This window comes from Salipiger pallidus, assembly GCF_014643635.1.
GTDB lineage: Bacteria > Pseudomonadota > Alphaproteobacteria > Rhodobacterales > Rhodobacteraceae > Salipiger > Salipiger pallidus.
Genome location: NZ_BMJV01000003.1, coordinates 389,978 through 445,305 on the forward strand (window position 1 = coordinate 389,978; position 55,328 = coordinate 445,305).

The window sequence follows — 55,328 nt, forward strand, 5'->3', positions numbered from 1 at the left end:
ACATGGAGGCGGACCAGAACGACATGGACCAGCTTCTGACCCTGCTGGGCACGGCGGGGGTGTCCTACATCATGGGCATTCCGGGATCGGATGACGTGATGCTGAACTACCAGACTACGTCCTTTCACGATGCGCTCTACCTGCGCCGCGTCCTCGGCCTGCGCCCCGCGCCCGAGTTCGAGGCATGGCTGGATGAGACCGGCATCCTTGCCTCGGACGGCTCGTTCACCCCGAACCCGACCCCGCCCGCACTGTTCAAGACCTCGCTGCCGCAGATGGAGCATTCATGACAGACGAAACCCGGGACTTGTGGAACACCCTGCGCCGCCACACCAGCGCGCGCATCGCGCTGGGCCGGGCAGGGGTGTCGCTGCCAAGTGCGCGGCAGCTGGAATTCCAGGCCGCCCATGCCGCCGCCCGCACCGCCGTGCATTCCGAGCTGGACGAGACTGCCCTGCGCGCCGAACTCGCGGGGCTGGGCCTTGACCTTCTGTCGGTGCGCAGCCGCGTGGCGGACCGGTCGGAATACCTACGCCGCCCGGACCTTGGCCGGCGCCTGAGCGACGCCGATGCCGAGGCACTGGATGGGCGCGCGGCTCCTGCGGACGTGGCCATCATCATCGCCGACGGGCTGTCGGCGCTGGCGGTGCAGGACAACGTGGCCCCCTTCCTGCGCGCCTTTCTGCCCCATCTCCAGCGAGAAGGGCTGAGCCTTGCGCCCACCGTCATCGCGCACCAGGCGCGGGTGGCCATCGGGGACGATATCGCCCAACGGCTGGGGGCGGCTTGCGTCGTCGTTCTGGTGGGGGAGCGGCCGGGCCTGTCAGCGGCGGACAGCCTTGGACTTTACCTGACCTACGGGGCAAGGCGCGGCAGCACCGACGCGGACCGCAACTGCATCTCCAACATTCGTACCGGCGGGCTGACCTTTCCCGAAGCGGCATACAGAGCCGGGTACCTCGTGCAGGAGGCGTTCCGCCGGCAGCTTTCGGGGGTCATGCTCAAGGACAACTCGGTGTCCGCGCCCGAGCTTGAAGACAGTGCCGGAGCAGAGCGCATTTCGGGTGAATGAATTCGCGGCAAGGGCGTGACGCCGGGCCGGAGTAGCCTAAGTTATATTCCGGAACCTGAAACTTTTGCTGCGCATGCTCCGTCTCTTCAGTCGGAAGACGCAACAGGAAGAGGCAAGATCGCAAGATGCAGCACTGCAAGACTGCCGTCATCGGCAGCGGAATCTCCGGCCTCGCGGCCGCATGGCTGCTGTCGGGCCATCACGATGTCACGATTTTCGAAGCAGAGGACCGGCCCGGCGGTCACGCACGCACCAAGGTCGTGGATGGCTGCGCTGTGGATACCGGCTTCATCGTGTGCAACCGCAAGACCTATCCGCTGTTCATTCCCATGCTCGAACACCTCGGGGTGGAGCTTGCCCCCAGCGACATGAGCTTTGCCGCCAGCTTCGGGGCCGGGGCGCTGGAATACGGCACGACGCGCAACCTCGACATGTTCGCGCAGCGCAGCCTGCTGGCGAGCCCGAGCCACTGGCGCATGATCCGCGACATCATGAAGTTCTTCCGGGGCGCGCCCGCCCACGCCATGTCCAATGCCTCGATTGGCGACGTGATGAAGCAGATGGGGCTGGGACGCGAGTTTGCCGAACGCTTCCTGATGCCGATCTCCGGGGCGATCTGGTCCACCCCGACGCGTGACATGCTGGATTTTCCCGCCCGCAGCTTCGTGACCTTCTTCGAGAACCATGGCCTGCTGACCGTGGACGACCAGCCCGACTGGCTGACCGTGCGCGGCGGCTCGGCCCGCTACGTTGAGGCGATCCTGGCGGCGACGACGGCCGACCTGCGCCTGTCCTGCCCGGTGCGCAAGGTGGAACGCGGCGGCGATGGTGCCACCGTCCACAGCGCCGCCGGGTCCGAGCGGTTCGACCGGGTCATCATGGCCACCCACGCGCCGGTCACCACCCGCCTGCTGGACCGTATGGACGCAGAAGAACGGTCGATCCTTGGCTGTTTCCGCACGGAGGCCAACCGCATGGTGCTGCATTCCGATCCGCGCGCCATGCCCAGACGGCGCAGCATCTGGTCCTCGTGGAATTACGTCACCGCCGAGCAGCCGGGCCTGCACGACCGGCCCATCAGTCTGACCTACTGGATGAACAAGCTGCAGCCGCTGGACACTGACCGGGACATGTTCGTGACCCTCAACCCCGAGGGCGAGCTCGACAACGTCCACGACGAGGCGATCCTGCATCACCCGCAATTCGACGACGAGGCACAGTTCGCGCAAAGCCATATCTCGGGGATCCAGGGGCGCGGAGGCATCTATTACGCCGGGGCCTGGACGCGCTACGGCTTCCACGAAGACGGCGTGCTCTCCGCTCTGCGGGTGGCGCAGCGCATGGGCATCGACTGGCCGCTGGGACGCGATCCATGGGCGCGGGAGCAGGATGCGCCGATCGAGGCGCTTCAGGCGGCGGAATGACCGACCTCTGGGATGGCGCACTGATCTCGGGGCGGGTCTGGCACGCTCGCCGTGGCGCGGTGTCCCGCGACTTTCGCTACGAGGTCACATCGCTTGCCCTGCCGTTGGCTGCCTTCGAAGAGGGCGCGCTGTGCTTGCGTCCCGACACGGGGCGGATCTGGCAGGTGCGGCAGCGCGATTTCGGGGACGGCACCGGGTTTCGCAGCTTCATCGCGGGGCTTCTGGACCCGCTCGGGCTGGCCCATTGCGACGTGGTGCTCGTCACTACGCCGCGCACAAGCGGCTACGGCTTCAACCCCGTGAGCTTCTGGCTTGCGCGGGACGAGGGCGGCCTGAGGGCGGTGCTGGCTGAGGTGTCGAACACGTTTGGCGAACGGCATCTCTACCTTGTCCACCATCCTGATTGCCGCCCCATTGACCGGTCTGACCGCATCGCGGGACAGAAGCTGTTCCATGTCTCGCCCTTCCTGCCGCGCAATGGCCATTACGTGTTCCGCTTCGACGCGGGGACGGGGCGCTTCGGGGCATGGGTCGACTGGATCGGCGAGGACGGCAGCACGAAGCTGCAAACCGCCCAGAGCGGCCCCGCGCGGGCGCTCGATGCTGCCTCCCTGAGGCGCGCACGCTGGCGTCATCCGCTGCAATCGCAGCGGGTCATGGCGCTGATCCACTGGCAGGCGCTGAAGCTTGCCCTGAGACGGGTTCGATTTATTTCGAAGCCTGAGCAACTTGCCCGGAAGAAATCCGAGGCCACCGACAAGGTACCCCGCGATGTTTGAACGCCAGATCGAAAGCCGTCTTCTCGGCTGTCTCGACAAGATCGAGCACGGCACGCTCACCCTGACCACCCCGGACGGCAAGACCCGGGTGTTCGGAGGGCGCCAGCCGGGCATCGACGCCGACCTTACCATCGCCGATTGGCGCGCCGGTCCTGCAGTCGCTGCCAAGGGAGATATCGGTCTGACCGAAGCCTACCGCGATGGCTGGGTCGACAGCACCGACCTTGCCGCCTTCCTGACCTTCGGACTGCAGAACGAGGACGCGCTTGAGCCCTTCCTCTACGGGCACCCGATCCAGGCGCTGATGGTGCGAGCGCTGTACCTGTTCAACCGCAACACCAAGGCGGGCTCGCGGCGCAACATCTCGGCGCATTACGATCTGGGGAACGACTTTTACAAGCTCTGGCTTGACGAGACGATGACCTATTCCTCGGCGCTCTATCGGCCCGAGGATGCCAGCGCCGCAGATCCGCTGGTGCCCGCACAGCACCGCAAGTACGATCGCATCCTTGAAGGACTGGGCCGGTCGTCGGGCAACGTGCTGGAGATCGGCTGTGGCTGGGGCGGTTTTGCCGAACGGGCCCTGACGCATGGCGATTTTGCCACCAAGGGGCTGACCCTGTCGCGCGAACAAGCGCAGTTCGCCCGTGAACGGCTTGGGCGCGATGCGGATATCGCCATCCAGGATTACCGCGATGAATACGGCCGCTTTGACAGCGTCGTGTCCATCGAGATGTTCGAGGCCGTGGGCGAACGCTACTGGCCCACCTATTTCGGCAAGCTCAAGCATGTGCTGGCGGACAAGGGCCGGGCGATGGTGCAGACTATCACCATGGCCGACCGGTATTTCGACCGCTACCGTGTCAGCGGTGACATGATCCGCAGCTTCGTGTTTCCTGGGGGCATGCTGCCGTCGCCCAACGCCTTCCGCGACCTTGCCGAGTCCGCTGGCCTGCAGGTCGAGGACAGTTTCTCCTTTGGCAAGGATTACGCCCGCACCCTGCGAGATTGGCAGGCCCGCTTCGAAGCACGCCTGCCCGAAGTTCGGGCGCAGGGATTCGATGAAAACTTCATCCGCATCTGGCGCTTTTACCTTGCGGCCTGCACCGCCGCATTCGAGGTCGGACGCACGGATGTCTACCAGTATCGGCTTTCCCATGCCTGACACCCAACGCATCTGGATCATGGGCGCCTCGACCGGCATCGGCGCGGCGCTTGCCACGGAATACGCCCGGCGCGGGGCGCGGCTGGTGATCTCGGCCCGTTCCGAGGATCAGCTTCGCGCGCTGGCCAGCGACATCGAGGCCGCCGGCGGCAGTGCCGAGGTCGTGATGGCCGACGTCTCGGACGAGGCAAGCCTTGCGGCGGCGGCAGACACCATCCGCGCGGGCGGCCCGCTCGACAAGGCGATCACGCTGGCGGCGCTTTACGATCCCGGCAAGGTGATGGAGATCGATGCCGAAAAGGCCGCCAAGCTGGTGACCGTGAATCTTACCGGAACGTTCCTCTTTGCCCGCGCCGCCGCGCCGCTGCTGCGCGATGGCGGGGATCTTGTTCTTACCGGGTCGGTGGCGGGCTATGTCGGCCTGCCCAAGGGGCAGATGTATTCCGCGTCCAAGGCGGGGGTCATCAACCTCGTGGAAAGTCTGCGGGTCGAACTGGCGCCGCGCGTGGTGGTCAAGATGATCAGCCCCGGCTTCGTCGACACCCGCCTGACCGAGAAGAACGATTTCCAGATGCCTGGCCTTCTGCAGCCCGAAGACGCCGCGACGCGCATCGCGGATGGGCTGGACGGGAAGCGGTTCGAGGTGCATTTCCCGCGCCGCCTGACATGGCCGCTGAAGCTGCTGCGAGCCTTGCCCTACGGCATCGCCTTCCGGCTGACGAAGCGGCTGAACCAGTAGGTCCAGCCGCCGCGTTGTCCGCCTCAGCCGTGGATCCATCGCGTGATGGTGAGGCCCGCCCAGGCCGATCCACCGGTCAGAACGGTGCCCCAGATGCAGTCCACGATCACCTGGTTCCACGTCCAGACTCGCAGGGTCGACAGGTTGGTGAACTCGTAGGTGCCATAGCACATGAGCCCCAAAAGTGCGCCCGCGAGCAGTGCCCGGGTGGCATTGCCCTCGGCCATGGCGGGGACGGAGACGAAATAGAGAAGGCCCGCGATGTAGAAGCAGTAGAACATCGCCGCAGGGCCAAGCTTCAGCTCGAGCAGATCGCCGACGCTACGTTCGAAGACGGGTTTCACGATGAAGCTGATGCCTATCATGTCGACCACGAGGAAGATGATCAGCGTCGAGGCATAGAGGGTGAAGAGTTGCATGGCATGATCCTTTGTCCGTTTCACGGGAACATGGCGCGATTGCGCCTGGTTTCACCTGACGATTTCGAAAGACAGCCTTTCAGGAGCGCCGCGATGCCCCGCATGGTCCGCAAAGCCGATCTTCCCACGAAACCATGCGCCTGCTGCGGCCGCCCCTTCGCGTGGCGCCGCAAGTGGGCGAAGGACTGGGACGCGGTGAAATACTGCTCGGACCGATGCCGCGGGGCGGCCCGCCGGAAGGAGGCGACATGACCCGCAATCTGTGCTTCGTGCTGGGGGACCAGCTGACCCGGGATCTGTCGTCGCTGCAGCGCCTGATCCCGGAGCGCGACGTGGTGCTCATGGTTGAGGTGGGGGACGAAACCACCTACGTGCGCCACCACCCGCAGAAGATCGCCTTTATCCTGTCGGCCATGCGCCATTTCGCCGAAGACCTACGCGAGCGCGGCATCACGGTCGACTACGTCAAGCTTGACGACGAGGACAACACCCACAGCTTCAGCGGCGAGCTGGCCCGCGCTGTGAAACGCCATGATCCCGAGCGGATCCTCGTGACCGAGCCGGGGGAATGGCGGGTCTGGCAGATGATGGGCGACTGGGAAACGGATCTCGACCTGCCGGTGGATATCCTTGACGATGACCGCTTCTACTGCTCGCGCGACCGCTTTGCCGAGCTGGTGGAGGACCGCAAGACCGGCCGGATGGAGTATTTCTACCGCGAAATGCGGCGGGAGACCGGCCTGCTCATGGAAGACGGCGAGCCCGCCGGGGGCGCGTGGAACTTCGACAAGGAGAACCGCAAATCCCTTCCCAAGGGATTTGCCCCGCCCCACCGCATGCGCTTTCGCCCCGACGAGATCACGCAGGAGATGCTGGAACTGGTCGCCGCGCGGTTCGACAACCACTTTGGAGACCTTGAGGGCTTCGGCTGGGCAGTCACCCGCGACGAGGCCCTGCGCGCCCTGCGCCATTTCATCAAGGAGTGCCTGCCCAGTTTTGGCGACTATCAGGACGCCATGAAGACCGGCGAGGATTTCCTGCTGCACGGGCTTATCTCGCCCTATCTCAACGCTGGCCTGCTCACCGCGTCCGAGGTCTGCGACAAGGCCGCCGCCGCATGGAAGGACGGGGATGCGCCGCTCAACGCGGTCGAGGGGTTCGTCCGCCAGATCCTTGGCTGGCGGGAATACGTGCGCGGCATCTACTGGACCGAGATGCCCGAATACGTCGAGGGCAACTACCTGAACGCGAAACGCGACCTGCCCGCCATGTACTGGGGCGCCGAGACCGACATGCGCTGCATGGCCGAATGCATCGGCACCACGCAGCGACACGCCTATGCCCACCACATCCAGCGCCTCATGGTCACCGGCAACTTCGCCTTGCTTGCCGGGGTGGCACCGAAACAGATCGAGCAGTGGTATCTGGAAGTCTACGCCGATGCCTACGAATGGGTCGAGTTGCCCAACGTGCATGGCATGGTGATGCACGCCGATGGCGGGCGGCTGGGGTCCAAGCCCTATGCGGCCTCGGGCGCCTACATCAACCGCATGTCGGATTACTGCGCCAACTGTTCCTACGATCTGAAGCAGAAGACAGGGAAAGAGGCCTGCCCGTTCAACTACCTCTACTGGAACTTCCTGATCGAGAACGAGGGCAAGCTGGGCAACAACCAGCGCATGGGCCTCATCTACGGCAACCTGCGCCGCAAGTCCGAGGAGGAAAAGGCCGAGATCACCCGCTCGGCCCGGGCCTTCCTCGACGGGGGCAGCTGGGACTGAGCCCATCTGAAACAGCCGTGACCAAGCCGTGCGCCAGCCGTTGGGACGCCGCATGGACAGCACGTGGCTCAGGATCCTCATTACCAGCGCCTGGGAGGGCAGCTTTGCCACCGCCGGGCGCAAGCTGTAGCTGTCGTGAACGGCGGTCTCCCGGGCCATCAGGGCTCGGGGCGCGGCACAATGTGCCGTCGCGCACGCGCAGCTAAATCGACTTCCTGAGTGAACGCCCTGACGAGATCAGCGCTGCTTCTTCGCCCGCTTGATCAACATGTCCCGTTTCACCTTGCTGAGGTGATCGAAATACATCCTGCCGTTCAGGTGATCCACCTGGTGCTGCACCGAGGTCGCCCAAAGCCCGACGAAATCGCGTTCCTCCGTCTCGCCCGCTTCGTTCATGAAGCGCACGGTGACGGCGCGGGGGCGCTCGATGGTGGCCCAGACGCCGGGAAGGTTGGGGCTTGCCTCGTCGTGGCTGCGCATCTTCACCGAGGCATGCAGGATCTCGGGGTTGGCCATGCGTACGGCCTGTCCACGGTCCTCGGAGGCATCCACGACCGCGAGCCGCAGCATGACGCCGATCTGCGGCGCACCGAGGCCGACGCCGGGCATCGCCTCCATCGTGTCGATCATGTCCTGCCAGTGGGCGCGGATGTCGTCGGTGATGGTCTCGACCGGGGCGGCAGCGGTGCGCAGGCGCTTGTCGGGCCATGGGATGCAGGGGCGGGCGGTCATGACTGGCGCTCGTACGCGTGCATGAGGTCAGCGGCATCCTCGGGCGGCATCCGGTCGAAATGCACGAGGCCGTCGAGGTGGTCGTATTCGTGCTGCGCCACCCGCGCCTCGGCGCCTTCAAACCGGCGCTCCACGCGGTTGCCCTGCAGATCCGTGAACACCATGGTCACGGTCTCGGGGCGGGTCACCGGTGCGGTGACGCCGGGGATCGAAAGGCAGCCCTCGTCCATGCGACTGGTTTCCTCGGATACGTCGAGGATCTGCGGATTGATGACCGCAAGCGGGGCCATGTCTCCGTCCTTCCAGCCCGCGTCCATGACGAAGACCCGGACCAGCGAGCCCACCTGCGGCGCGGCAAGGCCGCGGCCGGGGGCATCGTACATGGTTTCGAACAGGTCGGTCACGAGCGCCTCGACCGAGGCGGGGTCGTCTACCTCGGCGCAAGGCTGCTTGAGCCTCGTGTCGGGCCACTTGAGGATGTCGCGAAGGGCCATCAGCCGCGCGCCCGGTCGCGTTTGAGCTTGACCATCTTGCGGGTGATCATCTGGCGTTTCAGCGGCTTGAGGTAGTCGATGAAAAGCTTGCCATCGAGGTGGTCGATCTCATGCTGCACGCAGGTCGCCCAGAGGCCGTCGAACTCTTCTTTCTGAAGGGTACCGTCCGTATCGAGCCACTCGACCTCGACCATCTTCGGGCGTTCCACGTCGGCATACTGATCCGGGATCGACAGGCAGCCTTCCTCGTAGACATTCCGTTCATCCGAGGACGCTATGACACGCGGGTTGAACATCACCAGCGGGCGCGGATCCTCACCGTTGTCCGGCTTGGCACAGTCGAGCACAATCAGCCGCGACATGACGCCGATCTGTGGCGCGGCCAGCCCGATGCCCGGGGCATCGTACATGGTTTCGAGCATGTCCGAGGCAAGCGTGCGCAGATCGTCCGACATATCGGGGACGGGGTCGCACAGCTTTTTCAGCCGGGGGTCGGGGTGGATGAGGATCGGGCGTTTCATGGGCTTCACTTAGGCAAATCCACGTGATTTCGCAAGCGTCGGGGGTTGCACCTGACGACCGTGGCGCTAGCGTTCGCAGACCAACGGCCCAGACCGCATATTTCCAAGGAACATCAACGCATGACCAGCCGCTTCGACGAGGTGATCGACCGCCGGGGAACCCATTCCGCCAAGTGGGACTTGATGGAGCCGATCTACGGCGTGTCCCCCGATGACGGGCTTGCCATGTGGGTGGCCGACATGGAATTCCGCCCGCCTGAGGCGGTTCAGGCGGCGGTTCAGGCGATGGCTGACCACGGGGTCTACGGCTATTACGGCGACGATACCGCCTACCTCGACGCGATCCGCTGGTGGATGTCGAACCGGCACGGCTGGGATATCGAACGTCACTGGATCATGACCACCCATGGCCTCGTCAACGGCATCGGCCTGGCGCTTCAGGCCTATTCGAAGCCGGGCGATGGCATCGTGCTGTTCACGCCCGTGTACCATGCCTTCCATCGGGTCATCAAATCCGCCGGGCGCACGGTGGTGGAATGCCCGCTGGTGGAGAAGGACGGCCGCTACGAGATGGATTTCGGCGCTTACGATGCGCTGATGACCGGCTCGGAGTCGGTGGTGATCCTGTGCTCGCCCCACAATCCCGGCGGCCGGGTCTGGAGCCCGGACGAGCTGCGCGGCGTGGCGGAGTTCGCCAAACGGCATGACCTGGTGCTGATCTCGGACGAGATTCACCATGACATCGTCCTGCCGGGGTACAAGCACACGCCCATGGCGCTGATCGAGGGCATCACCGACCGGCTGGTGATGATGTCGGCCACCACCAAGACCTTCAACATCGCGGGCGCCCACACGGGCAACGTCATCATCGAGGACGAGGCCCTGCGCACGAAGTTCGTAGACGTGATGGCGGGCCTTGGCATGTCGCCCAACAGCTTCGGCCTCAACATGGCGACGGCGGCCTATTCACCCGAGGGCGCGGCCTGGGTCGACGAGATGACCGCCTATATCGACGGCAACCGCAAGATGTTCGAGGCGGCGATCAATGGGATCCCGGGGCTGTCGTGCATGACGCTCGAGGCGACCTATCTTGCTTGGGTGGATTACTCGGGCACCGGCATGGACGAGGCCGAGATCCTGCGGCGCATCGAGGGCGAGGCGAAGATCGCCCCGAACTACGGCCCGGCGTTCGGCAGGGGTGGCGAATCCTGCATGCGGTTCAACATCGCCATGCCACGGGCGAGCATCGTCGAGGCCTGCGAGCGGCTGACAGCGGCCTTTGCCGACCTTCAGTGAGGCGTTGAGACGGGGCAGGGGCTCCGGCGTTGCCGGTATCTACAGAGCCCCCTTGCGCTGGCGTTGCCAGCGGCGCGGCATCGCACCTGTCGTCCCGGCGGTCTGCAGGTTTGAGAGGCGGCAGGGGGCGCTGCACCCTCTTGGCCTGCGGCCAATTCACCCCCGGCGTATTTTTAAAGAGAAGAAGCGGCGAGCTGCGCACTGTCCTGAGAGGGGCATTATCGGCGGGGAGGGCGGCTCTTGTAGGTGGGCAGGCGCCAGTTGGTGCCGATGGCACAGCCACGCAGCACGAAGGTGAGGATCGCCGCGATGAGCGCGGCGCGGTCCGCCAGCATTCCCGTGCCATGGGCCGCCAGCAGCGTGATCGCGCCGCCAAGGGCACAGGTGGCATAGGGTTCGCCCTGCTTGAGCAGAAGGGGTACCTCGTTGGCGACGACGTCGCGCATGAGGCCCCCAAGGCAGCCGGTCATCACCCCCATCACCAGAACGATCGGCCAGCTTTGGCCGCTGTCCATGGCGATGCCCGCCCCCGCTGCCACGGCGAAGGCCAGCGCCGCGGCGTCGAGCCAGACGATGGCGCGGGCGCGGCTTTCCAGCAGGTGGGCGGTGAAGAACACCAGAACCGCCGCCGTGCAGGCCAGGCCCAGGTAGGCGGGATCCGAGATCCACAGGACCTCGCGATCCAGCAGCAAATCGCGCATGGTGCCTCCGCCGAGCGCCGTGAGGCAGGCAAGGAAGGCAAAGCCGACGATGTCGAGCTGGGCACGGCTGGCCACCAGCGCCCCCGTCAGGGCGAAGACGAAGACCGAGGCGTAATCGAGCGCCTCCAGTGGGGAGATCATCAGCGCGTCCAGCGTCATCCCCGGCGCGCCCTTACTTGCCGCCGGGCTTGAAGGGCGCCATGCCGGCGCGGGCCAGCTCGTCCGCGCGTTCGTTTTCCGGGTGGCCGGCGTGGCCCTTGACCCATTTCCACGTCACGTCGTGGCGTTTTTGCGCCTCGTCGAGACGCTGCCAGAGCTCGGCGTTCTTCACCGGCTTCTTGGCGGCGGTCTTCCAGCCATTGCGTTTCCAGCCGTGGATCCAGCCGGTGACGCCGTTCTTCACGTAGGCGCTGTCCGTCACCACGGTGATCTTGCTGTCGCGGGTCAGCGATTCCAGCGCCGAGATGGCGGCCATGAGCTCCATCCGGTTGTTTGTGGTCTCGGCCTCGCCGCCCTTGAGCTCGCGCTCCTTGCGGACGGTGTCGCCATCCATGGCGCGCATGAGAACACCCCAGCCGCCGGGGCCGGGATTTCCGGAGCAAGCTCCGTCGGTGTAAGCGTAGAGTTCGGTCATGGAAGGGCGCTTAGCCAGTGCGGGCGGGGGCCGTCAAGCGGATGCGGGTGCAGGGGGCGAAAGAGAGCGCTCAGAGCACGACCCCGACCATCAGGCAAAGCACCACCGCGGCAGTCATAGGCACCCGCAGGCGCAGCCACCACGCGGGCGCAAGGCCCCAGCGCCAGAACTGCCAGTCTAGCGCCAGCAGCCCGAGGTAGCCGAAAACGAGGTTCATGCCCGCCGACACCGGCCCACCGCCCGCCATCAGGTAGCCCCAGAGCGCCGGGATCACCGACAGGGCGTAACAGTAGGGTGCCAGAGCGGCGGGTGCGCGGGTGGCAAAGCCCCAGAGCACGCCGGACATGAACCCAAGGATCATCACGCCGTAGGACAACTGCAGGTAGGGGCCGACGAAGCGACCACCCAGCAGGTCCAGCATGAGCGCATAGGCGCTGTCATTGAGCAGTGTCATCGCGCTGACCACGAAGGGGATCAGCCCGGCGAGGGCCAGCAGCAGCGGCGTGCGGGGAATGCCGCCCATCTCAGGCGCGTTCCAGTGCGAGGCGCCCGGCGAGGGCCGCGAAGATCGCTGCAAAGGAGCGGTTCAGCCAGTGCATCGCCCGCTCGCTCGACAGCAGGCAGTCTCGGGCATGGGCGGCAAACAGGCCGTAGACCACGAAGACCGCGAAGGTGAGCGCCATGAAGATCGCCCCCAGCAGCACCATCTCGGCGCTCGCGGTGGCAGCGGTGCCGCTCAGGAACGGCGGCAGCAGCGCAAGGAAGAACAGCGACAGCTTGGGGTTCAGCACGTTGAGAAGCGCGCCGCGGGTCGCGATGCGCGGGCCGCTCTCGGTGCGGGCATTGGCCGACACCGCGAGCGTGCCGGTCGACCGCAGCGCCTGAACGGCCAGCCACAGCAGGTAGGCGACCCCGGCCATCTTGACCGTGGTGAAGAGCACCGCCGAGGTGTGCAGCAAGGCCGCAAGCCCAAGGATCGCTGCCGCGAGGTGGGGCACGATGCCGAAGGTGCAGCCCATGGCCGCCCAGAGCGATGCGCGCCGCCCCCGTCCAAGGCCCACGGCAAGCGTGTAAACCACGCCTGCACCGGGGGCGAGCACGACCACCAGCGCGGTCAGCAAGAACTGGGCGGAGATCACGTCGGTCATGCGGGAATCCTCAGCACGCGGGGCACCTTGAACTCCACGTTCTCCTGTGCCGTTTCAACCAGCTTTACCGTCACGTCCCAGCGGGCGCGGAAGGCGTCGATCACCTCGTCGATCAGCACCTCGGGGGCCGATGCACCGGCGGTCACTCCGATCGAGGCGATGCCCTCGAGGGCGCGCCAGTCAATGTTCTCGGCGCGCATGACAAGCTGGCTGTAAGGGCAGCCGGCCTTGCGCGCGACCTCGACGAGGCGGCGTGAATTGGACGAGTTGGGCGCACCGACCACCAGCAGGGCGTCGCAGTCTGGGGCAATGGCCTTGACCGCTTCCTGACGGTTGGTGGTGGCGTAGCAGATGTCTTCCTTGTGCGGGCCGACGATGGCCGGAAAGCGGTCGCGCAGCGCGGCGACGATGTCGATGGTGTCGTCGACCGACAGGGTGGTCTGGGTGACGAAGGCCAGCTGCTGGGGATCGCGGACCTCGACATGGGCGACATCCTCAACGGTTTCCACCAGCAGGACCTCGCCCTCGGGCAGCTGGCCCATGGTGCCGATGGTCTCGGGGTGGCCGGCGTGGCCGATCATGATCATCTGCAGGCCGTTCTCGTGGTGGCGGGCGGCCTCGATATGGACCTTGGACACCAGCGGGCAGGTGGCGTCAACGTAGACCATCTCGCGGCGGGCCGCCTCGGCGGGGATCGCCTTGGGCACGCCATGGGCCGAGAAAATGACCGGGCGATCCACGGGGCAGTCGTCGAGTTCCTCGACGAACACGGCGCCCTGGTCGCGCAGACTGTCGACCACGAACTTGTTGTGCACGATCTCGTGCCGGACATAGACCGGCGCGCCCCATTTCTGGAGCGCCATCTCGACGATCTTGATGGCCCGGTCAACGCCCGCGCAGAAGCCGCGCGGCGCTGCAAGGTAGAGGGTGAGGGGCGGCTTGGTCATGTCGGTCTCCTGCATGTCTCCAGACCTAGGCGCAAATGCCGCGCGAATCCAGAGCAGCGATGGCAGCTTGGGGCACTGGCGGCGTTCAGGCGCCGCTGGTGGCGCGGGCGGTGATCCAGGCCAGCACGATGTACCGGCCGGTCTTGGCAACGGTGACGAGCGACAGGAACAACAGCCAGTGGGTGCGCATCACCCCGGCGATCACGGTGAAGGCATCGCCAAGCGGTGCCCAGCTGAGCAGCAGCGTCCAGACGCCCCAGCGTGCGTAAACACGCTGCGCCCGCTCCAGCTGCCGTTCGCTCACGGGGAACCAGCGGCGGCGGCGGAAACGCTCGAGGCCACGGCCCATCCAGTAGTTCACCACCGCGCCAAGCGTGTTGCCGATGCTCGCCACAATGATGATCAGCACAAGCGGCGCGGTGTTCCCCAGCTGCATGCCGACAAAGACCAGTTCGGACTGGAACGGCAGGATCGTCGCCGCCCCGAAGGCCGCAAGAAACAGGCCGCCAAGCGCGGCAGCTTCGGTCAGCATGTCGGCGGAGCCTCATGCCCGATGCGCCCTTTCGGCCGGGCGATCTCAGTTGCCTCCCGAGGCGACCTCGAAGTTGCGCTCGGCCTGCGGTTCCCGGGGCGGGCGGCCGATGACGTCGCGCAGCTCGTCGAGTTCGATGAAGTTGTCGGCCTGGCGGCGCAGCTCATCGGCAATCATCGGCGGCTGGCTGCGGATCGTCGAGACCACAGAAACGCGCACGCCCTGACGTTGCAGGGAGGCCACCAGCGGGCGGAAGTCGCCGTCGCCCGAGAACAGCACGATGTGGTCGACGCGGGGCGCCAGCTCCATGGCATCGACGGTCAGTTCGATGTCCATGTTGCCCTTCACCTTCCGGCGGCCCTGGCTGTCGGTGTATTCCTTGGCGGGCTTGGTCACCATGGAGAAGCCGTTGTAGTGCAGCCAGTCCACCAGTGGGCGGATCGGCGAGTATTCATCGTTTTCCAGAAGGGCCGTGTAATAGAACGCGCGCACCATCTTGCCGCGGCGCACGAATTCCTGTCGCAAGAGCTTGTAATCGATGTCGAACCCCAGCGCTTTGGCAGCGGCGTACAGGTTCGATCCATCGATGAACAGCGCAAGCCGTTCGTCCTTGTAGAACATCAAAAGTCCTTTCGGCAAAAAAGCGCGCCAGAGTAATCCGTGAGTGAAATTGGATAGCGCAACTGTACTGTGGTGATTAAAGTACTGATCCGCGGGTTAGCAAGCCGCCAAACATACCCGGAAGGATAGCCCGAGCGTGCCAAACGGACAAGAAATCTTGATTGCCCTTGGCGCAAACCTGTCGTCTCCCGCGGGAGACCCTGCAGTGACACTGGATAAAGCGTTACAAGAACTGGGCAGTTATGGCATTCGGGTGCGTCATACCAGCCCGTTTTATGCAACTTCGTGCTTCCCCGCCGGCGCAGGCCCCGACTACGTCAATGCCTGCGCGGCAGCGGAATGCGATCTTGCCCCTGTCGAGATCCTCGAGGCGCTGCACCGGGTCGAGGCCTTGTTTTCAAGGCAGAGGGACCAGCGCTGGGGGGCGCGGAGTCTTGATCTCGACCTGATCGCCATCGGCGACATGGTCCTGCCGGATGCGTCCACGCAGGCGGCCTGGCGTGCGCTACCCCCGGACCGTCAGACGGCCGAGGCCCCGGACCAGCTGATCGTGCCGCATCCAAGGATGCAGGACCGCGCCTTCGTGCTGGTGCCGCTTTGTGACGTTGCGTCGGATTGGCGCCATCCCCTGCTGGCGCTCAGCGCACAGGAGCTTTGTGACGCGTTGCCGCCCGAAGCGCGGGCAGAGGTGGTGCCTCTTTAGGCGAATCGTCCTTGTATTTCGCCTTTGACCGCGTTAAATCATGCCTTTCTGACGGCAACCGATAGGTGATACGCACATGGCCCGCGTGACGGTAGAAGATTGCGTCGACAAGGTTCCCAACCGCTTCGAACTGGTGATGCTTGCAGCACACCGGGCTCGCGAAGTGGCTTCGGGCAGTGCGATCACGGTGGATCGCGACAACGACAAGAACCCCGTCGTCGCCCTGCGCGAAATCGCAGAGGAAACCCAGTCGGCTGACGAGCTCCGCGAGCGTCTGATCGAGAGCCACCAGACCCAGATTGAGGTCGACGAGCCCGAAGACGACAGCATGGCCCTTCTCATGGGGGCCGAGCAGGACAAGCCGGTCGAAGACGACATGTCCGAGGAAAAACTGCTTCGCGCGCTCATGGAGGCGCAAGGCGAAAGCTGAGGCCCGGTTTCTTTGCGGACCGGGAAGACTGCCAGGTAAGGATGGGCGCCGATGATCGCGGCTGAAGACCTGATTGCGCTGGTCCGCAACTACAATCCTCACACCAACGAAGAACTCATCCGCGCGGCCTACGAGTTTGGCCGCGCGATGCATGACGGGCAGATGCGCCATTCCGGCGAGCCCTACTTTACGCACCCTGTCGCCGTCGCTGCCATCCTCACGGAACAGCAGCTGGACGATGCCACGATCATCACCGCCCTACTGCATGACACGATCGAGGACACCCGCGCCTCGTGGCAGGACATCGCCGAACGCTTCGGGCGCGACGTGGCCGACCTCGTGGACGGGGTGACGAAGCTGACCAACCTTCAGCTGTCGAGCTCCGAGACCAAGCAGGCCGAGAACTTCCGCAAGCTGTTCATGGCCATGTCCAAGGACCTGCGGGTGATCCTCGTGAAGCTGGCCGACCGTCTGCACAACATGCGGACGATCAAGGCGATGCGCCCGGAAAAGCAGGTGCAGAAGGCGCGCGAGACCATGGACATCTACGCCCCCCTCGCGGGGCGGATGGGCATGCAGTGGATGCGTGAGGAACTCGAGGATCTGGCCTTCCGCGTGCTGAACCCCGAGGGGCGCGCCAGCATCATCCGCCGCTTCATCACGCTTCAGAAGGAAGCGGGCGACGTGATCCACCGGATTACCGGCGACATGCGTCACGAATTCGAGGTGGCAGGCATCGATGCCGAGGTCTTCGGCCGCGCCAAAAAGCCCTATTCGATCTGGCGCAAGATGCAGGAGAAGGGCCTTGGCTTTTCCCGGCTGTCGGACATCTACGGTTTCCGCGTGATCACCCGCAACGATATGGACTGCTACCGCGCTCTCGGCGTGATCCACCAGCGCTGGAAGTCGGTGCCGGGGCGGTTCAAGGATTACGTCAGCCAGCCGAAATCCAACGGTTACCGCAGCATCCACACCACCGTGTCGGGCCGCGATGGCAAGCGCGTCGAGGTCCAGATCCGCACCCGCCAGATGCACGAGGTCGCCGAAACCGGCGTGGCCGCGCACTGGTCCTATCGCGACGGGCAGCGGGCGGAGAACCCGTTTGCCGTCGATCCCGCGCGCTGGATCGCCTCCCTGACCGAGCAATTTGACGGCGAGGACGACCACGAGGATTTCCTCGAGGCCGTAAAACTCGAGATGTATTCGGACAAGGTGTTCTGCTTCACGCCCAAGGGCGACGTGGTGAAGTTGCCGCGCGGGGCGACGCCGCTGGATTACGCCTATGCCATCCACACCCGCATCGGATCGGGCTGCGTAGGGGCCAAGGTCGACGGGCTGAGGGTGCCGCTCTGGACCCGGCTCAAGAACGGTCAGTCGGTCGAGATCATCACCGCTGAAGGCCAGACCCCGCAGGCCACATGGCTCGACATCGCGACCACGGGCAAGGCCCGCACCGCCATCCGCCGCGCCTTGCGCGAGGCCGGGCGCGAGCGGTTCATCCGGCTGGGCGTCGAACTGGCGCGGTCGGCTTTCGAGCACGTGGGCAAGAAGTCCACCGACAAAGTGCTGGAGCGGGCCGCGCGCACCCTACGGCTCGAGGATGCGGACGAATTGCTGGCCCGACTGGGCAGCGCCGAGCTGACCTCGCGCGAAGTTGTTCACGCGGTCTACCCGGATCTCACGGTCAGTGACGAGAACGCCGTGGACAGCCATCGCGCGGTGATCGGCCTCGAGCCGGGGGTGGGGTTCACCCGCGCCCGTTGCTGTCAGCCGCTGCCCGGAGAGCGCATTGTCGGCATCACCCAGCGTGGCAAGGGCGTATTCGTCCACGCCATAGACTGCGAGTCGCTTGCCGCCTTCGAGGATCAGCCCGACCGCTGGGTTGATCTTCGCTGGGCCGAGGGCAATCATCCGGCAGCCTACGCGGTCAGCCTCGAGTTGACGATCGGACATGCCGCAGGCGTGCTTGGTCGGGTTTGCACCTTGATCGGAGAGCGTCTGGCCAATATCTCGGATCTCGAGTTCGTGGATCGTAAACCAGATTTCTTTAGACTGCGGATGGACGTGGAACTGCGGGATGCGGAGCACCTCCATTCAGTGATCTCCGCACTCGAAGCGGAAAGCGATGTGGCCTCGGTCCATCGCCGCCGCGATGCGACCCTGTCGGCGGTGCCTACCGCAGCGGAATAGGGGCGCCGCGCAGAAGACCCCGGGCCGCCCATGCAGGGTGGCAGCGCAGCTGAGGTGACCGCAGGGTCGCAGAATGAACACAGCGGCGCCTTGCGTCGCAGAACGGACGGATAAGGGCCCTTGGTTTTCAAGCGCCGCGACAAGCGACCTTTCTGGCGTATCGTGCTGGAATTCTTCTGGCCGCGCGGCGGCTGGGCTCGCGCGGCGCGTTATGTTCAGCACCGTCTTCATCGCCTGCCCGACCCGCCGGAAAAGATCGCCCGTGGCGTCTTTGCTGGGGTGTTCACCACCTTCACGCCGTTTTACGGGCTGCATTTTGTCGTGGCTGCCGCGGTGGCCTGGATGGTCCGGGGCAACGTGATCGCAGCGCTGCTGGGGACGTTCTTCGGCAACCCGCTGACCTATGTGCCGATCGGCATCGCCAGCCTGCGCACCGGCTACTGGCTTCTCGACATCGATCGCAGCGCGCCGCATCACCGCAACCTGCTGGAAAGCTTTGCCTACGCGGGCGGCGATCTGAAGGACAACGTGCTGGCGTGGTTTACCGGGGAACCGACCAACTGGTCTCATTTGAACGCCTTTTATCACACGGTATTCTATCCCTACATGATCGGGGGCATCCTGCCGGGCATCATCACGGCGCTGGTGTGCTACTACCTGACCGTGCCGGTGATCCGGGCCTACCAGAACCACCGCAAGGGCAAGCTCAAGGCCAAGCTGGCTGCGCTGGCGGCCAAGTCGGAGAAGCCCGGTGAGCAGGGGCCGGGCAAGGCGCCCCCCGAGCACAAGACCTGAGTTCCGCCCAAATGTGGGCACGGGAGGGGAGGCCCGTTCACATGCGCCTGTTTCTTCTGGTCTGCGTGACCATGTGCGCCTTCGCGGCCAATTCCCTGCTGAACCGTGCGGCGCTGACCTCGGGCGGGATCGACGCGGTGAGCTTTGCCACCCTTCGGCTCGTCGCGGGCGCTTTCATGCTGGGGGCCCTGGTGCTGCTGCGCCACGGGGGGCTGCGGCTTGGCGGGCGTGGGCGGCTGGCGGGCGTCGTGGGGCTCTTTCTCTACATGTATGGCTTTTCGCTGGCCTATGATGGGCTGCCGGCAGGGCTGGGCGCCCTTCTGCTCTTCGGAATGGTGCAGGTCACGATGTTCGTCGGCAGCCTCGTCATGGGTGAAACGATCCCCGCGCGCCGCTGGCTGGGCGCTGCGCTGGCCTTCGCGGGGCTGGCGTGGCTGCTCTGGCCCGGTGGTGAGGCCGCGCCAAGCCTACCCCATTCGGCGGCGATGCTGGCCGCGGGCCTTGGCTGGGGCGTCTATTCCCTTGCGGGGCGGCTGTCCGAGGTACCACTGACCTCGGCGGCGGCGACGATGGTCATTACCGCAGGACTGGGCCTTCTGGTGCAGCTGGGGGCGTGGCCCGTGGGGCTCGCACATGGCGGCTGGGGCGGCGAAGCCATCGCGCTGGCGGTGATCTCGGGGGCGGTGACATCGGGGCTGGGCTACGCGCTGTGGTACACGGTTCTGCCGCGCATCCCCGGCAGCATCGCGGCGGTGGCGCAGCTGACCGTTCCGGTGCTTGCCATGGCCGGGGGAATCGCACTGCTGGGTGAAAGCCTCAGCCCGCGATTCGCCGTATCGGCGGCGCTGGTGCTGGGCGGGGTGGGGCTGTCGGTGCTGCCGAAGCGCCGCGCCTAGCGGGGCGGGCCTGAAGTGTCCCCTTGATGCCTCTGGCTGGTCTGTCCTGCCCCGGCATCGTTTCGGCCCCGTCTGGCCCTGTCTGCCGGGCCAAGGCCATCTGGTCTTGGCGGTCGCCCTAGTTGTCGGGCGCGACCTTGCCGCGCAGGGCCTTGACCTCTCCGCGCTGCTTCTTGCCCGCGAGGCGGCGTTTCTTGGACCCGAGCGTGGGTTTGGTGGGGATGCGCCGTTTCGGCTTTTCCAGCGCCTTGGCGATCAGTTCGGCCAGCCTGTCGCGAGCGATTTCGCGGTTGCGGGCCTGGCTGCGAGTCTCGTCGACCTGCAGGATCACCGCGCCTTCCTTGGTCCAGCGCCGACCCGCAAGCTTGCGCAGGCGGCTCTTCACGGGTGGTGGCAGGTTCGGAGATCGTTCTGCCTCGAACCGCAATTCGACGGCGGACGAGACCTTGTTCACGTTCTGCCCACCCGGCCCGGAGGCGCGGATGAACTGTTCGGTGATTTCCCAGTCCTCGATGCTGATACTGTTGGTGATCTTCAACATGGGCAGGGATGTAGTGCGAAAGGGGCGTCTTGGAAACTGAAATGGGCCGCCCTGCCTGTGGGGCGACCCATTCGAGACGTCAAGGAGGCGGGCCGGTTAGGCAATGCCAATCCTTTGGGAGTCATGCCAGGGACTGCCCTAGCAGGTCTTCCTCCGAACTGTTCCGACACCTCTCTCCAATGTGACTCTAGACACTGGATCACCTCCTTTCAGCTGTTGAAAAACGCATCTTCAGGTTGGCACGGAAACCCGCACCGTCAAAGCGTTTTTTTAGGCCTGTGCCGGGGCGCGCCGTGCAAGTGCCTTCGAAACGATCACGCGGAACGGGATCAGCGCGAGAAGAGCAAGCGAGAGCTTCACCAGCCAGTCCGCGATCCCCAGCGACACCCACAGCGGCACCATCGGGCCAGCGCCCAGCAGGGGCAGGGTTTCCGCGGCCCAGGACACGTCGTTGCCCGGTTCAATGAAGGTCAACGCGCCCGAGAAGGCGATGGAGAAAAATATCGCCGTGTCGAGCGAGCTGCCCACCAGCGTCGAGGCCAGCGGCGCACGCCACCACGCGCCGCCGCGCAGGCGGTCGAACACCGCCACGTCCATCAGCTGCGCCACGAGGAAGGCAAGGCCCGATCCGATGGCCACACGCAGGGTGACGGCGGGGTAGGTGTAGCCGTCGCCCTGCAGCATCACCTGCGTGCCGATGAGCGAGCAGATCGCCCCGACCACAAAGCCCGCAAGCACCACCTTGCGCGCGGCCTGCACGCCGTAGAGGCGGTTCATCACGTCGGTGACGAGGAAGGCGAGCGGATAGGTGAAGGCGCCCCATGTCAGCCACTGGCCGAAGAGGATCTGCACGAGAATGTTCGAGGCCAGCACGATGGCGGCCATGGCAAGGATGCCGGGGATATGCTTGCGCGTCATGATCTATGAACCCGTTTTGGCAAGGTGGCGGGGAACTTGTTCCACCCGTCGGGTGGACCGTGGCGCCCATACGGGCAGATTGGGCCTGTTAGGGCCGTTCGGGATTCGGCGCAAGGGATTCCGGCACGACGTATTCCACCAGCTCCGTGCGCTGGATGGCGAAGAAGTTGTCGTCCGAGATCATCGTCAGCACGATTTGCCCGGCCCCGTCGCGCCAGACGCCGATGCCTTCGAGGTTGTCATGCCGCCATACCGGGCTTTCGAACAGGGTCTCTTCGGCGCCGAAGCCCGTCTCGGTCAGCTCGAAGCGCCGTACCCGGCTGCGGAAGCCAAAGCCGGTAAAGCCACGTTCGAGCAGGTAGAACATCCCATCCGGCCCGATGTCGGCCCCCACGGCAAGAAAGGTGCCGCGGCGTGGGATTGTCGCAAAATCATGCCAGCCCTCTGCGTCCATGCGCCAGACCGGGAAGGGCGTGGCAAGATCGCCGGACTGTTCGGGCAGGGTATAGAGCCGCCCTTCGTTGTCGATGGCCAGCGCCTCGAGCGAGGCGTTGATTTCAAGCCCGCTGAAGTCAGGATGGCGGGGCAATGGGATGGCGCGTTCGGGCGTTTCGAATTCCGCGACGCGGGCGTAGCCCTCGTAGGACACAAAGATACGGCCATCATCGCTGATCGCCAGCCCTTCGGAATCGCCGGCGGCGCCCTTGGGCTGGATGCCCTTGGCGTTTTTCAAAGGGACGATGGGCGATGGATCGATCGCGGCGATACGACCGTTCTCGCGCCGGATCTCTCCGGTGACGAACCATGACCGGTCGCTGATCGCGGTGAAGCGTGCGCCATCCTCGGAAATGTCGAACCCGGAAAACCCGCCGAAAGCGGGATCGTCCCTGGTCCATGTGTAGCTGCCGACGTGATGCGCCTCGCCGCCGCTTGCGGCGGCAGCGAAGGCGAGGGTTCCGGCCAGCAGGGCGCTGGTTACGGCGCCGCGAGGACGGATGCGCATTGTGCCGGCAGGTCTCCCATCACGAGGTCACGTTTGGGCTTGGGCGCCGGTGCGTTGGGATCCGGGGGCGGCGGGTTCAGGATGTTGTTCACCCAGGCCTGCGCATCGGCGCAGCCGTCGCCCGGGGGCGGCGGGGCCTGGTTGACGCAGCCGGTGGCGTCGGGAGGGCAGCTGAGCCGCACGTGGAAGTGGTAGTGGTGACCGTACCATGGCCGGATCTTGCGCAGCCACGACCGGTCGCCCGTCTCGTCGTTGCACATCTGAACCTTGGCGCCGGGGAAGATGAAAATTCGCGCCACCCGAGGATCGGAGGCGGCGGCCTTCAGCAGCTCGTGGTGCGAGCGGGTCCAGTTGTTGTTGGTGAAGGCGCCGGACTGGCGGCGCATGGAGATCGACGAGATGTTCTCTCGCGCGCTGCGGCTGAGGTTCATGTCCGTAGCCGGGCGCAGCCAGATGTCCGCATCGAGCCCGACTTGGTGGCTGGCATGCCCCGAGGTCATCGGGCCGCCGCGCGGCTGGCTCATGTCGCCCACGTAGATGCCGTTCCAGCCGGGCAGTTGCGCCGCCTTGCGGCTGAGGTCCTGCACGTAATCGACGGTGATCGGCAGCGCCCAGTTGCGGTTGCGTGACAGGCGCATGGCCTGCCAGGTGCTGCCGGTTTCGGGAAGCTGCACGGCCCCCGCGGCGCACCCCTTGGAATAGCTGCCATAGGCGGCGGGGGACTGGCCCGAGCCAACGCTTTGCGAACCGAACATCGCCTTGGCGCTTTTGGTGGAAATCGCGCCGGTGACGCGGGGAAGGTCTTCTTCGCTGACTGACGCTACGGGGCGGTCGCCGCCGCAGCCGGTCAATACCGCTGTCGCGAGGGCAAGGGCTGTGATGGTGCGGATCATGCTGCTCGGTCTCCGTCTGGTTGGACCCACGCTAGCAGAACGAGGCCGCCAAGGAAAAGGAAGATCACCGGAAGAAAGCCCAGCTGGTTGCTTTGCGTCCAGAGGGTGAAGAAAGTGATCAGTGCGGGGGCAAGGAAGGCCGTCGCCTTGCCGGTGAGGGCAAAGAGGCCGAACGCCTCGGCGGCGCGATCCGGGTCGGTGTGGCGCACCATCATCGACCGCGACGCGGAATAGAGCACACCGCCTGCGCCGCCGATCACCGCGCCGCAGAGGTAGAAGATGATGTCCGGCAGGGGCGATCCCTCGGGCAGGGGGATCCACAGGATGTGCTCACGCGACATGCCGATGATGATCGTGCTCACCCCGATGAGTAGCCAGACGCAGGTGGTGATGACCGGCTTCGGGCCGATCCGCTTGTCCGCCATCCCGCCCAGCCATGACAGCAGCGCCGCGGCGATGGCGGCAATGATGCCGAAGATGCCGATCTGGGTGATCTCCCACCCCAGCACCAGCCGCGCATAGATCCCGCCATAGGCATAAAGCGCTCCCATGCTGTCGCGGTAGAGCATCGAGGCGATAAGGAAGTTGCGATAGGACCGGCGGTGCGCAAGCTCGGCCAGTGCGGCCTTGAGGTCGCTCATCACCTGTCTCATGCGGACACGGGCGACAGGCGCGCTGCGTGGCTCGCGGTTCCAAAGGAAATACGGGATCAGGAAAACAGCCAGCCAGAGCGCGATGAACGGCCCGACGAAACGCGTGCCCTCGCGCATTTCGGGGTCGAGGCCGAAGGCCGGGGCCAGGGCGATGAGGGTGGTGCCGCTGTCGTTCTCGGCAAAGAACAGCAGCATGATGAACAGCGACACCACGCCGCCCCAGTAGCCGAAGGCCAGCGCCGAACCCGAGATCCGCCCCACCTCGCCCGGTGGCCCCAGCGCGGGGAGGGTGGCATTGTTGAGGTTGAAAGCGCATTCTGACGCGGTGAAACCGACCCAGAACGCCACCAGCGCCAGCATCAGCCCGGTGCCGTCCGGCAGCAGCCCCCAGAGCATCGCGGCGCAGATCACCGCGATGGCGGCAAAGGCGGCGATCCACGGCGTCTTGCGCCCCGAGGCATCGGCCCATGCCCCGAGCACCGGGGCCGACAGCGCGATGAAGATCCCCGATACCGTCTGCGCCGAGGACCACAGCCCCTGCGCCTGCGCCTTGGCCGCATCCTCGGCCATGCCGGTACCGGCGAAGTAGTCCGCGGCGACGGCAGCAAAATAGGGCGAGAAGACGAAGGTCAGCCCCAGAGTGGCATAGGGCTGCTGCGCCCAGTCAAAGAACATCCAGCCCCAGATGCGCCGCTTTGAAACCTGTTCCATGCCGTCCCCGCTGTTTGCGGCGATAGAACAGCGCCGCGCGCGGGCGGGCAAGGGGGATGCATGAACTCCTGCGTCGGGCTGTTGCCCGGGAGCGCCGCATTTCGGCGCACTACGGGACCAGGGCTGCTCCCAATGGCGCCATGACCGAGCCTTGGTGGTGTCACAGCGTCGCCGTCAGGAACGCTCCCTTGCTCCTTGGGCGACCGTCAGTACCAGCGGGCTGCCGCCCGAACGACCGAAACCGTGGCGTCGAGCGGCATCACCTCTCGGGCGGCCAGGGCCGTGCATCCTCGGCGGTGATCCACGTGCTGACCCAGTCGGGCAGGTCTGGCGGTGTTATGTCATGGCCCATCGCCTCCAGCACGTCCCGAGGCGGCACGATCCCCCCGGGGCCGGTGACGGCAGCGCGCAGGACGAGCTGGTTGGCGCATTCGCCGCCGCGCTTCCACATGGTCTGCTCGATATAGAGAAACCGCCGGTCCCAGCCGAGCATGCGGCTGCGCATCTCGATTGTCTCGAAGGGGCGGATGCGGCGGCGGTAGCGCACCACCGATCCCGCTACAGTCAGGCCCCAGCGTCTGTGCCTCAATGTGCCGATCAGCCCCGCGCGCCGCCCAAGCGGCACGCGCCCGAGGTCGAATAGCGTCAGGGTGCGCCCGTTGTTGAGCTCCATCCAAAGGTCGATGTCCCACGGCCAGCAGGTGTGGCGCGACACGTGCACGTCATGCAGCCCCAACGCCGGGGCGTTGCGATATTTCCAGATCTCCTTGGCCATGCGGATGAAAGGGTACATGTGGGCTCCTGCTTTTGGGGCGACAGTGGCTTTGAGGCCGCGCCCGTCAACCACGACCTCGCGGCACACTTGTGCGCGGGGCGCGGGATGCCTACCTCTGGCTCAACCGGGCCGCAGGGGTCCACACATCGGTTCTGAACAGGAGATGACCGGCACATGATGGCAATCTACGGACCACTTCAGCTGATCCTGAGCGTGATCTTCTTTATCATGGTCGTGCACATCATCATGAGCTGGCTTATCAACTTCCAGATCCTCAACCTGCGCCAGCCCATCGTCGCGCAGATCTGGGAGGGCCTGAACCGCCTGCTCGAACCCATGTACCAGCCGATCCGCCGCATCCTGCCGGACACCCGTCCGCTGGACCTTGCTCCGCTGGTGGTGTTCATCATCGTGATCTCGCTGCGCGACTTCATCCTGCCGACGATCTTCTTCGGCTGATCTTTGCCGCGAGGGCGGGCTTGTTCACCGATTCTTAGTGTGAGACTGTTCGAACCAGAGCAGATCTGGTTCGAATTTGCAGGATCACCGCCTTATGCCACGTGACAATGCGCCCGCAGAGGCGCTGCTGAAAGAGGTCTTCGGCTTCGATGCCTTCCGCCCCGGACAGGGCGAGATCGTCGATGCCGTGGCTCGCGGCGACAACGTGTTGGCGATCATGCCGACGGGCGGTGGCAAATCACTCTGCTTCCAGCTTCCGGCGCTGCTGCGCGACGGGGTCACGGTGGTGATCTCGCCGCTCATCGCGCTGATGCGCGATCAGGTGCGCGGCCTACGAGAGGCAGGAGTGGCCGCTGGGGCGCTGACCTCGGGCAATACCGCCGAGGAAACCGATGCCGTCTGGGACCGTCTGCACGATGGGTCTCTGAAATTGCTCTACATTGCGCCGGAACGGCTGGCGAACCCGGGCACACAGCGGATGCTGGCGCAGGCCGGGGTCGCGCTCATTGCCGTGGACGAGGCGCATTGCGTGTCGCAGTGGGGCCATGATTTCCGTCCAGACTACCTGCGCATCGGAGAACTGCGGCGCGATCTGGGCGTGCCGCTGGCCGCCTTCACCGCCACCGCCGATCAGGAAACGCAGGGCGAGATTGTTCAGCGCCTGTTCGACGGGGTGCAGCCGGAAACCTTCCTGCGCGGCTTCGACCGGCCCAACATCCACCTTGCCTTCAGCCCCAAGGACAGCCCCCGCGCGCAGATCCTGCGCTTTGCTGCCGCGCGCAAGGGGCGGTCAGGCATCGTCTACTGTGGCACCCGCAACAAGACCGAAAGCATCGCCTCCGCGTTGCGCCAGGAGGGGCACAGCGCCTGTCATTATCACGGCGGCATGGACGCGGACGACCGCCGTCATGTCGAGGAACGCTTTGCCACCGAGGACGGGCTGATCGTGGTCGCCACCGTCGCCTTCGGCATGGGCGTCGACAAGCCGGACATCCGCTGGGTCGCCCACGCCGACCTGCCCAAGAGCATCGAGGCCTATTACCAGGAGATCGGCCGCGCCGGGCGCGACGGCGCCCCCGCCGAGACCATGACCCTTTACGGCCCCGAGGACATCCGCCTGCGCCGCGCCCAGATCGACGAGGGCAACGCCCCGCCCGAACGGCGCGATGCCGACCACGGGCGGCTCAACGCGCTGCTGGGGCTGGCCGAGGCGCTTGGCTGTCGCCGCCAGCAGTTGCTGCGCTATTTCGGCGAAACCTCCGAGCCCTGCGGGAATTGCGATCTGTGCGACAAGCCCCCCAGCCTCTTCGACGGGACCGAAGCGGTGCGCAAGGCGCTCTCGGCGGCGCTGCGCACGGGCGAAAGTTTCGGGATGGGGCACCTCGTGGACATCCTCATAGGCAATGAGACCGACAAGGTGCGCCAGCGCGGACACGACAAGCTGCCCACCTTCGGCGTCGGGCGCGAGCTGAAACGCGGCCAGTGGCAGGCGGTGTTCCGTCAGATGATGGGCTTTGACCTCGTGCGCCCGGATGCGGACCGCCACGGCGCTCTGGTGATGACTGACGCCGCCGTGCCGATCCTCAAGGGCGAGGAGCAGATCACCCTGCGCCGCGACATGATCGACCGCGCCACCGACCGCCGCCCTCAGGTCAAGACGCTGGTCTCGGATGAGGACGAGCCGCTGCTGTCTGCGCTGAAAGCCAAGCGCCGGTCGCTGGCGGAGACCGCGTCGCTGCCGGCCTATATGATCTTTCCCGACCGCACACTCATCGAGATGGCCGAAAAACGTCCCGAGAGTCTTGATGCGATGGCGCGCATCAATGGCGTCGGTGCAAAGAAGCTGGAACGCTACGGCACGGAGTTCCTGTCGGTCATTACCGGCGCCCGCGAAGAGGTGCATCCCACCCGCATGAAGCTGGCCGCACGCGGTGCGGGGGATGTCTACGATGCGCTGATGCAGGCGCAGGCGGGGCTGGCGCGCGGGGTGGATGGCACGGAAAAGCCGCTGTCCTGCTCTGCCTCTCTGCTGGCCAAGGTGGCACAGATGCGCAGCGATCGTCCGGACGAGCTGGAGCGCCTGCTTGGAGAGCGCCGCTATGAGCGGTTCGGCCACGCGTTTCTGGACGTTCTCGCCTCGGCAGACTAAGTCCCGTTCTGCGCCCCGTGCGGGGCGGCAGTCAGAAGGGGAATGCGGATGCTCGTAGTGGTGTCTCCGGCCAAGAAGCTGGACTGGACGGAGCGGGACGTGGCGATGACCACCCCGCGCCTTGCGGAAGATGCGAATGCGCTGGCCGAAGTGGCGCGCGGGCTGAGCCAGGCCGAGCTCAAGAAGCTGATGCACCTGTCGGATGATCTCGCCAAGCTCAACCGAGACCGGTTCCGCGATTTCTCTGATGAACCTGACGCGGATCTGCTGCGCCCCGCCGCGCTTGGGTTCGCGGGCGATACATACCAGGGCCTAGAGGCGGGATCGCTCGATGAGGACGAGATGGCCTATGCCCAGGATCACCTGCGCATCCTGTCGGGCCTTTACGGTGTGCTGCGCCCTATGGATGGCTTCCAGCAATACCGGCTCGAAATGGGCTCGAAGCTGAAAACGGACGCGGGCAAGAATCTCTACGACTACTGGGGCGACCGCATCGCCAAGCTGCTGAAGGCCGATGCCGAAGCGGCGGGCACCGACGTTCTGGTGAACTGCGCCAGCCAGGAGTATTTCGGCGCCGTCGATACCGATGCCCTCGGGCTGCGGGTCATCACCCCGCAGTTCATGGAGAACAAGGACGGCACCCCCAAGATCGTCAGCTTCTACGCCAAGAAGGCGCGGGGCGCGATGGCGCGCTACATGGTGCAGCGCCGCCTGACCGATCCCGCATCGCTGCTCGAGTTCGACAGCGGCGGCTATGCCTATGACAAGGCGTCCTCGACTCCCGATAAGCCGGTGTTCATCCGCCCCTATGGTGGCTGATAGATCCGGTCCCACCAGCGGTCGAGCAGCCCCGACAGTTCGGATTTGCGCAACGGCTTGGTGAGGTAGTCATCCAGCCCCGCCTCGAGGATACCCTCGCGGTCGCCCGCCATGGCATGGGCGGTCACGGCGATGATCGGTACGCGGACCCCGTCGCGTTCAAGCTTGCGGATCTCGCGCGTGGCCTCCTTGCCGTCCATCCGGGGCATGGAGATGTCCATGAAGATGATGTCCGGCGTCTGCTTGCGAAACGCCTCGACCGCCTCGAGGCCGTTGTCGGCAAAACGCAGGCTCAGCGGGCGGTCGATCTTCTGCACCATCTTGCGGAACACCAGCTGGTTGGTGCGGTTGTCCTCGGCCAGAAGCACGTCAAGCTCGAGCCCGCGCTGCAGCAGGAGCGGAGGGACGGGGACGATCTCGTCGGCGGCGCGGTGACGGAAGGACGCCAGCGCCGGGGCCTTTTGCAACGGGCGGGCGTCTCGCGTGGCAATCGCTTGGATGGCGGCAAACAGAGCACGGCGTTGGGTGGGTTTCTGAAGCACCATGTCGATGTCGTCCGCACGGGCGCTGTCCGCCACGGATCCGGGTTCGGCGGTCAGCAGGATGATCGGCAGACCGGGCTGTATCCGCGACAGTTGCCAGGCCAGTTCGACCCCGCTGGCGTGCGGCAGATCCTGGTCGGTGATGACAAGATCCGGCGGCTCGTCCATCTGGTCCAGCGCCTCGTCGGCGGTCTTGCAGACGGTGACCCGCAGCTGCAGCCGCTCCAGCTGCTGCGCGATGATCGCGGCGTTGAGCGCGTGGCCGTCCACCAGCATCACGTGCCCGATCCCCGGCGGCGCGGCAAGCGCCTCGGCCCGCGCCCCCTCGGGCAGGCCCAGCTCGATCCTCAGACCGAAACAGGAGCCGACGCCGGGGGTGGAGTCGACCCAGATATCACCAGCCATCATCTCGACCAGCCGCCGGGTGATGGCAAGGCCAAGGCCCGTGCCTTCGAACTGGCGGTTGCGGTCGTCCTCCGCCTGATTGAATTCACCGAACACATGCTCGATCTTGTCCGGAGCGATGCCGATGCCGGTGTCCTCGACCGCCATGTGGATCGAGGCGGCGCCATCTGTTCCAAAGGCCCCGGTGACCCGCACCAGCACATGCCCGTCATTGGTGAATTTCACTGCGTTGCCCACGAGGTTGGTCAGGATCTGCCGCACCCGGCCCGGGTCGCCCACCATCTGCGTCGGCAGGAACAGGTCGTAATCCAACAGCAGCTCCAGCCCCTTTTCCCGCGCCGTGGGTTGAAGCAGCAGAAGCACCTCGTGCACCGCCCGTTCTAGGTCGAAGGGTTCGGGTTTCAGATGCAGCTTGTCGGCCTCGATCTTGGAATAGTCCAGGATGTCGTTGATGATGACCAGCAGAGCCTCCCCGGACGACCGGATGGTGTCCACGTAGAGCTTTTGCTCCTGCGTCAGCGTGCTGTCGCGCAGAAGGTCCGCCATGCCCACGACGCCGTTCATGGGGGTGCGGATCTCGTGGCTCATGTTGGCGAGGAAGGCGGACTTGGCGCGGCTGGCGATCTCGGCGCGCTGCTTGGCCTCGACCAGTTCGTCCTGGGTCTGCTTGATGTCGGTGATGTCGATGCGCAGCCCGACCCGGCCGCCATCGGACAGGGGCCGTTCGTAGATCCGCAGCCAGCGCCCGTCGTCGAGTTGTTGTTCCAGCTCGTTCTGGGCGCGGCGGTGGGCGGTCAGGCGCTCCTCGAGCCAGTCGTCCTCGCGGCCCACGGCTGCAGCATACTGGCCGTTTTCGAGCCCGTAGCGCAGGATATCCTCGAAGCTGTTGCCGGGCACGATGGCCGGGGCGCTGGCGCTGTAAAGCGCGCGGTAGGGCTCGTTGCACATGAACAGCCGGTCGTCCGCGTCGTAGATCACGAAACCGTCGGGCAGTTCCTCGATGGCGGACCACATGCGCATCAGTTCCGTGATGTCGACGGACAGGGACACGATTCCGCCATCGGGCATGCGGCGGTCCTGCACCTTGATGAACTGCCCGGTCCACAGCCTCATGGTCACCGGCTCGATCACCTCGTCGGACCAGCGGGCCAGCATCTGCTGCTGCCACGCGCGCGGATCCTCGCCCTGCAGATCGACGATGCCTTCCTCCACCATCATCTCGAGCACGTGGCGGTAGCTGGCGCCGGGGCCGACGCTGTCGAGATTCTCGAACGGGGCGAGGAAAGCGGGGTTTGCCAGCTCCAGCATGCCGTCCGCGCTGAACATGGCAAAGCCGTCGCGCATGGTCTGCAGCGCCTTCCACAGCTGACCTTCCACCATTTCGATCTTTTCATTGGCAAGGCCCAGCTGGGATTTCACCAGCTGGTTCTCGGAGCGGATCTCGGTGATCTCGGCGCGGGTTTCGTGGATCTGGGAGCTGAGCGCGCGCGCATGCTTGTCGAGCTTGCGGTTGGCGGCAAACAGCTCGGCCTGCTTGAGTTCAAGCAGCCGTTCGGCGGCCAGCCGGGCCCGGCGTTCCTCTGCCAGCCGCGTGCTGAGACCCATTTCGAATCCCATTCCTGTGCTCCCTCCTGTGTCGTGGAAGGATGGCTCCGGGTTGGTGTACATGGTCTTAAAGAAAAACGGGGAATCGTTGCCAAGACATGGGGCGGGGGTTCACCATGTCTTCATTGTATCGGGGGAGGTTGGTGCATGGTCCGGTTCAACATGAAACCAGTGATGGGGGCGCTGGCCGCGCTCTGCCTGCTTGGCTCCCAGCTTGCAGCGCAGGACGTGCTGCCGGACCGGCGGGTCGTTGTCACCCGGGACATGGATTTTTATGGCGGTGATCTGCAGCCGTTGTTCGATACGACGCTCAGGGCCTGCAGCAGCCTTTGCCTGAACGACGCCGCCTGCGGAGCCTTCACTTTCAACGCAGGGAAGGGGGCCTGTTTCCCGAAGTCCGGCGTGGCACAGCGCACGCCGTTCGCCGGTGCCATGTCTGGTGAGGTGATCGCAACGCCGCCCGACCGCGCGGCGCAGGCGGCACGGCGGCGGGACGAGATCGGTTTTGTCCGCGAAGACCTGCTGGCGGCGGCGCAGGAAGAGGCCGGTGCCATCGGCCTGCGCCATCCCGGTGGCGACTGGGATGTGCCGGAGCTTCTGGCCGCGGCCCGCTCGGCTGAGGCCCAGGGAAATATCGCTGCCGCGCTCGACTGGACCGGCTCTGCCCTTGCGCAGGAGGATAGCACCGGGCTTTGGCTGACCTACGCGCGGCTGTCCCTTGCGCAGGCTGATGCACCCAACCGGTCCGACCGTTACGATCTGCGCCGCCAGGCCATGGCAGCGGCTGTCAACGCCTACCTGCGTGCGGGGGACGTGCCGCAACGGTCTGCGGCGCTGCTGGACATGGCGCGCGCCTTCGAGGCGGTGGACGAGGGGCAGCTGATGATCCCCGCGCTGCGGCTGGCGCAGAATATCGCTCCAACCCCCGAGGCCGGGGCCCTGCTGGAGGATGCGCTGGGCAAGTACGGCTTCCGTATCACCGGGCACGAGGTCGACGCCGACAGTGCCGCGCCGCGCATCTGTGCCGAGTTTTCCGACCCGCTGCACCGTGCCGGGCAGGATTATGCTCCTTATGTCCGCCTGCCCGACGACCGGCTGGCGGTAACTTCGGATGACACCCGCGTGTGTGTCACCGGCCTTGCTCACGGGATGCGGTATGATCTGGTTTTTCGCGCCGGTCTGCCGTCGGCCGAGGGCGAGACGCTGCAGCGGGACGTGCCGATCAGCGCCTACGTGCGCGACCGCGCGCCGAAAGTGACCTTCCCGGGGCGGGCCTACGTGCTGCCCAAGGGGCCTGACGCGGGTCTGCCGGTCAAGACGGTGAACCTGTCGGAACTGGACCTGACCCTGCGCCGGGTGTCCGAGCGCAATCTTTTAAGGACCATGCAGGACAGCTACTTCGGCAAGCCCCTGTCGGCTTGGGAGGAACAGCAGCTTTCCGATGGGGTGGCGGAAGAGATCTGGACCGGCACCGGAGAGGTCGGCAACAGCCTCAACGCCGATGTCACCACGCGGCTGCCCATGGGCGAGGTGGTGGGCGATCTGCCCGCCGGGGTCTACGCGCTCACCGCCTCCGTTCCCGGTGACGAGGATGCCGCCCGCGCCACGCAATGGTTCATTCTCAGCGACATAGGCTTGACGACCCTCGAGGGGGCGGATGGTCTGACGGTGTTCGCGCGAGGCCTGTCGGACGCCGGGCCGCTTGCGGGGCTCGAGGTCACGCTGCTGTCCCGGTCCAACAGGCCTCTTGGCACCGTGACGACCGACGCGCAGGGCGTCTCGCGGTTTCCCGCGGGTCTCACGCGCGGCACCGGCGGGGCCGAGCCTGCGCTGGTCACCGCCAGGAGGGGCGAAGCGGATATGGCCTTCCTGTCGCTCACCGATCCGGCGTTCGACCTGTCGGACCGGGGCGTTGCCGGACGCGATCCGGCGGGCCCTATCGACGCGTTCCTCACCACCGATCGGGGTGCCTACCGCGCTGGCGAGGTGGTGCATGCCACGGCGCTTCTGCGCGATGCGCAGGTGGCGGCGGTGGAGGTGCCGCTCACGGCAGTGCTCACCCGGCCCGATGGGGTGGAGCATGCGCGGATCGTGTCGTCACAAGGGGTGGCAGGTGGCCATGTCTTCGATCTGCCGCTGGCACCTTCGGTGCCGCGCGGGACATGGCGACTGGCAGTCTACGCCGATACCGGAGCCGACCCGCTCGCCAGCCGGACGCTGCTGGTCGAGGATTTTATCCCAGAGCGGATCGACGTCCTCCTGTCCTTGCCGGACACCCCCATCCGCCAGGATGCACCGTCCCGGCTGACCCTCGAGGCGCGCTACCTTTTCGGTGCCCCGGCGGGCGACCTGACCATCGAAGGTGAGCTGACGCTGACACCCGAAACCACGATTGAGGGCGTTCCGAACTACAGCTTCGGTCGCCACGATGCCGGGACCACGCCGGAGACACGAAGCTTCGGGGCGGGCCTTCGAACCGATGCCGAAGGCAGCGCCGAGATCACCCTGCCACTGCCCGAGGGTGCGCCCGGGCAGCCGCAGACCGCCCGTGCCACGGTGCGCGTCATTGACGGCTCGGGGCGACCGGTGGAGCGGTCTATCACTCGCCCCGTAGCACCTGCCAGCGCGATGATCGGCATCCGGCCCGAGTTCGACGGCACGATACCCGAAGGCTCGGAGGCGGGTTTCCTGCTGCAAGCCATAGGGCCGGACCTCGCCCCGGTGCCGATGGAGGTCAGCTGGACCCTGAACCGCATCGATATCCGTTACCAGTGGTACGAGATGAACGGCAACTGGAACTGGGAGCCAGTGACCAGCCGGAGTACCATCGCCTCCGGTCAGGTCGGCCTTGGAGACGCGCCGCGGCGCGTCGCGGCGGACGTTGACTGGGGCCGCCATGAGCTGGTGGTGGGACGGACGGACGGGGCCTATGTCGCCTCTTCGGTCGGCTTCGATGCGGGCTGGTTCGCCCCGGCCTCGGCGCAGCCGACGCCGGACACGCTGGAGCTGACGCTGGACAAGCCGCTCTATGCGCCCGGCGACACCGCGCAGCTGCGCATCGTTCCGCGAGAGGCGGGGCAGGCGCTGGTGACGGTGCTGTCGGACCGGGTGATCTCGATGCAGGCGGTCGAGGTGCCGGCGGGCGAGACGCTGATCGAATTGCCGGTGACGGATGAGTGGGGCGCGGGGGCCTATGTCACCGCTCAGGTGATCCGCCCCACGGATCGCGCCGCTGGGCATGCCCCGGGTCGTAGCCTTGGACTGGCCCATGCGGCCATCGACCCCGGCGCGCGGCAGCTTGCGGTCAGTTTAGATGCGCCCGAGCAGAGCGCACCGCGCGGCCCTCTGTCTGCTGCGGTGCAGGTGGAGGGTGTTCCCGAAGGCGAAACCGCCTATGTGACCGTTGCCGCTGTGGACGTGGGGATCCTGAACCTCACCGGGTTCGACAGCCCCGCCCCCTCGGGGTATTACTTCGGCCAGCAGCGGCTCGGGGTTGAGATCCGGGATATCTATGGCCGTCTCATCGACGGCAGCACCGGGGCCATGGGGCAGCTGCGCTCTGGAGGAGATGCGGGCGGCGCGGCGCGTCGGCAGGCGCCTCCACCGACCGAAGAGCTCGTTGCGTTCTTCTCTGGCCCGGTCACCGTGGGCCCGGACGGGCTGGCAGAGCTGTCATTCGACATGCCCGACTTCAACGGCACCGTGCGCCTGATGGCCGTGGCCTGGACCAGAAGCGCCGTGGGTGAGGCCGAAGCGGAGGTGCTGGTGCGCGATCCGGTGGTGATCTCGACGGCGCTGCCGCGCTTCCTCGCGCCCGGGGACGAAACGCGTCTGGCGCTCGAGCTGACCCATGCCTCGGGAGCCGCCGGTGCGATGGCGCTGGAGGTGTCCGGCGAGGGGCTCGGGCGCGGTCCGCGGGAGGTCATGCTGGATGCAGGTGGGAAGGCTCGGATTTCGCTGCCGCTTGTCGCCGGAGATCCCGGGGATCACGAGATCACTGTGGCGCTGACGACCCCGGACGGCATCCGCCTGACAAAGCGGCTGATGCTGGGTGTTCGTGTGAACGATCCCGCCACCGGGCGAACCCGGCGGCTGACGCTGGCCCCCGGCCAGACCTTCACGCTGGACAGGGAAACGCTGGCGGGCCTGCGCCTGGAGGGTTCAGAGGTCATCATTTCGGCCGGGCCCCTGGCCCGGCTCGACGTGGCGGGGATGCTGTCTTCGCTGGACCGCTACCCCTATGGCTGCACTGAGCAGGTGACCAGCCAGACGCTGCCGCTGCTTTACCTGTCGCAGCTGGCTGAGCCGCTGGGTATTGGCAGTCCGGCGCAGCTGGACAGGCAGATCGGTCAGGCCATCGCCAAGGTGCTGACGCGGCAATCAGCGGGGGGCGGCTTTGGTCTCTGGCAGGCGGGGGACGGAAATCTTTGGCTGGATGCCTATGTCACAGATTTTCTGACCCGTGCCCGCGCGTCAGGACAGGAGGTGCCGCAAATGGCGATGGAGCGGGCGCTGGACAACCTACGCAACCGGCTTGCCTATGCCGCTGATTTCGATGACGGGGGCGAGGAGATCGCCTATGCGCTCATGGTGCTCGCGCACGAGGGCAAAGCGCTGGTGGGCGATCTGCGCTACTACGCTGACGAGCGTGCCGATGCCTTCGCCACGCCGCTGGCGCAGGCGCAACTAGGCGCGGCTCTGGCGCGTTACGGAGACCAGCCGCGTGCCGACCGGATGTTCGCGAAGGCCGCTGCGTGGCTTGCCGCGGAGGCTGGCCCCGAGGCGCAGGTCTGGCGCGGCGATTTCGGCTCGCGCCTGCGCGATGCGGCTGGGGTCCTGTCGCTTGCCACCGAAGCGCGGAGCGATGCCGTGGACCGCGAGGCGCTGCTGACCCGGATCACCGCCGCCACGCGCCCACTGTCGACGCAGGAGCAAAGCTGGTCGCTCATGGCCGCCCATGCGCTGGTTCAAGATCCGGCGGTGCAGGGGCTGTCAGTGGATGGCGTGCAGGCGGGGGGGCCGTTCCTGCGGCGCATCCCCGGAGATGCTCTTACCCTCATGCGTCTCAAGAACGAGGGGACAATGCCTCTGCCGATCACCCTCACTACACTCGGGCAGCCCGAGGGTGGGACCGAGGCAGGGGGCTACGGCTATGCGCTCGACCGGGCGTATTTCACCATGGAGGGCGAACCCGTGACCGACGCGATCCGGCAGGGCGACCGCATGGTGGTGGTCCTGACCGTGCGTCCCGCCGAGGATGGCGGCGCAAGGTTGATGATCGACGATGCGTTGCCTGCCGGGCTCGAGATCGACAACCCGAACCTCCTGCGGTCAGGCGATCTGCGCGGCCTGCCGTGGCTCGAGCCTACCGATGCCGTCCATGCAGAGTTCCGCGCCGAGCGTTTCCTCGCCGCGGTGGACCAGCAGGGGGCGGCGCCGATACGGCTGGCCTACGTGGTGCGGGCGGTCACGCCGGGCCGCTTCCACCACCCCGCCGCGCTGGTCGAGGACATGTACCGTCCGGAATACCGCGCCACTACCTCCTCCGGCACCATGGAGATCGAATGACCGAGACCATAGCACAGATGCACTGGCGTGCCCTCGACCGCGAGGGCGAGGACAAGTGCCGGCTGGCCCATCTCGATGCCGGTTACATGCTCGTTGGCCATGCGCGGTTCCGCGAAAGTGACGGAGCATGGGCGGCGCTGGATTATGTGGTCCGCACCGATGCCGCCTGGCGCACGCTCAGCGCCGATGTCACCGGGACTGTCGGCGGGGCGGAGCTTGCGGTGAAGATCGTCCGCGGTGAAACCGGCTGGCGCCTCGGTGACGAGATCCAGCCGCAGCTTTCCGGGTGCGAGGATGTGGATTTCTCGTTCACCCCGGCCACCAACCTGATGCCCCTGCGCCGCCTGCCGGACGTGGGACGGCTGACCACCCGCGCCGCGTGGCTGCGCCTGCCAAGCGGCGATCTGCGCCCGCTTGACCAGAGTTACACCCGGGAGCGGGGCGGGATCATCGCCTACACCGCCGAGCAGACCGCCTTCGCCACCCAGCTAGTGGTGAACGAGTGCGGCTTCATCACCACCTACCCGAACCTGTGGGAGGCGGATGCGTAGCCTCCTTGCTCTCGTGCTGATGCTCTGGCTCGGGGCTCTGTGCCGCGACGGGATGGACGACTGGATCGCCCGGACAGAACTGCCAGTGCTGGTGCAGGAGACCGGAACCGAGGTCCGAGACCGCAGCGGCACGCTCCTGCGGGCCTACACGGTGGAGGACGGTCTCTGGCGGCTGGCCTTGCCCCCCGCCGGGGTCGATCCGCTGTTCATCGAGATGCTGGTGGCCTACGAGGACGGCCGCTTCCGGTCTCATGGGGGTGTCGATGTGCTGGCTGTGGCGCGGGCTGCGTGGCAGGGACTGAAGGCCGGGAGAATCGTCTCAGGGGCCTCGACCCTCACGATGCAGGTGGCACGGCTGCTCGAGGACGGCGCGACCGGCACGTGGGATGGAAAGCTGCGGCAGCTGCGGCTGGCGCTGGCGCTTGAACGGCGGCTGGACAAGGGGCAGATCCTGTCGCTCTACCTCGGGCTTGCGCCGTACGGTGGCAATATCGAGGGGCTGCGCGCCGCGTCCCTTGCATGGCTCGGGAAAGAGCCGCAGCGCCTGACCCCCGCAGAGGCTGCGTTCCTGGTGGCGCTGCCGCAGGCCCCCGAAAGCCGACGCCCAGACCGCCACCCCGGGGCGGCCCATGCTGCCCGTGACCGGGTGCTGGCCCATGCCGTGGCCGCCGGTGTGCTTGACGAAGACACCGCGCAGGCGGCCCTGCGAGATCCATCTCCGCAGCGGCGCCTTCCCGTGCCGCAGCTTGCGCCGCACCTTTCGGACCGCGCCGCTGCGCTGGGGCCGGGGGTGCACCGGCTGACCGTGGATAGAGCCCTGCAGGCCTCGGTCGAGGCGCTGGCGCAGGACTACATGGCCGGCCGCGACCCTCGCCTTTCGGTGGCGATCCTCATTGCCGATCATCGCAGCGGCGAGGTGCTCGCCAGTGTCGGTTCGCCCGCCTACGATGCCACGAAGGGGCAAGGGTTCGTCGACATGACCCGGGCGCTGCGCTCTCCGGGGTCGACGCTGAAGCCGCTGGTGTACGGTCTTGCCTTTGACCGGGGGCTGGCCCACCCCGAAACCCTCATTGATGACAGCCCGGTGCAGTTCGGCAGCTACGCGCCGCAAAATTTTGACGGGCAGTTCCGGGGCGAGCTGCGCGTGTCCCGTGCGCTGCAACTGTCGCTCAATATCCCCGTGGTGCGCCTGATGGACCGCATGGGCCCTGCGCACCTCATGGCGGCGCTGGACAGGGCTGGGCTGCACCCGGAGCTTCCGGGCGGGCAGGCTGGCCTTGCGGTCGGCCTCGGGGGAGTGGGGCTGACGCTTTGGGACATGGTGACCCTGTATGGCGGGCTTGCGAGCGGCGGCGCGGTGCAGCCCTTGCGCTGGCGGGCAGACGACGTGCCGGGCGCTCCGGTCCGTATCCTTCAGGCTCGGTCCGCCTGGCAGGTGGGGCATATCCTGGCCGGGGCGCAGCAGCCGCCGCAGGCAGGGAAACGGGGCCGGGTGGCGTGGAAAACCGGCACCTCCTACGGCCACCGCGATGCATGGGCGCTGGGCTGGGACGGCGCCGTGGTGGCCGGGGTCTGGATCGGGCGGCCCGACGGCACGCCGGTGCCCGGTGCCTTCGGAGGAGACCTTGCCGCGCCGCTGTTGTTCGAGGTGCTGGGCCGTGCCGCGCCCCAAAGCACGCCGTTGCCACCGCCGCCTGCCGATGCACTGCTGCTGGGCAATGCCCAACTGCCCCAGCACTTGCGCCGCTTCGATCCACCTCAGGCTGCTCCGGCGCTGACGGTCACCTTCCCGCCCGACGGTGCAACGCTGGCGGCGGACCCCATGGGCGTGCCGGTAAAGCTGCGGGGCGGCACGCCACCCTTCACTCTGCTGGCGGACGGCCGCGTGGTCATGCGCGGCAGTCGCACGACCGAAATGCTTGCCCCGTTCAGCGGTCCGGGCTTCACCACCCTGTCGGTAATCGACGCAGACGGCCGGTCGGGCCGGGTGTCGGTGCAGCTGCGCTAGGGGCGGTCTTCGGGGAAGGGGGGCAGGGTGTCGTTCAGAACCCTGACCTCGCGCTGGGGGAAGGGGATGGATAGGCCGTTTTCCTTGAAAGCGTCCCACAGCGCCAAGTAGACATTGCCGCGGATGTTGGTGAGCCCGCCTGTCGGGTCCGAGATCCAGAACCGCAGGATATAATCCACTGAACTGTCACCGAAGCCAACGATATGACAGACCGGCGGGCGATCCGTCAGTACGCGGTTGACCGAGGACGCTGCCGCGATGGCGATGCGCCGCACCGCGTGGGGGTCGTCCTGGTAGGCGGTGCCGAAGTAGATATCGAGCCGCACGAACTCGTTGGAATGGGACCAGTTGACCACCTGCCCGGTGATCAGATCCTCGTTGGGGATGAGGTATTCCTTGCCGTCCCGCGTGGTGATCGACACGTAGCGCGCGCCAAGGGCGTTGATCCATCCGAAGGTCTCGCCCAGCGAGATGACGTCGCCGGGCTTGATCGACTTGTCGAGCAGGATGATGATCCCCGAAACGAGGTTCGACACAACCTTCTGAAGGCCGAAACCCAGCCCGACACCGATGGCCCCCGACAGCACCGCAAGCCCGGTAAGGTCCACTCCCACCAGCCTCAGAGCAAGGAAGAAGGCTGCCCCGTAAAGTGCCACCTGCATGAACTTCACGCCCAACACCTGCATCGAAGGGCTGATGTTTTCGTTGCGCTTCAGGCTGGCGGCACCGGCTCCCGACAGGAACCTTGCCAGCGCAACGAGCGCGATCAGCAGGACGATAGCCTGCACGATGAGCCAGAGTGACAGCCGCGCCCCGCCAAGCTCGATGGCCATGCTTTCGAGCAGGTCTTGTGTTTCGTCCGCCAAGCCGACGATCGACAGTGTGACCCAGGCCCACGCCCCGTAACGTACAAGGCCGCGCAGGGCCGGATTCCTGATAAGCCGCGTGACAAGGGCTATGCCAAGCCACGTGGTCGCAAGCTTGGCGATGATGACGAGAAGATAGGTTCGGGACGGCCAGGTGAGCTGAAGCATCACCTCGATCAGCAACCATATCAGCGGCACAAAGAGGATCATCCGCAGCCGCCGCTGCACCACGACCAGAACGCGCAGGCGCCAGGTTGGCCAGCCGTCACGGCGGCGCATCCAGTCCCGGAAGGGCGGAGTGAGCAGCCGGGATAACAGGTGCGCCAAGGTGAGGACCGCAAGCGCGATGCCGATCTGGTAGAAATTCCACGGCCGCAGGAAGCTCGCCATGAACCCATCCCACTGAGCGACGAGATCTAGCGCCGTGGCCTGCAGCTGTTCAAACGGCGTCGGGGCCGATGCGTCTTTGGGGTTCATCGTGGTCCTGCATTGCTGTCCCGGTTATGGTTGCACCGGGACAGGCAGGTGGCAAGGGCTGGCAGTGGGCGCTCAGCGGTGCTTGACGATCCGGTTGCGCACGGGCAGGCGGCGTTGCACGGGGACATGAGCCTTGGCGGTGACGCGGGCCGGTTCCTGCCGCTTGCGATTGATCACAAGGGCGGCCAGCCCGAAAGCGGTGGCAAGGGCCCCTGCAAGCAGCGGCAGGGCGAGCGGATCATTGGTATTGAACATGGTTTCAGCCTCCAGTGTTGCATGGTCAAACCACCGGGGGCCTGCCCCGGTTCCGGCGCGGCCGCTCACGAAGGTGCGGGGAGTGACGGCACGGCGGTTTGGCGCCTGCCGCTCGCGTGCCGAAGGCCCGATGCTTGCCAGACCCGGAGCCGATCCCGGCCCGAGGCTTGCCTGCACTTCACTCGCATCCCTTGCCAGGGGCGTGCACGACACTTGCCCGACACTTGATTGCGAGGCGGAGTCGCTGTATCTCCGCCGTCATGACTCTGGTTTTCGACATCGTTGAACGCGTGCGGCTTCGCGAACGCTTCCACGGCGCCACCTGCACGGTGCTCGCGCGGCTATAAGCCTGCCTGTCTCACGCCCGCCCCGGCGCGGGCCCGTTGCCCGCGCCCAGCCCAAGCCAAATTCCCCATTCCGGAGAGACACCCATGTCCGGCAAGACGCTCTACGACAAGATCTGGGACGCCCATGTCGTCAACCAGGACGACGACGGCACCTGCCTTCTTTATATTGACCGCCACCTCGTCCACGAGGTGACCAGCCCGCAGGCCTTCGAGGGGCTGCGCATGGCGGGCCGCCAGGTGCGTGCACCGCAGCGCACCATCGCCGTGCCCGACCACAACGTGCCCACGACGCTCGACCGTGAGAACGGCATCGAGAACGAGGAAAGCCGCATCCAGGTGGACGCGCTGGACAAGAACGCACGCGAATTCGGGGTGAACTACTACCCGGTCTCCGACGTGCGTCAGGGCATCGTGCACATCGTCGGTCCCGAGCAGGGCTGGACCCTTCCGGGCATGACCGTGGTCTGCGGCGACAGCCACACCGCGACCCACGGCGCCTTCGGCGCGCTGGCCCACGGCATCGGCACCTCGGAGGTCGAGCATGTGCTCGCCACCCAGACGCTGATCCAGTCCAAGTCCAAGAACATGAAGGTCGAGATCACCGGCCAGCTGCGTCCGGGCGTCACTGCCAAGGACATCACGCTGTCGGTCATCGGCCACACCGGCACCGGCGGCGGCACCGGCTATGTCATCGAGTACTGCGGTGAGGCGATCCGGTCGCTGTCCATGGAAGGCCGGATGACCGTCTGCAACATGGCGATCGAAGGCGGCGCCCGCGCTGGCCTTATCGCGCCGGACGAGAAGACCTTCGAGTACGTCAAGGGCCGGCCCCACGCGCCCAAGGGCGCGCAGTTCGAAGCGGCGCTCAACTGGTGGAAAACGCTTTATTCTGACGATGACGCCCATTGGGACAAGGTCGTGACCATCAAGGGCGAAGAGATCGAGCCCGTGGTCACTTGGGGCACCTCGCCCGAGGACGTGCTGCCGATTTCGGCCGTCGTCCCCGCGCCTGAGGATTTCAAGGGCGGCAAGGTCGAGGCGGCCAAGCGCGCGCTTCAGTACATGGGTCTCGAGGCCGGTCAGAACCTGACCGACATCAAGATCGACACCGTGTTCATCGGCTCCTGCACCAACGGCCGGATCGAGGACCTGCGCGCCGCGGCCGAGATCCTCAAGGGCAAGAAGATCAAGGATGGCATGCGTGCCATGGTCGTGCCGGGCTCGGGCCTCGTGCGGGCACAGGCCGAAGAAGAAGGGCTTGCCCAGATCTTCATCGACGCGGGCTTTGAATGGCGCCTTGCGGGCTGCTCCATGTGCCTTGCCATGAACCCCGACCAGCTGGCCCCGGGCGAGCGCTGCGCGGCCACCTCGAACCGCAACTTCGAGGGCCGTCAGGGCAAGGGGGGGCGCACGCACCTCATGTCGCCCGCGATGGCGGCAGCGGCGGCGCTCACCGGTCACCTGACCGACGTGCGCACGCTTGCCTCGGAGCCCGCGCTGTGAGGTCCCGCGTCAGTGCCATGCGCCTTGGCGTCTGCGGCCTGCTCCTTGCAGGCTGCGCGCCGGGGGTCGTGCAGAACCCGGATTATTTCTGGTTCACCGCGCGATCGGGCATGGCGATGGGCAATTACAACGCGTCCACCTTCTCGCAGGCCGAGGTGCGCTCAGTCGTCGCCTCGACCTGCAATGGGAGCCGCGTGGCCAGTTACTCCGAACAGGCTTCGCCTGAAGGCGCGATGATCTTCAGCGCGGCCTGTGCGGGTGGCACCAACGGCGCTGCGGGGCGTTATGAGACCGACAAGCTGGCGGACGGGTCCCTCAAGACCCGCTTCGTCCGGTACTGAGGAGCTCAACTGTGCCGGGACAACTCGCTTTCGGATTTCAGGACCTCGTCTCCGTCGTCCTGCCTGATGCGGTAGGCCGGGTTGTCCTCGGACGCGTTGCGCGTGACCTCATTGCCCTTGAGCTTGAGGGTGATCTTGCGGGTGTAGCGCTTGACGACCTTGCCGCTGCCGGTGCCGTTTGCCCAGTTCCACTCGACCGTGGACCCTTCGCTGTAAGACATTGCTGAACTCCCTTGTTTCCTGATGGGAACGCGGCCGGATGCCCCCGGTTCCGCCATCCCCGAAGGTCAACCGACAGGATACCGACATGGAAAAATTCGAGAAACTCACCGGGATCGCGGCGCCCATGCCGCTGGTCAACATCGACACCGACATGATCATCCCCAAGCAGTTCCTGAAGACGATCAAGCGCTCCGGCCTTGGCGTGCACGCCTTCGACGAGATGCGCTATCTCGATGACGGATCGGAAAACCCCGAGTTCGTTCTCAACCAGCCCGCCTACCGCGAGGCACAGATCATCGTCGCGGGCGACAACTTCGGCTGCGGCTCGTCGCGGGAACACGCGCCGTGGGCGCTGGCGGATTTCGGCATCAAGGCGGTGATCTCCACCTCCTTTGCCGACATCTTCTACAACAACTGCTTCAAGAACGGCATGCTGCCCATCGTGCTGCCGCAGGAGGCCGTGGACGTGCTGATGAAGGACGCCGAGAAGGGCGCCAACGCCCGCATGATCGTCGACCTCGAGAACCAGAAGGTCGTCACCTCGGACGGCGAGGAATTCGCCTTCGAGATCGACAGCTTCAAGAAGCACTGCCTGATGGAGGGCCTCGACGACATCGGCCTGACCATGGAGAAGGTCGGTGCCATCGACACGTTCGAGGCCACCGCCGCCCAGAGCCGCCCCTGGGTCTGAGGGGCCGGTCCCGTCGACGGGTGTGACCGGCGGGCACTGCCAATAGGCTCATCCGCTGGCCACCAGCGACATCGAGTGATGCAAGGAAGGCAGGGTCTGCGGGGCCCTGCCTTTTTTCATGCCTGCGCGCCTGCCCTGCCCGTGGTGCGTCTGGTGCACAGGGGCGCTTCCGGCGGGCGTATTTACGAAGAGAAGAAGGGCAGGGGGCGTGCTCTTGTCCTTCTTCTCATTCCAAATCCGCAAATTCCTCGCCGGCCATCGCTCGACACGCCGGGCAGCGGGAAGGCGGTGTCAGATCGTGCGCGACAGGTCCATCTGCGGCACGTTGTCCGGCACGATGAGCGTGGCCTCAGTCTGGTCCAGCACCGTCTCGAGGCTCACCCCGGGGCCGGTCTCGAGCAGGTGCAGCCCGTCGTCCATGGGGCGCATCACCGCAAGCTCCGTGACGATGAGGTCCACGCGGCGCTGCGAGGTGAGCGGCAGGGTGCATTCCGGCACCACCTTGGACTGGCCTTTGGCGGTGTGGATCATCGCTACGATCACACTCTTCGCCCCGGTCACGAGGTCCATCGCACCGCCCATGCCAGGGACAAACTTTCCGGGGATCATCCAGTTGGCCAGATGCCCCTTCGCATCCACCTGCAGCCCGCCGAGAACCGTAAGATCGAGGTGGCCACCGCGGATCAGGCCGAAAGAAAAGGCCGAGTCGATGATCGAAGCGCCAGGCACCGCCGAGGTGAAGGTGCCGCCTGCATCGGTGAGGTGGCGGTCGGTCATGCCCTCGGGCGGGCGATGGCCAAGGCCCACGACACCATTCTCGGACTGGAAGAACACACCGAGGGCCGGGTCCAGATGATCCGACACCAGCGTGGGGATGCCGATGCCGAGGTTCACGAGCGTCCTCGGCCGGATCTCGAGAGCCACGCGGCGGGCGATGATTTCCTTGGGGTCCATGGTCATGACATCTTGCATCATGCGGTCCTCTTGATGATGTGGTCCACCAGGATGCCCGGCGTCTTCACGGCATCCGGGGGGATGACGCCCACGGGCACGATCTCTTCGGGTTCAGCGATGACCGTCTCTCCGGCCAGCGCCATGATAGGATTGAAGTTCGTGGCCGACAGCATGTAGGTCAGGTTGCCCACGTAATCGCAGCTGCGCGCCGCGATGAGCGCGAAATCCGCGCGCAGCGGCGGCTCCAGCAGGTAGGTCCTGCCCTCGACCTCCACGGTCTGCTTGCCCTCTGCCACGCGGGTGCCGAGCCCCGTGGGCGTCAGCACCCCGCCAAGGCCCATCCCGGCGGCGCGGATGCGTTCCACGAACGTGCCCTGCGGCACCAGTTCGACCTCGATCTCGCCGCGCTGCATGCGGGCCTGCAGGTCCGGATTTACTCCGATATGGCTGCCGATGAACTTGCGCACGCAGCCCGCGGCCACCAGCGGGCCGACCCCGGTGGCCGGGCGGGCGGCATCGTTGACGATCATCGTCAGATCCCGCTTGCCCGCCTTCGCGAGGGCATGGACAAGTCCGTCCGGACAGCCAACCCCCATGAATCCCGACAGCATGACGCGGGCGCCATCGGGGATCATCTCGACAGCTTCGTGCAGTGATAGTGCCAGGTGCATGGGGATTGCCCTCCTTCGCATGTGGCGAATGTCTGTGACCCCATGAAAGCCGATCCGAGTGCCCGGGCCATGCGCCATGTCAAAGTTTCTGTCGATTTTCGTGCAGTGCCATACGGTGTGCTGAACTGTGGCAAATTCCATGAAAATGCCCTGAAGATGATGCAAAAAGGCACCGTTTCGCTCCGTAGGCTCGGGGGTCGGAGGCGCGATGTTCGATGCCCGCTTGCCGGATGACACCAACTTGGGCAAAATTGGGGCGAGATTGAGGCAAGCTGCTGACATGGCAGTGGTGCGGTAAAATGGGAAAGCGGCAAAGAACTGCGCCCGGCCGGACCGGAAAAAGGGCAGATCCGTTGATCCACCGTCTGATCAAAGCCGGCGTGCGCGCCGTACTCATGGCCTTTCTGATCGCCATGCCCGCGTTGTTCCTGTCCGAGCATTCGGCGGATCAGGCGCAGATGGTCGCCCTGCTTGCCCTGATCGCTGCCATGCTCACCTTCGTGGAATATGTCGGCGATTACCCGTCGATCATCGAGTTTCGCGACGCACCACCCTTCAACCGCATGCGGTTCATCGCGTTGTTCCTGACAGTGCTGATGCTGACCCTCATCAGTCGCGGTGAAACCCATCCCGGGATGGTGGCCGCCGCGCTCGAGGGGATCGGCCGGTTCGTAGGCGATGCGCTTGATTTTCCCTATTCTCCGGTGCGTCTCATGTGCCTTCTGGCAACCGGAGACATGACCCCCCGCGAGATCGAGCTGATCCGCAGCCATGCAGGTCTGTCCTACCTGGCGTCGCTGCTGACCATGGGGGTGTTCTTGCTTGTGGTGCGGGTGCTCAATTGGCCGATCCGCACCGGAGCTTTCAATTTCTGGGTAAACCTGCCCTTGTTCGATCCGACCGCCGGCGGAGATATCCTCTACCGGCTCAAGCGCGATGCGCATGTTAACGTCGCTTTAGGGTTTCTTCTGCCATTCCTTATCCCGGCGGTCATGAAGATGGCGTCGGCGATGATCGACCCGCTGTCTCTGACCGATCCGCAGACACTGATCTGGACGATGAGCGCATGGGCCTTCCTTCCTGCAAGCCTGATCATGCGCGGCGTGGCGCTTTTGCGCATCGCCGACCTGATCGAGGAAAAGCGCCGCCGCGCCTACGCGCAGGCGGAATTGCAGATCATCTGATCACTGCCCTCGCGGCGCTGTGGCTGTGCTGCGCCCCCGCCCTTGCCGAAGAACTGACCCTTGCCACGTGGAACGTGGACCTGTCGCGCGAGGGGCCGGGGCTTTTGCTGCGGGATATTCTGAAGGGCGACGTGCGGCCCGTGGTGGACGAGATCGCCGCCGCCGCGCCCGATGTGCTGGTCCTGACCGAGGTGGATTACGACCATGGTGGCCGGGTGCTCGGGACGCTTGCGGAACTGCTGGCGGCCAAGGGCGCCTTTTATCCTCACCGCATCGCTCAGCGGGGCAATACGGGGCGTCCCACGGGGCTTGACCTTGACCAAGACGGTTTGCTGGGCGGGCCGCGTGATGCGCAGGGCTATGGTGAATTCTCGGGGCAGGGGGGCATCGCGGTGCTGTCCAAGCTGCCCCTGACGCTGGTCCGGGATTTGACGGACATGCTCTGGTCCGATCTGCCGGGCCATCGGCGCATCCCGTCCGATCCGGCGCCGGCGGTACAGCGGCTGTCCTCGAACGCCCATCTCGCGATAGGGGTTGGGCCTCTTACCCTGTTGGCGTGGCATGCGACGCCTCCGGTCTTCGATGGCCCGGAGGATCGCAACGGGCGGCGCAACGCGGACGAGCTGGCGCTGTGGCTGCGCTATCTCGATGGCGCTTTTGGTGAACCGCCGGCGCACCCGGTGCTGATCGGCGATGCCAACGTGGACCCAGCACGGGGGGACGGGCGGCACGAGGCGGTGAGGGAGGCGCTTGCCGATCCGCGTCTGCGCGATCCGTTGCCCGGCTCCGACACAGTGACTTGGGACCAGACCGGTCCCATGCGGGTGAGCTACATCCTACCCGCCGCCCACTTGGCGGTCACACGGGCGGAGGTCCGGCCGCCCATCGAGGGGGAGCCGCACCACATGGTACTGGTGACGCTGGAGCCGCCCTGACAGGCAAGCAGCACCATGGCCCGTGCGCGGTCCATCGCGCGCGCCAGAGGCGGCGCTCCACGTCGTTCAGGAGCCTGCCCGGTCCACCTGCGAACGGACTGCACTCCCCTGCGTGACCGCCCCGAAAGCTCCGGCTTTCTTGACCAATCCCCGGCCAGCCGCTACGCGATGCGGGACATATCCGAGGAGAGGACTAGACCCATGAGCAACCCTTCGCTGCTGATCCTGCCGGGCGACGGCATCGGCCCCGAGGTGATGGCCGAAGTGCGCCGCATCATCGACTGGTTCGGCGACAAGCGCGGCCTTTCCTTCGACGTGTCCGAAGACCTCGTGGGCGGTGCCGCCTATGACGCGCACGGCACGCCGCTGCATGACGACACCATGGCGAAGGCGCAGGAGGTTGATGCCGTCCTGCTCGGTGCCGTGGGTGGCCCGAAATACGACGTTCTGGATTTCTCGGTGAAGCCGGAGCGTGGCCTGCTGCGTCTGCGCAAGGAAATGGACCTTTATTCCAACCTGCGCCCGGCCCAGTGCTTTGACGCGCTGGCGGATTTCTCGTCCCTGAAGAAGGATGTTGTCGCCGGGCTCGACATCATGATCGTGCGCGAGCTGACCTCGGGCGTCTACTTCGGGGAGCCGCGCGGCATCTTCGAGGAAGGCAACGAGCGTGTGGGCATCAACACCCAGCGCTACACCGAGTCGGAGATCGACCGCGTGGCGCGGTCGGCGTTCGAGCTGGCCATGCGACGGGGCAAGAAACTGTGTTCCATGGAAAAGGCCAACGTCATGGAATCGGGCATCCTGTGGCGCGAGGTCGTGACCGAGGTGGCCAAGGATTACCCCGAGGTCGAACTCAGCCACATGTACGCCGACGCCGGCGCCATGCAGCTGTGCCGCTGGCCCAAGCAGTTCGACGTGATCGTGACCGACAACCTCTTCGGTGACCTGCTGTCCGACGCGGCGGCGATGTTGACCGGCTCGCTCGGGATGCTGCCCTCGGCCAGCCTTGGTGCCCCGATGGCCAACGGCCGTCCCAAGGCCCTCTACGAGCCGGTGCACGGCTCGGCGCCCGACATCGCGGGCCAGGGCAAGGCAAACCCCATCGCCTGCGTGCTCAGCTTTGCCATGGCGCTGCGCTACAGCTTCGACCAGGGCGCCGAGGCCGAGCGCCTCGAGAAGGCGATCGAGGCTGTCCTCGCGAGCGGCGTGCGCACCGCGGACCTGCTGGGCGAAGAGGGCGTGACCCCGGTCACCACCTCCGGCATGGGCGACGAGATCCTCAAGGCGCTCGACGCCAGCCTCTGAGCGGCCGCTGAACACCGCGCCGCCCCCGTCATGGGCACGGGGGCGTCGCCATCTGGCGAAACCTTGCTTTCGCCGCATCCTCCCGTTGACCCTGCCGGATTTCCTGCGCACCTCTATGGACAAAGGTGGCCGAGAGTCGTGCCGCCACAGAGCAGGCAACCTGGGAAAATCGATGCACTCCAATGCGAAAGGCGCGCTTCTGGCGCTGCTTGCCTTCGGCATCTTCGCGACCCACGACGTGATCGTGAAGTTTCTTGGGGCGGATTACGCGCCCTTCCAGATTGTGTTCTTCTCGGTCCTGTTCAGTTTCCCGATCGTCAGTCTAATGCTGATCCGCGACACCACCCCGGGCCACCTGCGTCCAATCCACCCGTGGTGGACCGCGCTGCGCACGGGCTCAGCGGTGATTGCGGGGCTGTGTGTGTTCTACGCCTTCTCGGTGCTGCCAATGGCGCAGACCTACGCCATTCTATTTGCCCAACCGCTGATCATCACCGTGCTGGCGATCCCGATCCTTGGCGAACAGGTGCGCCTGCGCCGCTGGATGGCGGTGCTCGTGGGCCTCGCGGGGGTGCTGGTTGTGCTGCGCCCCGGCGCGACTGAGCTGACACTGGGCCATGGCGCTGCGCTGGTGGGGGCGTTCTTCGGTGCGGTGGCGTCCATCGTGGTGCGCAAGATCGGCAATGACGAACGGTCGGTGGTGCTGCTGCTCTACCCGATGATGGCGAATTTCATCCTCATGTCCTGCGCGCTGGCCTTCGTCTACAAGCCGATGCCCATCGAACACCTTGGCGGGGTCGGCGTCATGGCGGGCTTTGCGTTGACCGGCGGGCTCGTGCTCATCGCCGCCTACAAGACTGGCGAGGCCGTGATTGTCGCGCCCATGCAATATTCGCAGATGATCTGGGCCACGGCCTATGGCGCGCTGTTCTTCGACGAACTTCCGGGAATCTGGACCCTTGCGGGGTCGACACTGATCATTGGGTCTGGGGTCTATATCGTGCTGCGCGAGGGGCGCGGGGGCGGCTCGCAGACCACGCCCGTGCTACGCACCCGCAACCGGATCGAAACCGGCACCTCGCTGCGGGTGGGGCCTTTGTCACGGGCAATGAAGCGCCGGGAGAAAGTCTTGAAAGAATCCGCAAGATGAGGCCTTGCCAACCGGCGCTGTCTTGGGTACATCCCGCGCCACGGTCGGGCTGTAGCGCAGCCTGGTAGCGCACCTGCTTCGGGAGCAGGGGGTCGGAGGTTCGAATCCTCTCAGCCCGACCAGTTTTACCTGCATCAATAGTCAGGACATTTGTCCTTTATCGTCACGATGTGACCCTTGGGTCCCGTTTTGCCTAGGCTCGGTTTGCCCGCTGCTAGAGGGCAAACACCTTTTTTGCACCCGCAGCGCGGGTGCGCCGCTTCTTGAAAACCTAGGGTCAGGACCCATTGATTTGGCTGGGCGCGTGTTTCACCGTTCGAAAACGAGTGGTGAACATGTCTTATCTTTTCTGGTTCAGCGATACGCAGATGGCGCATCTGGAGCCTTACGTCCTCAAGTTGCACAGCAAGTCAGGGTTGATGACGGGCATGTCCTGATCTGGATTTTATTTACCAATCACTATGGCTTGCGGTGGCGATATGCACCAAGGGAATACGGCCCGCACAAAACGCTCTACAGCCGCTGGAAGCGTTGGAGCGACAGGGGTGCCTTCGCCCGGATCATGGCGAGGTTGGTGGCCGAAAGCGGCGAGAAGACGACTGTGATGATCGACGCAACTCAACTGAAAGCCCATCGTACGGCGTCCAGCCTGAGCGTCAAAAAGGGGGGTGTGGGCGTCTGAGTGGCCGAACCAAAGGCGGCATACTTACGAAGCTGCACGCGATTTGCGAAAGCCAAGGCCGACCCATCGACCTGTTCCTGACTGCCGGACTTGTCAGCGACGACATCGGGGCGCGTGCCCTGGTCAGCGGGTCGCCCCACCGGATCGACATAGAGGATCAGGCCGGAATACGGCTTTTGATCAGTGGTGAAATCACCCTCAATGACTGCTTCCAGTACATCCAGCTCGGCACGGCCTTCCTCGTCCAGTGCGCCGCCCTCCGCCAGTTCTTGCAACTCATGATGCCTTGCGATCTGTTCGGGGGACAGCTGCCTGACCTTCTTGTGGACCCGCGCCATCTTGTCGTCCTCGATGTGATCGTAACGGACATAGCTAACCGCGCTGGCATCAGCCTATTTCCATCCGTCGCCAAGATAGCCTGCCGCCAGCGTGTCGAGATCTTCTCAGAACACAGCATCAAGGATGTTCGGGTCATCCAGAAGGTTTTCCTCGGCAAAACGGCCGCCGCCGACCCGGCCACCTGCCGTCTTGTCGGCGTGCAAGGGGCGGAAGGGCCGCAAGGTCATGCTGCCACCTGGCTTGCCCGCACTCCTGCGCGACGACTGGCGCGAAGCGCGACCCGAGGGCTGGTGTTCCCAGGCAAGCCCAAGATCAACCCGCTCTCGCAGCGTCAGTCGAACCGGGCCTTCACGTCGGCAAAGACGATGGCCGGAGTCGAGAAGGCCGCTACCCTGCGAACCCTGATTTGCGACGCACCTGCTCGAGGCCGACACAGATGTGCGGGTGATCCGGATTTGCTAGGGCATTCCAAACTCACGACGACCGTTCAATACACCCACGTCGCCACCAAGACGATCCCGACACTGTCAGCCCTTACGAGATGCTGGCCAAGCTGCAGGATCAAGCTGTGAAGCGAAGACTGGAGTGACCGGGCGCCGGGGTGCCCCGGTCCACGCCCCGCGACGCTGATGATATCCTTCGCATGGGCTGGCTATGTGCGCTGCCGGTGGCGTTGATGATGTGACCGCCCCCCGACGGCATCGCTGTGCCATGGTGTGTCTGCGATGATCCACAAAGCAGGACGGTCACATCACAAACACACCCACTAGACGTTTCAGGCGACTTGGTCCGGAACTCTGTCACCTCTGAACCAAGCATCAAGGTTATCAAGTACCCGGTCGCCCATCATGCGGCGTGTGACCTCGGTGGCCGAGCCGACGTGCGGCAGCAGCACCGTGTTGGGCAGCTCGATCAGAGCCTGCGGCATCTGCGGCTCGTGCTCGAACACGTCGAGCCCCGCCGCGCCGAGCCGGCCCGACGCCAGCGCCGCGATCAGTGCCGTCTCGTCGACCACCGAGCCACGCGCCACGTTCACCAAGATCCCGTCCGGGCCAAGCGCGTCGAGCACCTTTGCACTCACCAGCCCCTCGGTTGCGGCGCCGCCCGGGACGATCACCACCAGCGCGTCGCAGGCCTGCGCCAGTGACAGGGCGTCGGGGTGGTAGGCATAGGGGACGTCGCGGGGGGTGCGGGTGGCATAGGCCACCTCGAGCTTCATGGCGGTGAGCCGCTCCGCAATGGCAAGGCCGATGCGGCCAAGGCCGAGGATGCCGATCCGGCGCCCGCGCAGCGAATGGGTCAGCGGGTATGGTTTCGTGGTCCAGTGGCCCGCGCGCAGGTAGGAGTCGGCCTGAGGAAGCTGGCGCGAGGTGGCGATCAGCAGCCCCACAGCGAGGTCGGCGACCTCCTCTGTCAGGACATCGGGCGTGTTGGTGACGGCGACGCCACGCGCCTGCGCCGCCGCCACGTCGATGCTGTCATAGCCAACACCGAACTTGGCGACGATCTCGAGTTTGGGGAAGCGGTCCATGACCGCCGTGTCGACCTTGCTCGGCCCCGACAGCGCGATCGCCCGCACCTCGGTGTCGCGTCCGGTGTCGTCCGGGCCAAGCAATTCGTAGCCGTTGACGCGGCCCTCGCTGGTCGGGAAGGCGCGCGGCAGGTAGAGAAGCGGTCTGGTCATGGGCCCTCCGGGGTCGGCTCAGAAGATGTCGGGCTCGCCGGCGGCCTTGCCGAAGCCCCGCTCGAGGTAGTCGAAGTCGCAGCCCGTGTCGGCCTGAGTCACGTGCTGCGAGTACATGTAGCCCCAGCCCCTCTCGAAGCGAGGTTTCGGTTGCGTCCAGGCGGCGCGGCGGCGGGCCAGCTCGTCCTCGTCCACCAGCATGTCGAGGCTGCGGTTCGGCAGGTCCATGCGCACGATGTCCCCGGTCTTCAGCAACGCCAGCGGGCCGCCGATATAGCCCTCGGGGGCGACGTGCAGCACGCAGGCGCCGTAAGATGTGCCTGACATGCGGGCATCGGAAATCCGCAGCATGTCGCGGTAACCCTGCTTGATCAGCGCCTTGGGGATCGGCAGCATGCCCCATTCCGGCATCCCTGGCCCACCCTTCGGCCCGGCGTTGCGCAGCACGAGAACGGTATCGGGCGTGACATCCAGATCCTCGTCGTCGATGGCGGCCTTCATCTCGGGGTAGCTGCCGAAGACCAGCGCGGGCCCCTCGTGAACGTGGAATTTCGGATCGCAGGCGGCTGGCTTGATCACCGCGCCGTCCGGGCAGAGGTTGCCGCGCAGCAGCGCGAGCGAGCCCTGGTGGTAGACCGGGTTCGACAGTGGGCGGATCACGTCGTCATTGTAGACCTCGGCGGTGGCCAGCGCCTCGGAGAGCGGCTTGCCGGTAACGCCGGTCACGGTGGTGTCGAGCCGTTCCTCGATCTGCTTCATCAGAGCGAGGAGGCCTCCGGCGTAGTAAAAGTCCTCCATCAGGTAATCCTTGCCCGCCGGTCGCACGTTGGCGCAAAGCGGCGTGACGCGGCCAAGCTCGTCGAGATCGTCGAGCGTGAGGTCGATCCCGGCGCGGCGGGCCATGGCGATGAGGTGCACCACCGCGTTGGTCGAGCAGCCGGTGGCCATGGCGACGATGGCGGCGTTGCGTACGGCGGCTTCGGTGATGACGGTGGCGGGGGTCATGTCCTCCCAGACCATCTCGACGATGCGGCGCCCGCAGCCCGAGCCCATGCGCTTGTGGCTGCTGTCGGCGGCGGGGATCGACGAGGCGCCGGGCAGCGTCAGGCCCATCGCATCGGCGATGGCGGTCATGGTCGAGGCGGTGCCCATCGTCATGCAGGTGCCGACCGAGCGCGCGATGCCGCCCTGGATGCCGAGCCATTCCTCATCGGTGACGTTGCCGGCGCGGCGCTCGTCCCAGTACTTCCAGCCGTCCGAGCCACTGCCAAGGGTGCGGCCCTTGTAATGGCCGCGCAGCATCGGGCCGGCGGGCAGGAAGATCATTGGCACGCCTGCGGTGATCGCCCCCATCACGAGGCCGGGCGTGGTCTTGTCGCAGCCGCCCATCAGCACCACGCCATCCAGCGGGTGGCTGCGGATCATCTCTTCGGTCTCCATCGCGAGCATGTTGCGGTAGAGCATCGAGGTCGGTTTGGTAAAGCTCTCGTCCACGGACAGGGCGGGCATCTCGACGGGGAACCCTCCCGCCGCCAGAACGCCGCGTTTGACGTCCTGCACCCGCTCCGGGAAGTGACCGTGGCAGGTGTTCAGCTCGGACCAGGTGTTGAGGATGCCGATGATCGGCTTGTCACGGAAATCCTCCTCGGCGTAGCCCAGCTGCATCATACGCGAGCGGTGACCGAAGCTGCGAAGATCGTCGGGAGCAAACCAGCGGGCGGAGCGGAGGGTATCGGGGGTCTTCTTGGTCATGAGTGTCTCTCTATCGCTCTGGTCTCACACGCCGCGCAGACGGCTGACCGTTGTGCGGGTGGATATCTGGTCAGGGTCAGTCATCAGCTCGATCACCGTGGGGCCGTCATGCTCGAAGGCGCGCTGCAGTGCGGGCTTGAACTGGGCGGTCTCAGTGATGCGCTCATGCGTGGCGCCAAGGCCTTCGGCGATGCGCCCGATGTCGGATGAGGCGATATCGGTGCCCGAGATCCGCTCCGGGTGCTCGCGCTCTTGGTGCATGCGGATGGTGCCGTAAGTGCCGTTGTTGAACACCAGCACGATGGGCCGACCGCCATGCTGCGCGGCGGTTGCGATCTCCATGCCGGACAT

At 65.9% G+C, this 55,328-nt stretch carries 54 protein-coding genes, 1 tRNA gene and 2 pseudogenes (2 of these 57 running past the window's edge); 30 read left to right on the forward strand and 27 right to left on the reverse strand.

What is annotated here, in order from left to right; translation table 11 throughout:
* The 6 genes from IEX41_RS09815 to IEX41_RS09840 all read left to right on the forward strand — a co-directional run.
* Window positions 1-290, forward strand: the end of a protein-coding gene (locus IEX41_RS09815) for an ethanolamine ammonia-lyase subunit EutB (RefSeq protein WP_188790059.1). 1,108 nt of this gene lie to the left of the window's left edge; only the last 290 of its 1,398 coding nucleotides appear in the window; its start codon lies beyond the left edge, outside the window; it ends in the stop codon at window positions 288-290.
* The gene (gene eutC / locus IEX41_RS09820; protein WP_188790060.1) at window positions 287-1,072 is read left to right on the forward strand and encodes an ethanolamine ammonia-lyase subunit EutC; all 786 of its coding nucleotides are present in this window, start codon (window positions 287-289) and stop codon (window positions 1,070-1,072) included. Before IEX41_RS09815 ends, eutC begins: the two co-directional genes overlap by 4 nt.
* Window positions 1,073-1,197: 125 nt before the next feature.
* Entirely contained in the window at window positions 1,198-2,496 is a 1,299-nt protein-coding gene (locus IEX41_RS09825; RefSeq protein WP_188790061.1) for an NAD(P)/FAD-dependent oxidoreductase, read from the forward strand.
* On the forward strand, window positions 2,493-3,275 hold the full coding sequence (locus IEX41_RS09830; protein ID WP_188790062.1) for a DUF1365 domain-containing protein: 783 nt from the start codon (window positions 2,493-2,495) through the stop codon (window positions 3,273-3,275). The genes IEX41_RS09825 and IEX41_RS09830 overlap by 4 nt, the downstream gene beginning before the upstream one ends.
* Window positions 3,268-4,440 (forward strand): SAM-dependent methyltransferase, encoded by a 1,173-nt coding sequence (locus IEX41_RS09835; RefSeq protein WP_188790063.1) that lies wholly within the window; start codon window positions 3,268-3,270, stop codon window positions 4,438-4,440. Before IEX41_RS09830 ends, IEX41_RS09835 begins: the two co-directional genes overlap by 8 nt.
* On the forward strand, window positions 4,409-5,179 hold the full coding sequence (locus IEX41_RS09840) for an SDR family NAD(P)-dependent oxidoreductase (RefSeq protein WP_229673112.1): 771 nt from the start codon (window positions 4,409-4,411) through the stop codon (window positions 5,177-5,179). Before IEX41_RS09835 ends, IEX41_RS09840 begins: the two co-directional genes overlap by 32 nt.
* A gap of 23 nt (window positions 5,180-5,202) precedes the next feature.
* Here the strand turns inward: IEX41_RS09840 and IEX41_RS09845 are convergent, their stop codons facing one another.
* A complete protein-coding gene (locus IEX41_RS09845; protein ID WP_188790064.1) occupies window positions 5,203-5,598 on the reverse strand; it encodes a DUF2177 family protein in 396 nt (131 codons plus the stop codon).
* Between the two features lie 93 nt (window positions 5,599-5,691).
* Between IEX41_RS09845 and IEX41_RS09850 the strand changes: the two genes are divergently transcribed.
* Together IEX41_RS09850 and IEX41_RS09855 are read left to right on the forward strand one after the other, a co-directional pair.
* Entirely contained in the window at window positions 5,692-5,850 is a 159-nt protein-coding gene (locus IEX41_RS09850) for a DUF2256 domain-containing protein (protein WP_188790065.1), read from the forward strand.
* A complete protein-coding gene (locus IEX41_RS09855) occupies window positions 5,847-7,379 on the forward strand; it encodes a cryptochrome/photolyase family protein (RefSeq protein WP_188790066.1) in 1,533 nt (510 codons plus the stop codon). The genes IEX41_RS09850 and IEX41_RS09855 overlap by 4 nt, the downstream gene beginning before the upstream one ends.
* A 237-nt stretch (window positions 7,380-7,616) precedes the next feature.
* On the opposite strand, the gene def (IEX41_RS09860) is transcribed toward IEX41_RS09855, so the two are convergent.
* Genes def (IEX41_RS09860) through def (IEX41_RS09870) form a run of 3 tightly spaced genes read right to left on the reverse strand, consistent with a single transcriptional unit; the run spans window position 7,617 to window position 9,126 of the window.
* On the reverse strand, window positions 7,617-8,111 hold the full coding sequence (gene def / locus IEX41_RS09860; RefSeq protein ID WP_188790067.1) for a peptide deformylase: 495 nt from the start codon (window positions 8,109-8,111) through the stop codon (window positions 7,617-7,619).
* Window positions 8,108-8,605, reverse strand: a complete 498-nt coding sequence (gene def / locus IEX41_RS09865; RefSeq protein WP_188790068.1) for a peptide deformylase — start codon at window positions 8,603-8,605, stop codon at window positions 8,108-8,110. Before def (IEX41_RS09865) ends, def (IEX41_RS09860) begins: the two co-directional genes overlap by 4 nt.
* Window positions 8,605-9,126, reverse strand: a complete 522-nt coding sequence (gene def / locus IEX41_RS09870) for a peptide deformylase (RefSeq protein WP_188790069.1) — start codon at window positions 9,124-9,126, stop codon at window positions 8,605-8,607. The genes def (IEX41_RS09865) and def (IEX41_RS09870) overlap by 1 nt, the downstream gene beginning before the upstream one ends.
* 120 nt (window positions 9,127-9,246) lie before the next feature.
* Here def (IEX41_RS09870) and IEX41_RS09875 point away from each other — a divergent pair, with 120 nt between their 5' ends.
* Window positions 9,247-10,422: a MalY/PatB family protein gene (locus tag IEX41_RS09875; RefSeq protein WP_188790070.1), complete on the forward strand. Its 1,176-nt coding sequence runs from the start codon at window positions 9,247-9,249 to the stop codon at window positions 10,420-10,422.
* 218 nt (window positions 10,423-10,640) lie between these two features.
* On the opposite strand, the gene IEX41_RS09880 is transcribed toward IEX41_RS09875, so the two are convergent.
* From IEX41_RS09880 to IEX41_RS09910, 7 genes are all read right to left on the reverse strand, one after another.
* Window positions 10,641-11,261, reverse strand: coding sequence for a trimeric intracellular cation channel family protein (locus tag IEX41_RS09880; protein ID WP_188790136.1), 621 nt, complete (start codon window positions 11,259-11,261; stop codon window positions 10,641-10,643).
* Window positions 11,262-11,295: 34 nt separating this feature from the next.
* Window positions 11,296-11,757 carry a ribonuclease HI gene (rnhA, locus tag IEX41_RS09885; RefSeq protein ID WP_188790071.1) on the reverse strand — a complete coding sequence of 154 codons (462 nt, stop codon included), beginning with the start codon at window positions 11,755-11,757 and terminating at the stop codon, window positions 11,296-11,298.
* A gap of 70 nt (window positions 11,758-11,827) precedes the next feature.
* A complete protein-coding gene (locus IEX41_RS09890) occupies window positions 11,828-12,280 on the reverse strand; it encodes a DUF3429 domain-containing protein (RefSeq protein WP_188790072.1) in 453 nt (150 codons plus the stop codon).
* Between the two features lies 1 nt (window position 12,281).
* A complete protein-coding gene (locus tag IEX41_RS09895; RefSeq protein WP_188790137.1) occupies window positions 12,282-12,896 on the reverse strand; it encodes a LysE family translocator in 615 nt (204 codons plus the stop codon).
* A gap of 5 nt (window positions 12,897-12,901) precedes the next feature.
* The gene (ispH, locus tag IEX41_RS09900; RefSeq protein WP_188790073.1) at window positions 12,902-13,852 is read right to left on the reverse strand and encodes a 4-hydroxy-3-methylbut-2-enyl diphosphate reductase; all 951 of its coding nucleotides are present in this window, start codon (window positions 13,850-13,852) and stop codon (window positions 12,902-12,904) included.
* Window positions 13,853-13,937: 85 nt separating this feature from the next.
* Window positions 13,938-14,384 carry a YqaA family protein gene (locus IEX41_RS09905; protein ID WP_188790074.1) on the reverse strand — a complete coding sequence of 149 codons (447 nt, stop codon included), beginning with the start codon at window positions 14,382-14,384 and terminating at the stop codon, window positions 13,938-13,940.
* A gap of 45 nt (window positions 14,385-14,429) precedes the next feature.
* Window positions 14,430-15,005, reverse strand: coding sequence for a LabA-like NYN domain-containing protein (locus IEX41_RS09910; protein WP_188790075.1), 576 nt, complete (start codon window positions 15,003-15,005; stop codon window positions 14,430-14,432).
* Between the two features lie 136 nt (window positions 15,006-15,141).
* Here IEX41_RS09910 and folK point away from each other — a divergent pair, with 136 nt between their 5' ends.
* The 5 genes from folK to IEX41_RS09935 all read left to right on the forward strand — a co-directional run bounded on the left by folK (window position 15,142) and on the right by IEX41_RS09935 (window position 20,019).
* A complete protein-coding gene (gene folK, locus IEX41_RS09915) occupies window positions 15,142-15,708 on the forward strand; it encodes a 2-amino-4-hydroxy-6-hydroxymethyldihydropteridine diphosphokinase (RefSeq protein ID WP_188790076.1) in 567 nt (188 codons plus the stop codon).
* A 76-nt stretch (window positions 15,709-15,784) separates the two neighbouring features.
* Window positions 15,785-16,138 (forward strand): DNA-directed RNA polymerase subunit omega, encoded by a 354-nt coding sequence (rpoZ, locus tag IEX41_RS09920; protein WP_188790077.1) that lies wholly within the window; start codon window positions 15,785-15,787, stop codon window positions 16,136-16,138.
* 51 nt (window positions 16,139-16,189) lie between these two features.
* A complete protein-coding gene (locus tag IEX41_RS09925) occupies window positions 16,190-18,328 on the forward strand; it encodes a RelA/SpoT family protein (RefSeq protein WP_188790078.1) in 2,139 nt (712 codons plus the stop codon).
* Window positions 18,329-18,448: 120 nt separating this feature from the next.
* Window positions 18,449-19,123, forward strand: coding sequence for a DUF2062 domain-containing protein (locus IEX41_RS09930; protein ID WP_188790079.1), 675 nt, complete (start codon window positions 18,449-18,451; stop codon window positions 19,121-19,123).
* 41 nt (window positions 19,124-19,164) lie between these two features.
* Window positions 19,165-20,019, forward strand: a complete 855-nt coding sequence (locus IEX41_RS09935; protein WP_188790080.1) for a DMT family transporter — start codon at window positions 19,165-19,167, stop codon at window positions 20,017-20,019.
* A 118-nt stretch (window positions 20,020-20,137) separates the two neighbouring features.
* Here the strand turns inward: IEX41_RS09935 and arfB are convergent, their stop codons facing one another.
* From arfB to IEX41_RS09965, 6 genes are all read right to left on the reverse strand, one after another.
* Window positions 20,138-20,560: an alternative ribosome rescue aminoacyl-tRNA hydrolase ArfB gene (arfB, locus tag IEX41_RS09940; protein WP_188790081.1), complete on the reverse strand. Its 423-nt coding sequence runs from the start codon at window positions 20,558-20,560 to the stop codon at window positions 20,138-20,140.
* A gap of 270 nt (window positions 20,561-20,830) precedes the next feature.
* The gene (locus IEX41_RS09945) at window positions 20,831-21,478 is read right to left on the reverse strand and encodes a queuosine precursor transporter (RefSeq protein ID WP_188790082.1); all 648 of its coding nucleotides are present in this window, start codon (window positions 21,476-21,478) and stop codon (window positions 20,831-20,833) included.
* Window positions 21,479-21,566: 88 nt separating this feature from the next.
* Entirely contained in the window at window positions 21,567-22,481 is a 915-nt protein-coding gene (locus tag IEX41_RS09950; RefSeq protein WP_188790083.1) for an esterase-like activity of phytase family protein, read from the reverse strand.
* Window positions 22,454-23,374, reverse strand: coding sequence for a penicillin-insensitive murein endopeptidase (gene mepA / locus IEX41_RS09955; protein ID WP_188790084.1), 921 nt, complete (start codon window positions 23,372-23,374; stop codon window positions 22,454-22,456). Before mepA ends, IEX41_RS09950 begins: the two co-directional genes overlap by 28 nt.
* Window positions 23,371-24,738, reverse strand: coding sequence for an MFS transporter (locus IEX41_RS09960; RefSeq protein ID WP_188790085.1), 1,368 nt, complete (start codon window positions 24,736-24,738; stop codon window positions 23,371-23,373). Before IEX41_RS09960 ends, mepA begins: the two co-directional genes overlap by 4 nt.
* 259 nt (window positions 24,739-24,997) lie before the next feature.
* Window positions 24,998-25,531 carry an acyl-CoA thioesterase gene (locus IEX41_RS09965; RefSeq protein WP_188790086.1) on the reverse strand — a complete coding sequence of 178 codons (534 nt, stop codon included), beginning with the start codon at window positions 25,529-25,531 and terminating at the stop codon, window positions 24,998-25,000.
* A 156-nt stretch (window positions 25,532-25,687) separates the two neighbouring features.
* Between IEX41_RS09965 and IEX41_RS09970 the strand changes: the two genes are divergently transcribed.
* From IEX41_RS09970 to yaaA, 3 genes are all read left to right on the forward strand, one after another.
* Complete coding sequence (locus tag IEX41_RS09970) at window positions 25,688-25,972, forward strand: YggT family protein (protein WP_188790087.1); 285 nt, start codon at window positions 25,688-25,690, stop codon at window positions 25,970-25,972.
* Window positions 25,973-26,066: 94 nt separating this feature from the next.
* Complete coding sequence (recQ, locus tag IEX41_RS09975; RefSeq protein ID WP_188790088.1) at window positions 26,067-28,121, forward strand: DNA helicase RecQ; 2,055 nt, start codon at window positions 26,067-26,069, stop codon at window positions 28,119-28,121.
* Window positions 28,122-28,169: 48 nt separating this feature from the next.
* Window positions 28,170-28,940, forward strand: a complete 771-nt coding sequence (gene yaaA, locus IEX41_RS09980) for a peroxide stress protein YaaA (RefSeq protein WP_188790138.1) — start codon at window positions 28,170-28,172, stop codon at window positions 28,938-28,940.
* Here the strand turns inward: yaaA and IEX41_RS09985 are convergent.
* Window positions 28,928-31,492, reverse strand: a complete 2,565-nt coding sequence (locus IEX41_RS09985; protein WP_188790139.1) for a hybrid sensor histidine kinase/response regulator — start codon at window positions 31,490-31,492, stop codon at window positions 28,928-28,930. The two genes, yaaA and IEX41_RS09985, sit on opposite strands and share 13 nt — an antisense overlap.
* A 147-nt stretch (window positions 31,493-31,639) precedes the next feature.
* Here IEX41_RS09985 and IEX41_RS09990 point away from each other — a divergent pair, with 147 nt between their 5' ends.
* From IEX41_RS09990 to pbpC, 3 genes are read left to right on the forward strand one after another with little or no spacing between them, the layout of a single operon-like run.
* Window positions 31,640-37,060: an alpha-2-macroglobulin family protein gene (locus IEX41_RS09990; protein WP_373285626.1), complete on the forward strand. Its 5,421-nt coding sequence runs from the start codon at window positions 31,640-31,642 to the stop codon at window positions 37,058-37,060.
* Window positions 37,057-37,611, forward strand: coding sequence for a putative glycolipid-binding domain-containing protein (locus IEX41_RS09995; RefSeq protein WP_188790089.1), 555 nt, complete (start codon window positions 37,057-37,059; stop codon window positions 37,609-37,611). Before IEX41_RS09990 ends, IEX41_RS09995 begins: the two co-directional genes overlap by 4 nt.
* On the forward strand, window positions 37,604-39,619 hold the full coding sequence (gene pbpC, locus IEX41_RS10000; RefSeq protein WP_188790090.1) for a penicillin-binding protein 1C: 2,016 nt from the start codon (window positions 37,604-37,606) through the stop codon (window positions 39,617-39,619). The genes IEX41_RS09995 and pbpC overlap by 8 nt, the downstream gene beginning before the upstream one ends.
* Here pbpC and IEX41_RS10005 read toward each other — a convergent pair.
* Entirely contained in the window at window positions 39,616-40,962 is a 1,347-nt protein-coding gene (locus IEX41_RS10005) for a mechanosensitive ion channel family protein (protein ID WP_188790091.1), read from the reverse strand. The genes pbpC and IEX41_RS10005 overlap by 4 nt on opposite strands.
* Window positions 40,963-41,034: 72 nt before the next feature.
* Window positions 41,035-41,217 carry a hypothetical protein gene (locus IEX41_RS10010; RefSeq protein ID WP_188790092.1) on the reverse strand — a complete coding sequence of 61 codons (183 nt, stop codon included), beginning with the start codon at window positions 41,215-41,217 and terminating at the stop codon, window positions 41,035-41,037.
* 431 nt (window positions 41,218-41,648) lie between these two features.
* Between IEX41_RS10010 and leuC the strand changes: the two genes are divergently transcribed.
* Together leuC and IEX41_RS10020 are read left to right on the forward strand one after the other, a co-directional pair.
* A complete protein-coding gene (gene leuC, locus IEX41_RS10015; RefSeq protein WP_188790093.1) occupies window positions 41,649-43,067 on the forward strand; it encodes a 3-isopropylmalate dehydratase large subunit in 1,419 nt (472 codons plus the stop codon).
* Complete coding sequence (locus IEX41_RS10020; RefSeq protein WP_188790094.1) at window positions 43,064-43,408, forward strand: hypothetical protein; 345 nt, start codon at window positions 43,064-43,066, stop codon at window positions 43,406-43,408. Before leuC ends, IEX41_RS10020 begins: the two co-directional genes overlap by 4 nt.
* A 5-nt stretch (window positions 43,409-43,413) precedes the next feature.
* On the opposite strand, the gene IEX41_RS10025 is transcribed toward IEX41_RS10020, so the two are convergent.
* Window positions 43,414-43,629: a hypervirulence associated TUDOR domain-containing protein gene (locus tag IEX41_RS10025; protein WP_188790095.1), complete on the reverse strand. Its 216-nt coding sequence runs from the start codon at window positions 43,627-43,629 to the stop codon at window positions 43,414-43,416.
* Window positions 43,630-43,715: 86 nt separating this feature from the next.
* On the opposite strand from IEX41_RS10025, the gene leuD reads away from it, so the two are divergent.
* Window positions 43,716-44,321 carry a 3-isopropylmalate dehydratase small subunit gene (gene leuD, locus IEX41_RS10030; RefSeq protein ID WP_188790096.1) on the forward strand — a complete coding sequence of 202 codons (606 nt, stop codon included), beginning with the start codon at window positions 43,716-43,718 and terminating at the stop codon, window positions 44,319-44,321.
* A 291-nt stretch (window positions 44,322-44,612) separates the two neighbouring features.
* Here leuD and IEX41_RS10035 read toward each other — a convergent pair whose 3' ends face one another.
* Together IEX41_RS10035 and IEX41_RS10040 are read right to left on the reverse strand one after the other, a co-directional pair.
* Window positions 44,613-45,293 carry a 3-oxoacid CoA-transferase subunit B gene (locus tag IEX41_RS10035; RefSeq protein ID WP_188790141.1) on the reverse strand — a complete coding sequence of 227 codons (681 nt, stop codon included), beginning with the start codon at window positions 45,291-45,293 and terminating at the stop codon, window positions 44,613-44,615.
* Window positions 45,293-45,946 (reverse strand): CoA transferase subunit A, encoded by a 654-nt coding sequence (locus IEX41_RS10040; protein ID WP_188790097.1) that lies wholly within the window; start codon window positions 45,944-45,946, stop codon window positions 45,293-45,295. The genes IEX41_RS10035 and IEX41_RS10040 overlap by 1 nt, the downstream gene beginning before the upstream one ends.
* 353 nt (window positions 45,947-46,299) lie before the next feature.
* On the opposite strand from IEX41_RS10040, the gene IEX41_RS10045 reads away from it, so the two are divergent.
* The 6 genes and pseudogenes from IEX41_RS10045 to IEX41_RS10070 form a co-directional block, all read left to right on the forward strand.
* The gene (locus IEX41_RS10045; RefSeq protein WP_229673124.1) at window positions 46,300-47,130 is read left to right on the forward strand and encodes a hypothetical protein; all 831 of its coding nucleotides are present in this window, start codon (window positions 46,300-46,302) and stop codon (window positions 47,128-47,130) included.
* A 74-nt stretch (window positions 47,131-47,204) separates the two neighbouring features.
* Entirely contained in the window at window positions 47,205-48,065 is an 861-nt protein-coding gene (locus tag IEX41_RS10050) for an endonuclease/exonuclease/phosphatase family protein (RefSeq protein WP_229673126.1), read from the forward strand.
* A gap of 201 nt (window positions 48,066-48,266) precedes the next feature.
* Window positions 48,267-49,370 carry a 3-isopropylmalate dehydrogenase gene (gene leuB, locus IEX41_RS10055; RefSeq protein ID WP_188790099.1) on the forward strand — a complete coding sequence of 368 codons (1,104 nt, stop codon included), beginning with the start codon at window positions 48,267-48,269 and terminating at the stop codon, window positions 49,368-49,370.
* Window positions 49,371-49,542: 172 nt separating this feature from the next.
* The gene (locus IEX41_RS10060) at window positions 49,543-50,520 is read left to right on the forward strand and encodes a DMT family transporter (RefSeq protein WP_188790100.1); all 978 of its coding nucleotides are present in this window, start codon (window positions 49,543-49,545) and stop codon (window positions 50,518-50,520) included.
* 45 nt (window positions 50,521-50,565) lie between these two features.
* A tRNA-Pro gene (locus IEX41_RS10065) sits at window positions 50,566-50,642 on the forward strand.
* Between the two features lie 213 nt (window positions 50,643-50,855).
* A pseudogene (locus IEX41_RS10070) lies at window positions 50,856-51,339 on the forward strand (IS5 family transposase); the annotation flags it as partial.
* A gap of 306 nt (window positions 51,340-51,645) precedes the next feature.
* Here IEX41_RS10070 and IEX41_RS21700 read toward each other — a convergent pair.
* Window positions 51,646-51,768: a hypothetical protein gene (locus tag IEX41_RS21700; protein WP_277874172.1), complete on the reverse strand. Its 123-nt coding sequence runs from the start codon at window positions 51,766-51,768 to the stop codon at window positions 51,646-51,648.
* Between IEX41_RS21700 and IEX41_RS21495 the strand changes: the two are divergent.
* A pseudogene (locus IEX41_RS21495) lies at window positions 51,743-52,130 on the forward strand (tyrosine-type recombinase/integrase); the annotation flags it as partial. The gene IEX41_RS21700 and the pseudogene IEX41_RS21495 sit on opposite strands and share 26 nt — an antisense overlap.
* Before the next feature lie 186 nt (window positions 52,131-52,316).
* Here the strand turns inward: IEX41_RS21495 and IEX41_RS10075 are convergent.
* The 3 genes in view from IEX41_RS10075 to IEX41_RS10085 are tightly spaced (at most 24 nt apart) and all read right to left on the reverse strand, a layout consistent with a single transcriptional unit that may run on beyond the window.
* Window positions 52,317-53,225 carry a 2-hydroxyacid dehydrogenase gene (locus tag IEX41_RS10075; protein ID WP_188790101.1) on the reverse strand — a complete coding sequence of 303 codons (909 nt, stop codon included), beginning with the start codon at window positions 53,223-53,225 and terminating at the stop codon, window positions 52,317-52,319.
* Between the two features lie 18 nt (window positions 53,226-53,243).
* The gene (gene araD, locus IEX41_RS10080) at window positions 53,244-54,977 is read right to left on the reverse strand and encodes an L-arabinonate dehydratase (protein WP_188790102.1); all 1,734 of its coding nucleotides are present in this window, start codon (window positions 54,975-54,977) and stop codon (window positions 53,244-53,246) included.
* A gap of 24 nt (window positions 54,978-55,001) precedes the next feature.
* Window positions 55,002-55,328 carry the 3' end of a thiamine pyrophosphate-dependent enzyme gene (locus IEX41_RS10085; RefSeq protein ID WP_188790103.1) on the reverse strand. It continues 1,332 nt past the right edge of the window, so 327 of the gene's 1,659 nt are visible here — the last part of the coding sequence; its start codon lies beyond the right edge, outside the window; it ends in the stop codon at window positions 55,002-55,004.

Excerpts from the sequence above, each read along its gene's own strand:
- eutC (WP_188790060.1), top strand. The coding sequence starts at position 287 with ATGACAGACGAAACCCGGGACTTGTGGAACACCCTGCGCCGCCACACC.
- IEX41_RS09825 (WP_188790061.1), top strand. The coding sequence starts at position 1,198 with ATGCAGCACTGCAAGACTGCCGTCATCGGCAGCGGAATCTCCGGCCTC.
- IEX41_RS09830 (WP_188790062.1), top strand. The coding sequence starts at position 2,493 with ATGACCGACCTCTGGGATGGCGCACTGATCTCGGGGCGGGTCTGGCAC.
- IEX41_RS09835 (WP_188790063.1), top strand. The coding sequence starts at position 3,268 with ATGTTTGAACGCCAGATCGAAAGCCGTCTTCTCGGCTGTCTCGACAAG.
- IEX41_RS09840 (WP_229673112.1), top strand. The coding sequence starts at position 4,409 with ATGTCTACCAGTATCGGCTTTCCCATGCCTGACACCCAACGCATCTGG.
- IEX41_RS09845 (WP_188790064.1), bottom strand. The coding sequence starts at position 5,598 with ATGCAACTCTTCACCCTCTATGCCTCGACGCTGATCATCTTCCTCGTG.
- IEX41_RS09850 (WP_188790065.1), top strand. The coding sequence starts at position 5,692 with ATGCCCCGCATGGTCCGCAAAGCCGATCTTCCCACGAAACCATGCGCC.
- IEX41_RS09855 (WP_188790066.1), top strand. The coding sequence starts at position 5,847 with ATGACCCGCAATCTGTGCTTCGTGCTGGGGGACCAGCTGACCCGGGAT.
- def (WP_188790067.1), bottom strand. The coding sequence starts at position 8,111 with ATGACCGCCCGCCCCTGCATCCCATGGCCCGACAAGCGCCTGCGCACC.
- def (WP_188790068.1), bottom strand. The coding sequence starts at position 8,605 with ATGGCCCTTCGCGACATCCTCAAGTGGCCCGACACGAGGCTCAAGCAG.
- def (WP_188790069.1), bottom strand. The coding sequence starts at position 9,126 with ATGAAACGCCCGATCCTCATCCACCCCGACCCCCGGCTGAAAAAGCTG.
- IEX41_RS09875 (WP_188790070.1), top strand. The coding sequence starts at position 9,247 with ATGACCAGCCGCTTCGACGAGGTGATCGACCGCCGGGGAACCCATTCC.
- rnhA (WP_188790071.1), bottom strand. The coding sequence starts at position 11,757 with ATGACCGAACTCTACGCTTACACCGACGGAGCTTGCTCCGGAAATCCC.
- IEX41_RS09890 (WP_188790072.1), bottom strand. The coding sequence starts at position 12,280 with ATGGGCGGCATTCCCCGCACGCCGCTGCTGCTGGCCCTCGCCGGGCTG.
- ispH (WP_188790073.1), bottom strand. The coding sequence starts at position 13,852 with ATGACCAAGCCGCCCCTCACCCTCTACCTTGCAGCGCCGCGCGGCTTC.
- IEX41_RS09905 (WP_188790074.1), bottom strand. The coding sequence starts at position 14,384 with ATGCTGACCGAAGCTGCCGCGCTTGGCGGCCTGTTTCTTGCGGCCTTC.
- IEX41_RS09910 (WP_188790075.1), bottom strand. The coding sequence starts at position 15,005 with ATGTTCTACAAGGACGAACGGCTTGCGCTGTTCATCGATGGATCGAAC.
- rpoZ (WP_188790077.1), top strand. The coding sequence starts at position 15,785 with ATGGCCCGCGTGACGGTAGAAGATTGCGTCGACAAGGTTCCCAACCGC.
- IEX41_RS09925 (WP_188790078.1), top strand. The coding sequence starts at position 16,190 with ATGATCGCGGCTGAAGACCTGATTGCGCTGGTCCGCAACTACAATCCT.
- IEX41_RS09935 (WP_188790080.1), top strand. The coding sequence starts at position 19,165 with ATGCGCCTGTTTCTTCTGGTCTGCGTGACCATGTGCGCCTTCGCGGCC.
- arfB (WP_188790081.1), bottom strand. The coding sequence starts at position 20,560 with ATGTTGAAGATCACCAACAGTATCAGCATCGAGGACTGGGAAATCACC.
- IEX41_RS09945 (WP_188790082.1), bottom strand. The coding sequence starts at position 21,478 with ATGACGCGCAAGCATATCCCCGGCATCCTTGCCATGGCCGCCATCGTG.
- IEX41_RS09950 (WP_188790083.1), bottom strand. The coding sequence starts at position 22,481 with ATGCGCATCCGTCCTCGCGGCGCCGTAACCAGCGCCCTGCTGGCCGGA.
- mepA (WP_188790084.1), bottom strand. The coding sequence starts at position 23,374 with ATGATCCGCACCATCACAGCCCTTGCCCTCGCGACAGCGGTATTGACC.
- IEX41_RS09960 (WP_188790085.1), bottom strand. The coding sequence starts at position 24,738 with ATGGAACAGGTTTCAAAGCGGCGCATCTGGGGCTGGATGTTCTTTGAC.
- IEX41_RS09965 (WP_188790086.1), bottom strand. The coding sequence starts at position 25,531 with ATGTACCCTTTCATCCGCATGGCCAAGGAGATCTGGAAATATCGCAAC.
- IEX41_RS09970 (WP_188790087.1), top strand. The coding sequence starts at position 25,688 with ATGATGGCAATCTACGGACCACTTCAGCTGATCCTGAGCGTGATCTTC.
- recQ (WP_188790088.1), top strand. The coding sequence starts at position 26,067 with ATGCCACGTGACAATGCGCCCGCAGAGGCGCTGCTGAAAGAGGTCTTC.
- yaaA (WP_188790138.1), top strand. The coding sequence starts at position 28,170 with ATGCTCGTAGTGGTGTCTCCGGCCAAGAAGCTGGACTGGACGGAGCGG.
- IEX41_RS09985 (WP_188790139.1), bottom strand. The coding sequence starts at position 31,492 with ATGGGTCTCAGCACGCGGCTGGCAGAGGAACGCCGGGCCCGGCTGGCC.
- IEX41_RS09990 (WP_373285626.1), top strand. The coding sequence starts at position 31,640 with ATGGTCCGGTTCAACATGAAACCAGTGATGGGGGCGCTGGCCGCGCTC.
- IEX41_RS09995 (WP_188790089.1), top strand. The coding sequence starts at position 37,057 with ATGACCGAGACCATAGCACAGATGCACTGGCGTGCCCTCGACCGCGAG.
- pbpC (WP_188790090.1), top strand. The coding sequence starts at position 37,604 with ATGCGTAGCCTCCTTGCTCTCGTGCTGATGCTCTGGCTCGGGGCTCTG.
- IEX41_RS10005 (WP_188790091.1), bottom strand. The coding sequence starts at position 40,962 with ATGAACCCCAAAGACGCATCGGCCCCGACGCCGTTTGAACAGCTGCAG.
- IEX41_RS10010 (WP_188790092.1), bottom strand. The coding sequence starts at position 41,217 with ATGTTCAATACCAATGATCCGCTCGCCCTGCCGCTGCTTGCAGGGGCC.
- leuC (WP_188790093.1), top strand. The coding sequence starts at position 41,649 with ATGTCCGGCAAGACGCTCTACGACAAGATCTGGGACGCCCATGTCGTC.
- IEX41_RS10025 (WP_188790095.1), bottom strand. The coding sequence starts at position 43,629 with ATGTCTTACAGCGAAGGGTCCACGGTCGAGTGGAACTGGGCAAACGGC.
- leuD (WP_188790096.1), top strand. The coding sequence starts at position 43,716 with ATGGAAAAATTCGAGAAACTCACCGGGATCGCGGCGCCCATGCCGCTG.
- IEX41_RS10035 (WP_188790141.1), bottom strand. The coding sequence starts at position 45,293 with ATGCAAGATGTCATGACCATGGACCCCAAGGAAATCATCGCCCGCCGC.
- IEX41_RS10040 (WP_188790097.1), bottom strand. The coding sequence starts at position 45,946 with ATGCACCTGGCACTATCACTGCACGAAGCTGTCGAGATGATCCCCGAT.
- leuB (WP_188790099.1), top strand. The coding sequence starts at position 48,267 with ATGAGCAACCCTTCGCTGCTGATCCTGCCGGGCGACGGCATCGGCCCC.
- IEX41_RS10060 (WP_188790100.1), top strand. The coding sequence starts at position 49,543 with ATGCACTCCAATGCGAAAGGCGCGCTTCTGGCGCTGCTTGCCTTCGGC.
- IEX41_RS21700 (WP_277874172.1), bottom strand. The coding sequence starts at position 51,768 with ATGACCTTGCGGCCCTTCCGCCCCTTGCACGCCGACAAGACGGCAGGT.
- IEX41_RS10075 (WP_188790101.1), bottom strand. The coding sequence starts at position 53,225 with ATGACCAGACCGCTTCTCTACCTGCCGCGCGCCTTCCCGACCAGCGAG.
- araD (WP_188790102.1), bottom strand. The coding sequence starts at position 54,977 with ATGACCAAGAAGACCCCCGATACCCTCCGCTCCGCCCGCTGGTTTGCT.